Here is a 56,171-nt window from a genome sequence, read left to right on the forward strand (position 1 = left end):
GCCCGGGCCGAGCCCGTGAGCACCGCCCGGACCGGGCTCGAAAACACCGCTCGGCCCGGGCCCGTGAGCACCGCCCGGGCCGAGCCAGGGACGGGCCCGTGAGCGCTGACGCCTCCGGTGACCTGGCCCGGGTCGCCGCCGGCCTGCGCCGCGAGATGGGCAGCAAGGTCAACACCTTGCGTCTCCAGCTCACCCAGGAGCTGCAGCGGATCGACAAGAACGCCGAGAGGCGCGCCCGGGAGACTCTCGCGCGTTTCGACGCCACCGACGCCCGGGTGGACGCCCTCGCCGCGGAGCAGGCCGAGTTGCGCCGGCACGTCGAACGCAAGCTGCGTGAGTACGCGACCCGCGTGGGCCGGCTGGAGGGGGAGATCCAGCAGGTCGAGGGGCTGCTCCGCCGCCAGCAGGGTCAGGTCCCGGTCGACCTGGACGCCGTGCCGGCCGAGCTGACGCCGCTGGTCGCGGACGTCCGGGCGGCTGAGCAGGTCCGGTCCACCCTCATGGACGATGCCGCGGTGGCGCTGCGCCGGCAGCGGATCGAGCGCTTCGAGCAGGATGAACGCCGGCTCGCGGAGACCCGGCAGCGGGCGCTGGGCGTCAGCCGTTCGCTTGCCGTCCGCAAGGCGGGTGGCTGGGCGTTCCGGCGCGCGGCCGCGGCGTACCGGTCGGAGCGGGCCCTGATGCACGAGCAGGAGGCGCAGGTCGCGGCCGCGCGGGTGCAGCGTGACGAGGCGGAGCAGGAGCTGCATCGCGACGCCGCGCAGCAGCGGGCGTACAGCGCGCATCCGGGCGCTTCGGTCGCGGACCGGCTCGCCGCGCACGTCCGGGACCGGGTCGACGCCGCGGTCGCCGGCTACGAGTTGTTCCCGCCGTGGTTCACGAACGTGCTCGGGCACCGGCCGCTGCCCGCCCGGGCCACCGATTGGCGGGAGGCCGCGGTCCAGGTGGTGCTCTACCGGATCACCCATGGGGTCACCGACCGGGTGGCGGCCCTGGGCCCGGAACCGGAGAACGGGCACCGCGCCGCCCAGCACCGCGCCGTCCGGACAGCACTGCGGCAGCTCGACGAGTGACCGGACGGCACAATCGCCGGATGAATGACGCTTGGACGCAGGCCGGCAGCGGGGTCCGCTTCGACTGGGGTCCGGCCGGGGCGGACGCCGTCAGCCCCGGTGCCGGCCTCGTCGCCGTGGTCGACGTGCTCTCCTTCACCACCGCGCTGACCGTCGCCGTCGAGCGGGGGATCGCCGTCCTGCCGTACCGGTGGGGTGACGAATCGGCCGAGCGGGTCGCCCGGGAGCATCGCGCGGTGCTCGCCGTCGGGCGCAAGCGGGTGGCGCGGCCGGGCCAGGTGAGCCTGTCGCCGGACAGCATCCGGCGCAGCGCGGGGATCGAGCGGCTCGTGCTGCCCTCGCCGAACGGCGCGACGATCTCTGCGCGGCTGGCCGAGGCCGGCGCGACCATCGTCGGCGTGTCGCTGCGCAACGCCGACGCGGCCGCGGCGAGCGTCGTGCGCCGGCTGGGTGCGGGGGAGGCGGTCGCGGTGGTCGCGGCGGGGGAGCGCTGGCCGGACGGTTCGTTGCGGCCGGCGGTCGAGGACCTGTGGGGTGCGGGGTCGTTCATCGAGGCCCTGGTACGGCGGGGAGCCGGTGGTCTCTCCGTCGAGGCGGGGACGGCGCTGGCGGCGTACCGGAGCGTCGCAGACGACCTGGCGACCGCCCTGCGCGACTGCGCCTCCGGGCGCGAGTTGCAGGCGCACGGTTTCCCGGAAGACGTCACGGTGGCCGCGCAACTGGACGCCACCACAGCAGTGCCGGTCCTGACCGATGGATGGTTCGTGGCGGATTCCGGTCCAGATGAGGGCGAGTGAGGTGATATTTGATTTCTTGAGGCTGTGGCAAGTCGGATTCTGACGTCGTGGGATCTCTGGCTGGCGGATCTCAGTAGCGATGGGAGATCGTGAAGCGGTCACCCTTAGTGAGGAGAATTCCGTGCGGAAATGGTGGCCGCTGATCGCGGTGTGCCTCGGCACTTTCATGTTGCTCGTCGACGTCACCATCGTGAACGTCGCGCTGCCGGAGATGGCGGTGGACCTCGGCACGTCGTTCAGCTCCCTGCAGTGGGTCGTGGACGGCTACGCGCTGTCACTGGCCGTCCTGCTGCTCGGCGCCGGGGCGCTCGGCGACCTGTTCGGGCACCGCCGGCTCTACATCGCCGGCCTGATCGTGTTCGCGCTGTCCTCGCTGGCCTGCGGGCTCGCCGGCCACGACGGCCTGCTGATCGCCGCCCGGGTGGTGCAGGGCATCGGCGCCGCGGCCATGTTCACCACCACGTTCGCCCTGCTCAACAGCGCCTACCAGGGCCGTTCCCGAGGCGTGGCCTACGGCGTCTGGGGTGGCGTCTCCGGCGCGGCCGCGGCGATCGGCCCGATCCTGGGTGGCCTGCTCACCGAGACGCTGAGCTGGCGCTGGATCTTCCTGGTCAACCTGCCGGTGAGCATCGCCGCGCTGGTGCTGTGCGGCACCGCGCTGGCCGCCGACCGCGCGGCCCGTCGCGGGCGCTTCGACCTGGCCGGCACCCTGACCTTCACGGTCGCGGCGGGCGCCCTGACGCTGGCCGTCATCCGGGCCACCACGGTCGGCTGGGGCTCGGTCCAGACCTGGGGCCTGCTGCTGCTCAGCGGCGTCGCGTTGGCCGCGTTCGTCCTGGTGGAACGGCGCAGCCCGGACGCCATGCTGGATCTGGCCCTGCTGCGCAACCGCTCCTTCGCCGGCATCCTGCTGGCGGCGCTGCTGGTGAACTTCGCGGCCTTCGCGGCGTTCACCTACACCTCGATCTGGCTCCAGACGGTCATCGGGCTCTCGCCGCTGCAGGCCGGCCTGACCGGGCTGCCGATGTCGATCGTGTCGGTGATCGTCTCCGGCGTCGCGGGCGCCAAGCTGCACGGCCGGTCCCCGCGGCTGCTCATCGGCGGCGGGATGCTGCTGATCGGCCTGGGCAGCGCCCTCTGTGCCCTGCTGCTGGGTGCGCAGTCCAGCTGGCCCGCCCTGCTGGCCGGGTACGCGGTCATCGGCGCCGGCGTCGGCCTGGTCATGCCCACCCTCGCGGAATCCGCCATGGGTGCTGTCCCGGCCCACCGCGGCGGCATGGCCGGCGGCGCGGTCACCACCGCCCGGCAGCTCGGCTTCGCGATCGGCATCGCCGTGCTCGGCACGGTCTTCGCGGCCCGCGCGGAGGACCACCTCGGTGCCCAAGGTGCCCCGGAGCCGGAGCAGACCGCGCACGCCCTCGCCGGAGGGCAGGCCGGCCGCATCCTGGCCGCGGTGCCCGACGGACTGCGCGGCACGGTCGACCGGGCGCTGCACGGCGCGGCGGTGGCCGGGCTGGACGCGGGCTTCCTGGTCGCGGCCGGGGTCGGTCTGCTCGGCGGGATCGCGGTGCTCATCCTGGTCCGGCCGGCCGCCCCGGCACCCTCAGAGGACCGGCTCCCCGAGTACACCGCCGTCCACGAGTGAGACGGCATGCTTGACCCGGCTCAGCACCGGCACCGTCTCGCAGGTGCGGATCTCCGGGATGGCGGCGATCTCGGTGGTCAGATAGCGGTAGAGCTCCTCGGCGTCCCGGCACAGAGCGATCGCGGTGATGGTGGCGGTGCCGGTGACCGCCGCCGCCCAGGCCAGCTGGCGGTGATCGGCGAGCCGGGCGCCGACCGCGGCCAGATCGGCCGGCGCGACGGTGAGCCACAGATTCGCGGCTGACCGGAAACCCATCAGCGAAGCCGCCACCTCGGTGTCGAAGTACACCGCCCGGGCGGCGATCAGCGCGCCGAGCCGCAGGGCGACCTTGCGCTGGGTCCAGCCGGTGACGGTGGCCAGCGCGGCGTACCCGGCCCGCCCGTCCCGGGCGAGCGCGGCGAGCAGTGCCCGGTCCCCGGCCTCGACCCGGGCGCCGCCCTCGTCGGTCACCCGCATCTCCGGATCCGCTCGTACGCCGGGGTCGGCACCGTCCAGCAACTGCTCGCGCTGATCCGCGCTCAGCTGCTCGTCGCCGGCGATCCAGTCGGTCTCGCCCCGCCCCACGAAACGGTGCAGCACCTGATGGGCACTGAGCGAGAGCACGTTCGTCGCCCGCGGCAGATGATGCAGCAGGCCCTCACGGCGGTCGTGGTCCGCGGTCACCCGCACCGCGCAGGTCAGCTCGGCGCCGCCGGCCCCGATGGTCACCCAGCTCGTGTCGGTCCGCCGCGCCAGGGCCTGCGCCGTCACGGCGGCGGTGCCGGGCCGGCAGGAGATCCGCAGCGTCCAGTACGTGGTCCCGGGCAGCCGCTCGGGATCGGCCTGCCCGAAGACCCGGATCAGGCCCCGGGTCCGCATCCGCTGATAGCGCCGGGCGACGGTCTGCTCGGAGACGGCCAGCACGGCCGCCAGCCGGGCGAACGGAACCCGCGGAGCGAGCCGCAGCCCCTGGAGGATCTGCCGGTCCAACTGGTCGACCGCGGCGGATTCCGCCGAGCTGCGTGCTACCACAGGAGGAACAATACGGGGGTACGGGGGTGCAGGCCCGGTGCCCGGCGGTCTGAGGCGTAGCTGACACAATGTCGGGTGCGCCCCGTAACCCTGTGAGGAGAAGTTTCCGTGATCCGTACCCATGACGCCGGCAGCTTGCGTGCGAGCCACGCCGGTCAGACGGTGACGCTCGCCGGGTGGGTCGCCCGCCGCCGCGACCACGGCGGTGTCATCTTCGTCGACCTGCGTGACGCCTCGGGCGTCGTCCAGGTGGTCTTCCGCGAGGAGGACGCGCACGCGCTGCGCAACGAGTTCTGTGTGCAGGTCACCGGCGAGGTCACCCAGCGCCCGGCCGGCAACGAGAACCCGGACCTGCCCACCGGGGCCGTCGAGGTCACCGCGAGCGAGCTGGTCGTGCTCTCCGAGGCCGCGCCGCTGCCGCTGCCCGTCGACGACACCGTCACCGCCTCCGACGACCTGCGCCTCAAGTACCGCTACCTGGACCTGCGCCGCAGCGGCCCGGCCAACGCGCTCAAGCTGCGCAGCCGGGCCAACCAGATCGCCCGGGAGATCCTGCACGCCCGGGACTTCCACGAGATCGAGACGCCGACGCTGACCCGGTCGACGCCCGAGGGCGCCCGGGACTTCCTGGTCCCGGTCCGGCTGCAGCCCGGCACCTGGTACGCCCTGCCGCAGTCCCCGCAGCTGTTCAAGCAGCTGCTGATGGTGGCCGGCATGGAGCGCTACTACCAGATCGCCCGCTGCTACCGCGACGAGGACTTCCGCGCCGACCGGCAGCCGGAGTTCACCCAGCTCGACATCGAGATGTCCTTCGTGACCCAGGACGACATCATCGAGCTCGGCGAGGAGCTCGTGGTCAAGCTCTGGGGCGAGCTCGCCGGCTACCAGGTGCAGACCCCGATCCCGCGGATCACCTGGACCGACGCGATGAACCGGTACGGCTCCGACAAGCCCGACCTGCGGTACGGCCTGGAGCTGACCGAGCTGACCGACTACCTGCGCGGCACCGAGTTCCGGGTGTTCGCCGGGGCGATCGACGCCGGGGGTTACGTCGGCGCGGTCGTCATGCCGGGCGGCGCGTCGCAGACCCGTAAGGAGCTCGACGGCTGGCAGGACTGGGCCAAGGCGCGCGGCGCCCGCGGCCTGGCCTATGTGGTGCTGGACGCGGAGACCGGCGCGGCGCGCGGCCCGGTCGCCAAGAACCTCTCCGAGGCGCACCTGGCCGGCCTGGCCGACGTGGTGGGCGCGAAGCCGGGCGACGCGGTGTTCTTCGCCGCCGCCACCGAGCGTCGTGAGGCCCAGGAGCTGCTGGGCGCGGCCCGCATCGAGATCGCCAAGCGGGCCGGGCTGATCGACGAGTCCGCGTGGGCGTTCTGCTGGGTCGTCGACGCCCCGATGTTCGAGAAGACGGACGACGGCGGCTGGACGGCTGTGCACCACCCGTTCACCTCGCCGAACGCCGAGTGGATGGACAAGTTCGAGGAGGCGCCGGACAAGGCGCTGGCCTACGCGTACGACATCGTGGTCAACGGCAACGAGATCGGCGGCGGCAGCGTCCGTATCCACCGCGGTGACGTGCAGAGCCGGGTCTTCGACCTGCTCGGCATCACGCCGGAGGAGGCCCAGGACAAGTTCGGCTTCCTGCTGGAGGCGTTCAAGTACGGCCCGCCGCCGCACGCCGGTATCGCGCTCGGCTGGGACCGCACCTGCATGCTGCTCTCCGGCAACGAGTCGATCCGCGAGGTCATCGCGTTCCCGAAGACCCGCGGCGGCTACGACCCGCTGACCACCGCGCCGACGCCGATCACCGCCCAGCAGCGGCTGGAGGCCGGCATCGACGCCAAGCCGAAGGCCACGGCGGCGACGCCCGGCACGGACGGCGTGGCCGCCCCGGTGGAGCCCTCGAACTGATGCGGGCGCTGGTCGTCGGCGCCAGCGGTCATCTCGGCGGCGAGGTGGCCCGGCTGGCGGCGGCGGCCGGCGCGGATGTCGCCGGGACCTCCACCACCGGCGCGAGCGGGTGGTCCCGGCTCGACATCACCGACCGCGAGGCGGTCCGCGCGCTGGTCTCCCGGGTCCGGCCGGCGGTCGTGGTCAACGCGGCGTACCGGGCGGACAGCTGGGCGATCTGCGCCGACGGGGCAGCCCACGTGGCCCTCGCCGCTACCGAGGCCGGCGCCCGTCTGGTGCATGTGTCCTCCGACGCGCTGCACGGCGGCCGGCCTGAGCCCTATGGTGACGACGCGGTGCCGACCCCGATCTACCCGTACGGTGTGGCGAAGGCAGCGGCCGAGACGGCGGTCGCCGCGATCGACCCGGCCGCCGTCCTGGTCCGGACCTCGCTGATCGTCGGGGACGAGCGCAGCAAGCAGGTCCGCTTCGCCCTGGACCTGGTCACCGGCCGGACCCGAGGTGCGCTCTTCAGCGACATGGTCCGTTGCCCGATCGACGCGACCGACCTGGCCGCCGCGCTCCTGGAACTGGCCGCGAGCGGCTACCGGGGCCTGATCAACGTCGCCGGGCCGCAGGCGACGAGCCGCGCGGAACTCGGTCGCCTGGTCGCGAAGCGGTACGGACTCGACCCGGCGGCCGTGCCGGTGTGCACGATCGCCGAGAGCGACCTGACGGCCGGCGCCGCGGAGGTCCGGTTGGACAGCACCCGCGCCACCGGCCTGCTCAAGACACCGCTGCGTGGGGTCGCCGAGGTGCTAGGCGTCGCGTAGCCGGATCAGCAGTCCACCGGCGAGCAGAGCCGCGGCGGCCCACGCCCCGAGCACGGCGAGTCCCCGCCACGGGCTGATGGCCAGGTCGTCGAGGCCGGTGGTGCGCTGGATCGCCAGCCCGGCCGTCATCGGGGCGATCTGGTCCAGGTGCCGCCGGAAGTCCGGGTCGGTGGCGGCCAGCCCGACGATCGGGAAGACGTAGAGCAGCCCCAGGACGAGACCAGCAGCGGTCGCGGGGGTACGCACGGCAGTCGTCACGCCGAGCGCGAGCAGACCGACCAGGATCAGGTACAGCACCGACCCGAAGGCCGCCCGCAGCACCGTGGTGTCGGTGACCGTCAGCGGCAGCAGACTTCTCCCGGCCACCAGCGAACCGGCCACCCCCGCGGTGGCGGCGGCCGTCACCACCGCGGTGAGCATCAGCGCCTTGGCGGCCAGGACGGTGAGCCGGCGCGGGACCGCGGCCAGGCTGACGTGGATCATGCCGGTGCCGTACTCGGCGCCGATGAGCTGCACCGCCAGGACGGCGACGACGGCCTGGCCGAGCTGGACCCCGGTGAGGCTGACCTTGGTGATGTCCACCGCGCAGATCCCGCCGGGGCAGTCGGTGGCCGCGGCGGCCAGGATGCTGATCCCCACGGTCGCCACGACGACGCTGAGCAGCAGCAGGACCGTCCCCGGTGTGGTCCGCAACTTCGTCCACTCCGCGTGCAGGGCCCGCCTCATACGTCACGCCGCCGCAGTGAGAACCCGGCCAGGCCCAGGACGAGTGCCGCCCACCCGGCCAGCACGGCCAGGCCGGCCCACGGTGACAGCGGGAAGTAGCCGTTCACCGGGATGGGGAAGTCGTCGACCTGCGGATAGCTGACCGCGCTCTGCTGCACGGCGAACGCGGCGGCCGGCGTGACCCGCAGCAGCCACTTGGCCGGCTCCGGCGGCAGGACCGTCATGGCGAGCAGGTACGGCAGCACGATCACCACGATCCCGGCCACGACAGCGGTGAGCCCGCGCCGCAGCAGGGCACCCAGCCCGAGCGCCAGCACCGCCGCGCCCGCCAGCAGCAGGCCGGTGCCCACGACCAGTCGCACCTCGATGCCGGGTGCGGCCGGATGCAGATAGACACCGTGGGCCCGGAGCACCCGCCCGCCGACGACGACGACCACTGTCGCGGCCAGCACACCCAGCCCGAAGGTGACCGCGCCGATGATCGTGGCCTTGGCCAGCAGGATCCGGCCGCGCCGGGGGACCGCGGCCACCGTCGTGCGGATCATGCCGCGCCGGTACTCGGCGGTCATCGTCATCGTGGCCACGACGACCACCAGGATCAGCCCGGCGAAGGTACCGGCCAGGGTCTGGCTCACCGTGGTGCCGATGCCGGAGATGCCGGAGACCGCCGGGGCGATGTCGCCGCTGCCCGTGACCCGCCAGCTCGCGCCGAGCTGCTCCGGCTGCGGGGAGGCGTCGCCACCGACCTCGGTCCGGCTCCAGCTCGCGTCGGGTCCGGTGTCCCGGCCGGTGAGGTTGTCGAACGTCGCGGTGACCTCGCTCGGGCCGCCCATCGCGCCGCCCACCCCGCGGCCGCCGCCGAGGATCCAGGTGAACTGCGGCGAGGTCGCGAAGGTGCCGACCTGGGCGGTCGCCGGGAGCCCGGGCAGCCGTACGGTGCCCACGGTCGTCCACGCCGTACCGTCGGGCGACTCCTCGCCGGTGATCGTCTGCCCGGCCCGGGTGAGCCGCAACCAGCGTGGCGTGGTGGCCGGAGCGGGCGGGCCGGCCCGGTCGTGCACGTAGTCGTGCTGCATCCGCACCCCGTGGGCCCCGGTCAGCATGATCGCGGCGTACGTCGAACCGGGCCGGGTGCCGTCCTTGATGATCAGACCACCCTTGGCCCACGGGGCGAGCCCGGGCTGACCGTCCCCGGTACCGCCCTCGGTCGCCTGCGGGCCGGTGCTGTCCGGCGGTCCGCCCAGGCCGGGCTTGCGGGGCAGGACGCCGGTGAGCCCGTTCAGCCGTACCGTGATGCTCCCGTCGCCGGTCAGCGACCGGTGCACGAAGGTGAAGTGGTCGGTGACCTCCTGTCCGTCCGGTCCGACCGGCAGCACGCACTCCGACCGCGGGCCGTTGCGCCCGCACGATCCCTGTCCGCCGGTGAGCAACCCCAGCCCGACCACCGCGGCGGCCGCGACGGCCAGCGCGACGACCCAGCCGCGCACGGTCCGCAGCTTGGTCCACTCGGCGTGCAGCACCGCCCTCATCGCGACGCCTCCGGCGACCCGGCCGCCCGGAACTCCACCGCGTCGCGGGTCAGCTCCAGGTACGCCCGTTCCAGGCTGCCGTGCCGGGCCAGCAGCTCCGGCATGGTGCGGTCGGCCAGCACCCGGCCCCGGCCGACCAGCACCACGTGGTCGGCGGTGTCCTGGAGCTCGCTCATCAGGTGGGTGGAGAGCAGCACCGCGCGGCCCTCGGCGGCCAGCGCCCGCAGGAAGCCGCGGATCCAGACGATGCCCTCCGGGTCCATCCCGTTGAACGGCTCGTCGAGCATCAGCACCGCCGGGTCACCGAGCATCGCCGCCGCGATCCCGAGCCGCTGGCGCATCCCGAGCGAGAAACCGCCGGCCCGGCGCCGGGCCACGCTGGTCAGACCCGCCTGCTCCAGCACCTCGTCGACGCGCGCCGCGGTCAGCCCCTGGGAGTGGGCCAGCCAGAGCAGGTGGTTGCGGGCGGTGCGGCCCGGCTGCAGCGCGCCGGCATCCAGCAGGGAGCCGACCACGCGCAACGGGCAGGGCAGGCTCCGGTACGGCCGCCCGCCGACCAGCGCGGTCCCGGCATCCGGCGCGTCCAGCCCCAGGACGACCCGCATGGTGGTGGACTTGCCGGCGCCGTTGGGGCCGACGAAGCCGGTGACCTGTCCCGGTTCGACGGTGAAGGACATCCCGTCCAGGGCGAGGGTGGGCCCGAAGCGTTTCCGCAGGCCGTTGACGACGATGCTGGTCTGGTTCATGCCGTGGTGTCTACGCGGGCGCCGGTGTCGCCACGGTGGCGCCGGCTGACACCCCATTGACACCCGGCGCCTGGCATCGTGAGGTCATGCGCGTGCTGGTCGTGGAGGACTTCGAGATCCTGGCCCGTACCCTCGGCACGGGTCTGCGCCGCGAGGGCATGGCCGTGGACGTGGTCCTGGACGGCCCGGACGCCCTGGAGCACCTGGCCGTGACCCGCTACGACGTGGTCGTGCTCGATCGTGACCTGCCCGGCGTGCATGGTGACGAGGTGTGCCGCCGGATCGTCGCCGAGGGCTCGGGCAGCCGGGTGCTGATGCTGACCGCGGCCGCCACGGTCGGGCAGCGGGTCGCCGGCCTGGGGCTGGGCGCCGACGACTACCTGCCCAAGCCGTTCGACTTCGCCGAGCTCGTGGCCCGGATCCGGGCGCTGGGGCGGCGCCCGGCCACCGCGCTGCCGCCGGTCCTGCACAGCGGCGACCTCATGCTCGACCCGAACCTGCGGGTGGTCACCCGCGGTGGCCGCCGGCTCGAGCTCAGCGGAAAGGAGTTCGCCGTGCTGGAGTGCCTGCTCGCCGCCCAGGGCCGGCTGGTACCGGCCGAGGAACTGCTGGAACGCGTCTGGGACGAGGCGGCGGACCCCTTCACGACAGCGGTGAAGACGACCATCCGCCGGCTGCGCGTCAAGCTCGGTGATCCGCCGCTGGTGCACACCGTCCGCGAGGCCGGCTACCGGATCGGCGCCCCGTGAGCGCCCGCCGCCGGCTGCGGACCCAGCTGACCCTGCTGTACGCGGTGCCGTTCCTGGCGTCCGGGGCGATCCTGCTCAGCATCCCGATTTTGCAGAGTCGCGAGAGCAGCCCGGTGGGCACCGGCGTCGGCCCGCCGCCGGTCGCCCCCGTCCCGGGCCCGGACCTGGCCCGGGTGGTCACCGCCTCCGCCGCCGGGCTGGCCGCCATGGGGCTGGTCGCGCTGGTGCTGGGCTGGCTGATCGCGGGACGGTTCCTGCGCCCGCTGCGCGAGATCACCGCGACCGCCCGGGACATCTCGGCCAGCAACCTGCACCGCCGGCTCGGCCGCACCGGCCGCAACGACGAGTTCACCGAGCTCGCCGCCACCCTCGACGACCTGTTCGCGCGGCTGGAGGCGTCCTTCACCGCGCAGCGCGACTTCGTGGCCAACGCCTCGCACGAGCTGCGTACGCCGCTGACCGCCCAGCGGGCCCTGCTGCAGGTGGCCCTGGCCGATCCGGACGTCACGGTGGAGAGCCTGCGGGCCGTGGGCCGCGACGTGCTCGACCTGGGCGCCGCGCAGGAACGCCTGATCGACGCGCTGCTCACCCTGGCCACCGGCGAGCAGGGTGTCGAGCATCGGGAGCCGTTCGACCTGGCCGACGTGGCCGGCGCGGTGGTGACCGGCCGGCAGGACGAGGCGCAGCGACGCGACCTCGAGGTGCGGGTGCAGCTCGACACGGCTCCGGCCACCGGCGACCGCCGCCTGGTCGAGAGCCTGGTGGCCAACCTGGTCGACAACGCGCTACGCCACAACACACCCGGCGGCAGCGTCGAGCTCCGCACCGCGGCCGTCGACGGCCGGGCCACCCTGACCGTCCGCAACACCGGCGCGGTCATCCCGCCGGCCGAGCTGGACCGCCTGTTCCAGCCGTTCCAGCGCCTCGGCGCCCAGCGGCTCGGCCACTCCGGCGGTCACGGCCTGGGCCTGGCCATCGTGCGGGCGATCGCCACCGCCCACGGCGCGACGCTCGTCCCGGCCGCGCCCCCGGAGGGCGGCCTGGCCATCGAGGTGCGCTTCGGGTGATCGTTGCCGATGATGGAGCCGACCCCGTCACCGAGGAGGCGCCCGTGCTGGCCGAACCCACCATCCTGTGGCGCGACGAGCAGCTGTACGTCGCCCGGCGCGAGTCGATCACCATGACCGAGTTCGCGCGGGTCGCCGACCACCTGCCGGCCCTGTTCGGCCGGCTGGGCGAGCGCGGGGTGGTCCCGGCCGGGGCGCCCTTCTTCCGCTACCGCGTGATCGACATGTCCGCCGAGCTGGTCGTGGAGGCCGGCATCCCGCTGCCGGCGCCGATCGAGGTCGCCGAGCCGGACTTCGTCGACGTACTGCCCGCGGGCCGGTACGCGACCCTCACCCACATCGGCCACCCCGACGAGCTGATGGGCGTGACGGCCACGCTGCTGGACTGGGCACAGCACCAGGGCCTGCGCTGGGACGTGACCCCGACCCCGGAGGGCGAGGTGTGGGGCGCGCGGCTGGAGGTGCTGCTGACCAACCCGGCCGAGGAGCCGGACCTGCACAAGTGGGAGACCGCGCTGCTGTTCCGGCTGGCCGACTAGCCTGCGGCATGGAGTTCTTCTGCTACCACCGCGACCGGCCCGGCTCCGCGGCGCTGCGCGGCGAGCTGCTGGCGGACCACTGGTCCTACATGGACGGCTATGCGACCGGGATGATCGCCCGCGGTCCGACGTTCGCGGACGACGGTGAGACGCCGACCGGCAGCGTGCACATCGTCGACCTGCCCGATCCCGCCGCCGCGCGGACGTTCGCCTTCGCCGAGCCCAACTACCAGGCCGGCGCCTACCGGGACGTGCTGCTGCGCCGGTGGCGCAACCTGCTCGGGCGCACGATGTGGGACTTCGCCGGCGGTCGCAGCGGCGGACATCGCTACCTGGTGCTCGGGCTCGGCGCGGGGCCGGGCGCCGACCTGACCGTGCCGGCTGCGGCGGACTATCTGATCGCGTACGGGCCGCTGTTGTCCGACGACGGTGCCGCCTGGCTGGGCACGGCGGCGCTGGTGCGGGCGGTGGATCCGGGCCGGGCGCGGACGGTGCTGACCGCCGACCGGTACGCCGCCGTCGAGGTCCATAACTGGGCGTTCGGCGGGCGCCGCTGACAGAGGCTCCACTGTGGACCGAAATGCCCGGATTCCCGGGTGGCGCCAGTCAGTCGCGAGTATTTCTCTTGATCGTTGATCTATCACTATACGTGTCCGCGCGGATACGATCAGCGGCAGCGACGGCGCGCCCACCGGTGTCCGTGTCCGACTCGCCGTTGTCTCTCGCCGCTTGCCGACCCCACGAGGAGTTGCAGTGGACGCGTACTTCATGACCGCGCGCCATGAACAGTTGCGTCAGGAGGTGCGGGCGTTCGCGGAGACCGAGGTGCGCCTGCGGATCGACGAGATGGAAGCGTCCCAAGCGGTCCAGTACGACCTCTCACGGCTGATCGCCCGCCAGGGCTGGATCGGGGTCACGATCGGCCCCGGGCACGGCGGCCTGGGCCTCGGTCACCTGGCCAAGACCATCATCATCGAGGAACTGGCCCGGGTCAGCGGCGCGATGGGCGCCATGGTCCAGGCGTCCCAGCTGGGCGTGGCCAAGATCCTGCACTTCGGCGACGCGGACCAGCAGGCGAAGTGGCTGCCGGCCATCGCGGCGGGAGAGTGCCTGCCGACGATCGCGGTCACCGAGGAGCACTCCGGCGGGCATGTGCTGGGCATGTCGGCCACCGCCGTCCGCGACGGCTCGGACTACGTCCTCAACGGACGCAAGGTCTTCGTCGGCAACAGCCACGTCGGTGACCTGCACGGCGTGGTCGTGCGCACCGGTCCCGGTTCCAAGGGCCTGTCGGCGTTCCTGGTCGAGGCGGACCGGCCCGGCTTCTCGCTCGGCCCGCACCGGGCGGCGATGGGCCTGCACGGCTTCAGCTTCGGTGAGCTCACCTTCGCCGACTGCCGGATCCCGGCGGCCAACCGGCTGGGGGCCGAGGGCGACGGCCTCTCCGTGGCCTACTCCTCCAGCATCCTGTACGGCCGCCCGAACCTGACCGCGGTGGCGCTCGGCATCCACCAGGCGCTGGTCGAGGAGACCTCGGCGTACGTGACCGAGCGGCACCGCTACGGCAAGCCGCTCGGCGAACTGCTGCCCATCAAGCTCAAGCTGGGCCAGATGCAGTCCCGGCTGATGACCGCGCGGCTGGCGGCCTACCACGCCGTGCACACGCTGGACCAGGGGCTGCCCTGCGACGCGGAGCTGATGAACGCCAAGCTCATCAACGTCGAGTCCGCATTGGACAGTGCCCGCAACGCGATGGAGATCCACGCCGCCGCCGGGCTCTACGCGGACCGGCCGGTCGAGCGCTACCTGCGCGACGCCCACCACATCTTCGCCCCGGCCGGCACCTCGGACGTGCAGCTGATCCGCCTGGCCGAGGTCGCCCTGGGTACGACCAAGGGCCAGTGGTCCCAGCGGCTGGCCACCCGCCCGGCCGCGGAGGCCGTCACCCCGTGAGCCCGGTCAGCGGCTGTCCTCCCGGCGGTGGATCTGGGTGATCAGCTCGGCGGCCATCGACTTGATGGTCTCCAGGCCGGGCCGCCCCCACGGGCGGGGCTCCACGTCCACCACGCAGATCGTGCCGAGCGTCGTGCCCGTCCGGTCGATCAGCGGCGCGCCCAGGTAGGACCGGATGCCGATCTCGTCGACCACCGGGTTGCCGGCGAAGCGGGGGTAGTCGCAGACGTCGTCGAGGACCAGCGCCTTGCGGCGTACCACCACGTGCGGGCAGTAGCCGTGGTCGCGGTCCATGACCCGGCCCGGCGCGGCGGACGGGTCACCCTTGGCCACGGTGTGCAGGCCGGCGAAGTACTGCCGGTCCTCACTGATGAAGTTCACCATCGCGTACGGGGCGCCGGTGACCTCGGTCAGCTTGCGCGCGAAGTCGTCGAACTCCGGGTCCGGCTGCTCACCGAGGCCCAGCTCGCGCAGCCGCCGCATCCGCAGCGGCACCTCCAGGTCGGTCGGGGTCAGCGGGTGGTGCGGGGACGAGTCGTAGATCATGCCAAGCTCCGGATGGCCGTCGGGGTGGGATGTACGCCGAGCAGGTGCTGGATGAGCTGGACGAGCACACCCGTGGCGGACCGGCTGTCACGGGCGTCGCAACTGACGATCGGCACGTCGGGCCGCAGGTCGAGCGCGCTGCGCACGTCGGCCGGCTCGTACCGGAACGCGTTGTCGAACTGGTTGACGGCCACCAGGAAGCCGATGCCGCGCGACTCGAAGAAGTCCACCGCCGCGAAACAGTCCTGCAGCCGGCGGGTGTCGGCCAGCACGACCGCGCCCATCGCCCCGGCGGACAGCTCGTCCCACATGAACCAGAAGCGTTCCTGGCCCGGCGTGCCGAACAGATAGAGGATGTGCCGGCGGTCGATGGTGATCCGGCCGAAGTCCATCGCGACCGTGGTGGTCGTCTTGCGCTCGATACCGGTCAGGTTGTCGGTGCCGACGCCCGCGGTGGTGAGGATCTCCTCCGTGCGCAGGGGCTCGATCTCGCTGACCGCGCCCACGAACGTCGTCTTGCCCACCCCGAACCCGCCGGCGATGAGCAGTTTGAGCGGCGTCGGGAACGGGTCAGAGTCGTCGCTGTAAGGCATTGAGAATGGTCTCCAGTACCGCCGTGTTGGTGGGTTCGGCCGCCGGGCCGGGGGATCGGGTGTCGATGGCGCCGGCGTCGACCAGGTCGGAAAGCAGGATCTTGGTGACGACCGCGGGCAGCCGCAGCCGGGCGGCGACCTCGGCGACCGTCGTGGGGCTGCCGCACAATCCGAGGGCCTCGGCGTGGTCGGGCTCGAGCTGGCCGTGCGGCAGCCGGCCGGTCGCCCGGACCATCGACAGCAGTTCCAGGTGGGTGCTGGGCTGGGTGCGCCCGTTGCTCACCGTGTACGGCCGGACGAGACGTCCCGCGGCGTCGTCGAGCCAGTGCTCGTCGTCGGCCCGCCCCATCGTCACCGACCCGCGCCGCCGGGATGGCCGGCCGCCTGCCGGACGGGGGTGCCCAGGTACGGCCGCACACTCTTGACGAGCTGCGCCATCTCGTAGCCGAGCACTCCCGGGTCGGCGTCCTTGCCCGCGATGACGGCGAGCACCGCACCGGAGCCGGCGGCGGACACGAACAGCAGGGCGTCCTCCAGCTCGGCCACGACCTGGCGTACCGCCTCCCCGCCCCCGAACCGCGATCCGGCGCTGCGGGCCAGCGAGAACAGCCCGGAGGCGATGGCGGCCAGGTGGTCGGCGCCGTCGTCGTCCAGTCCGTGCGCGGCCTTGCGCAGCCCGTCGGAGGAGAGCAGCAGCGCGCTACGGGTGTCCGGGACGCGCTCGACCAGCCCGGACAGCAGCCAGACGAGGTCCTGGGCGGAACGTACCGGGTCGTTGCTCAGCATCTGAGCACACCTTTCTCAGTGGGGCTCGGGTCTCGGTGGAGCTGGAGGAGGGGACCGTCAGCGCTGGTCGGGCGAGGCCGGCTCGGCCGGGGAGTGCGGCCCGGCGTCGCTGCGGGAGACGCCCTGCATGAACGAGGCCATGAGGCCGGGATCGTGCTCGGCGCCGTCGTCCTCGGGGGCCGGCGGCGGCCCGAACTGCAGCTGCGGCGCCAGGTGGGTCTGGCTGTGCCGGCGCGGCAGCGGGGGCGGGGTGACGGTGGGCCGGGCCTCGGCCACCTCGGCCCCGGTACGCCGCGGCGTACCGGCAACCGCCGGCACCGGATCCGACGGCGCCTGATGTGCGGGCGCCTGCTGCGGCGTCTTCTGATCCGCGAGCGCCGGAGGCGCGGATGCGGGCACCGCGGAGACGAGGGCCGGGGCGGCGGTGTCCGGGGCGCCGGCGAAGGCGGGCCAGGTCGGCGGGGGTGCCGCGATCTGGGACGGGCCGGGGACCCGCTGCACCAGCTCCATGGTGTTCTGGGTCAGCGCCGGCTGGGCCACCACCGGAGCGCGGTCTTCCTGGGCCGAGCCGAGCAGCTGCTGCGGCAGAATGATCACGGCCTGGGTGCCGCCGTAGATGTTGCCCTGCAACTGCACGGTCACGCCGTGCTGGCGGGCGATCATCGAGACCACGAACAGCCCGATCCGGCCGTCGCGCAGCAGCTCGTCCAGGTTGATGTCCTCCGGGTTGAGCAGCAGCCGGTTCAGCCGGTCCTGGTCCTCGCGCTGGATGCCCAGCCCGCGGTCCTCGACCTCGACCGCCACCCCGGCCGCGACGTGCTGCGCGCGCAGCAGCACCTGGGTCTGCGGCGGGGCGAACATCGTCGCGTTCTCGATCAGCTCGGCGACCAGGTGGATGATGCTGGCCACCGCGTGCCCGGGCACGGTGCCGTCGATCGGCGGCACCAGCTTGACCCGGGAGTAGTGCTCGACCTCGGCGATGGCCGAGCGCAGCACCTCGGTCAGCGCCACCGGCCGGCTCCACTGCCGCCGGGAGACCGCGCCGCCCAGCACCGCCAGGTTCTCCGCGTGGCGGCGGATGCGGGTGGCCAGGTGGTCGACCTGGAACAGGCCCTTGAGCAGATCGGGGTCCTCGACCTCGTTCTCCAGCGCGTCCAGCAGCTTGATCTCGCGGTGCACCAGCGACTGCAGCCGGCGGGACAGGTTGACGAACACCTCGACCTGGCGCCCGGCTGACGTGCGTACCGGCATCGGCCGTTCCTCGGCCAGCCGCACCCGCTCGCCGAGCGCCTCGAGCTCGGCCCGGGCGTTCTCGACCGCGGCGCGGTAGCCGGCCGCCTCGGTCAGCGCCGCCGTGGTCTCGGCCCGGTTGTCGGCCAGGTCGGCGCGGGCCAGCGCGGTCTGCGCGCGCGCCTCGGCGAGCTCGGCCCGCAGCCGCGCGGGCCGGTCGTCGAGGCGCCGGACCGTCCCCACGGCCTGACCGGCCACGACGGTGAGCCCGACCACGCCCAGCAGGAAGACGATGATCAGCACCAGGTCCGACCGGTCCGCCCCGCCGGCCCAGAGGTAGCCGGCGGTGACCGCGAACAGCAGCGCGGCAGCCCCGGCGGGCGCCGCGACCAGCCACAGCAGCCGACCCCGCAACAGGGTGTCGTCCGGTGCGGGCAGGGCGGACGAGGGTGATTCGGGCATGGGCGTCCTCAGTCGGCGGGAGACTTTGTGGTGGTTGCGCATTCAGCGAATTCCACTGTGGAAGCAGCGACCACTCTAGTGCTCCGGAAAATCTTGTCCAGCGAAGTCGCGGAATGCCGGCATAACCGCGCGCGCCGAACCGCCGGCCGTATTTCCGCACAAGGACTGCCGTCCATTACCGTCATTCGTTCAGGATCAGTTCCGTGGCGTGCCGGGACGCGGCCAGCAGCACCGGATCCGGATCGCGCTGCCACATCTCGATCGCCGCGTCCGCGAACTTGATGGCGTGCGCGTCACCGGACTCGGTGGCCTGCCGCAGCACGGCCGGCGCGTCACCGGCACCGGGTGTGAAGGCACGAGCGGCCGGGGGAGCGTAGGCGGCCGTCACCGCGGCGGTGGCCGCCCACGCCGCCGCGAGGCTCGGCCCGTGCAGCGCGACCGGGAGCGACGGCAGGGTTCGCAGTACGGCCAGCGGCGCCGTTGCCGCGTGCACGAGCAGCACCGGGTTCCCGTACCCATGCGTGGCGTGCCGGCGGACCGCCGCCGTGACGATCCCGGCCAGCCGGTCCGCGACGGTGTCCCGATCCGGGCCGGGCACCGCCCCGACCGCGGCCGGCCAGCCCGGCAGGTCGGCCAGCTGGGCCAGCCGGGAGCGGATGCCGGAGCGCTGGTCCGGCACGCGCGGCACGGCATCGAGCGCCGCCCGCGGATCCGAGCCCCGGTACGGCCCCCGCCCGGCCGGCGCCAGCGGCTGCCACCGCGCCGCCCAGTACGCCAGCCCCTGCCCGAGCTCGGTCACCCGCGCCGGGGTCTGCTGGTCGCGCAGCGCCCGCACCGCGTGCCCCACCCTGATCACCCCGTGCGTCGCCCCCGCGGCGATGCCGGGCAGCAGCCGCGGCCACCAGAGCGCCAGCACGTCCGCCCACGGCTCGGTGTGCACCGCCCGGTCGAAGAACGCCAGCCAGTCGCCGGTGCGCACCGGGTCACCGAGCGGTTCGCGCCACTCGTCCGCGGCGATCGGCGCGATGCCCCGCGGCACCTCCACCAGCCGCTGCTCGTACGCGTCGAGCCACCGGTGCACCTGGTCCTCGTGCCCGTGGTGGACCAGCGCCTCGGCCGCCATCGGGCCGTGGTTGGACAGCCAGCCGTCGTGTTCGGGCCCGGTGGTGTGCAGCCGCCGCAGGGCCTCGTCGAGAATTCCGGTCATCGTCGCAGCGTGCGTGTTGAACCTCGGTTGAGGTCAAGGGGCCATGATGGGCCCGTGGGTTTCGAGGAGGATCTGGACGTGCGGCCGTTCTGGCGCCGGCTCAGCCGCGGCGAGCAGCGCTGGCCGTTCGCCCTCGCCATCGCCGTGATGATCGCCCTGCAACTGACCCTGCCCGAGCGGTACAGCATGGGCGCGTGGTGGGTGCTGCCGGCCGTCGAGGTGGTCGTCGTCGCCGCGCTGGTGGCGGCGAATCCGGGCCGGCTGGAGCGCCGGACCCCGATGCTGCGCCGGCTGAGCCTGGGCCTGATCGCCGTGGCCAGCCTGGGCACGGCCTGGTCGGTCGTGCGGCTGGTGGTCGACATCGCCGGCGGCGGAGACACCGGCAGCGCGGCCGAACTGCTGGGCAGCGGCGCCTCGATCTGGTTGATCAACGTGCTGACGTTCGCGGTCTGGTACTGGGAGCTGGACCGCGGCGGGGCGTTGGAGCGGGCGGCCGGCACCGACCCGTACCCGGATTTTCTCTTTCCGCAGATGACCGCGCCCGACATGGCGCCCGAGGAGTGGCGGCCGCAGTTCGCCGACTATCTGTATCTGGCGTTCACCAACGCGACCGCCTTCAGCCCGACGGACACGCTGCCGCTGTCGCGCTGGGCCAAGCTGACCATGATGCTGCAGTCGGCGATCTCACTGGTCACCGCGGCGCTGGTGGTGGCCAAGGCGGTCAACGCGCTGGGATGAACAGGCGCATGCCCGGGTCGCGGTTGCGCACGAAACCGAGCGAGGCGTAGAGCGGCTCGCCCTCCGCGGAGGCGCGCAGGTCGACCGCTCCGATGCCGCGCTGCTCGTACCAGGCGAGCAGGGCGGTCATGCAGGCCCGGGAGAAACCCCGGCGGCGGTACGCGGGGTCGGTGGAGACGTTGAGCACGTACCCGCGCAGCCCGGTCGGGTCGGCCGGGCCCGGCAGCCGCTGATCGATCGTGCCCACGACGCAGGCCGCGAGCCCCGGGGTGTCCGGCTTGTCCACCACGAACGCGGCCAGGGCGTCGTTGCCCGGGTCGAGCAGCGAGCGCACCACCGCGATGCCGGGGCCGATCCAGGCCTGCGGGTCGCCACCACCGGGGCGGACCGCGTCCATCATCACGCTGCGCAGGCGCAGGAGCTCGGCGGCATCGTCCACGCCGGCGCGCCGGACCTCGATCATGACCGCCATTCTGGCACGGCACACTTGCACAATTTATGTGCACAAGTATTGTGCAAGTCATGGCGCCCCTTCAGGTCCACCTCGACGGCAAGCAGATCCGGGTCCTGGCCCACCCCTTGCGCGCCCGGCTGCTGGGCCGGCTGCGGCTGGACGGACCGGCCACCGCCACCCGGCTGGCCGAGGCCCTCGGCACCAACACCGGCGCGACCAGCTACCACCTGCGGCAGCTGGCCGACGTCGGGCTGGTCACCGAGGACGAGGGTGCCGGCCGGGGCCGTGAGCGCTGGTGGCGGGCCGCCCACGACATCAGCAGCTGGCAGCGTGACGCGTTCGCGGGCGACCCGGACGCGACCGCCGCCTCCGACTGGCTCGACAGCTACGGCCTGCAGCGCCTGGTCGCCCAGGCCGAGAGCTGGCAGCGGGCCCGGCCGGCCGAGCCGCCGGCCTGGCGGGCCGCCGCGGGCTTCTCCGACTACATCCTCAGCCTGGGCAGCGAGCAGCTCAGCGCGCTGACTGCCGAGCTGGACGCGGTCATCGAGCGCTATCGCGCCCGCGGTGCGGATGATCCCGCGCCGGACGCCCGCCAGGTCCTTCTCTACCTGTACGCGATGCCCCGGACCGAGGAGCCGGCATGACCGCGCTGACGGCGATCCAGGCCCGGCGCCGCTTCCTGTGGCTGCTCGCCCTGCGCTGGCTCCCGGTCGGGCTGATGATCCCGGTCACCGTGCTGCTCCCACTGGACCGGGGCCTGAGCCTCGCCCAGTACGGCTCGGCCGCCGCCCTGCAGGGGCTCACCGTGCTGCTGCTGGAGCTGCCGACCGGCGGGCTCTCCGACGCGATCGGGCGCCGGCCGGTGCTGCTGCTGGCCGGTGTTCTCGAGATCACCGCCCTGTCGCTGCTCACGGTGGCCGACTCGGTGCTGATGTTCATGGTCTTCTACGTGTTGCAGGGCGCCTACCGCGCGCTGGACAGCGGCCCGCTGGAGGCCTGGTACGTCGACCACGCGCTGGCGGCCGACGCGAAGGCCGACATCGAGACGGGCCTGAGCCGCAGCGGGGTCGTGCTCGGCGTCGCCATCGCCGCGGGTGCTCTCCTCACCGGTGGTCTGGTCGCCCTCGGCCCGACCGTGCCCGGCGGTCCCCTGAGCCTGCCCGTCCACGTCGCCCTCGGGCTGCAGGTCGTGTCGCTGGCGGCGGTGGCGCTGCTGATGACCGAGCGGCGCCCGAGCCGCGGATTCGCCGCGCTGGCCCGGTCCGTGCGCGGGGTGCCGGCGGCGATCGGTGGCGCGCTGGGCCTGCTGCGGCGCTCCCGGATCATCGTGGCGCTGGTGGCGGTGGAGCTCTTCTGGGGCTTCGGCATGGTGGCGTTCGAGAGCCTGATGCCGGTCCGGCTGGCCGAGGTCGTCGGCGACCCGGGCCAGGCATCGGCGCTGATGGGTCCGGTCGGCTCGGTGGCCTGGCTCGCCTCGGCCCTGGGTGCGGCGTTGATCCCGCTGCTGGCCCGCCGGATCGGAGCACCGTGGACCGGCTTCGTGCTGCGGATCCTGCAAGGCGTGACAGTGGTCGGGATGGCCCTGTTCGCCGGGCCGGTGGGAGTGATCGCGGCGTACCTGGTCTGTTACACCGTGCACGGGGCGGCGAGTCCGGTGCACAACGGGCTGCTGCACCGTCAGGTCGACGGGCCGTACCGGGCCAGCCTGCTGTCGCTGAACTCGATGGTGAGCCAGCCCGCGGGCGCGCTGGGGCTGGTCACGCTGACCGCTGTGGCGTCGGCGGCCGACCTGCGGATGTCGCTGCTGGTCGGTGCGGCGGTCCTGGCGGTGGCGGCGCCGCTCTATCTGGTCGCGCGCGGCTCGGCGGCGTCGGTGGATGCCCCGGCGCCGGAGCCCGTCCCGGCGATCCACGGTGGAGTTTACTCGTGACCAGCACCGGGGTAGTAGCACGACCAGTGCTCTCATCCCCCCGGAGGAACCCATGCTTGCTATCGCCGCCGCGATCGTCTTCGGCATCTGGCTGCTGCTCGATCTCTTCGACACCAACCTCGGCGCTCCCGACCTGTTCAACTTCTCGACCATGGCCTCGCTGGGTCTCCTCCTGCTCTCGCTGTACCTGGCCGGGGTGGGCAGCGGCCCGCGCTCCGGCAGCGGCAGCAGCGGCCGCCGGTTCTACGGCCGTCGCCCCGGCCGCGGCTGATCCACTGATTTCGGCATACGGCCCGCCTTCGGTGCATTTCCGGCACACGAGGGCGGGCCGGTACTGTCGTTGCCGATGGAATTCGACGGACTCTTTCCGCTGACCGAGCCGGGTGGTGTCCGCACCGCGTCACCGGCCGGTGCGGCGTCCGCCGGCTTCACCGCCTGGTCCGAGGACTCTCCGCTGCCGGTCCGGATGCGCCCGGCGAGCATCGACGAGCTCGTCGGCCAGCAGCATCTGCTCGCCCCCGGCGCCCCGCTGCGCCAGCTCGTCACCGGCACCACGCCGATGTCGGTCATCCTGTGGGGCCCGCCCGGCACCGGCAAGACCACCATCGCCCACCTCGTCGCCGGGGCCACCGACCGCAAGTTCGTGGCCATGTCGGCGCTGACCGCCGGGGTCAAGGACGTGCGCGCGGTCATCGACACCGCCCGCCGGGAACGCCGCGCCGGCGGCCCGCCGACAGTGCTGTTCATCGACGAGGTGCACCGCTTCAGCAAGACCCAGCAGGACTCCCTGCTCGCCGCGGTCGAGGACCGCACGGTGACCCTGCTCGCGGCCACCACCGAAAATCCGTACTTCTCGGTCATCTCCCCGCTGCTGTCCCGCTGCGTGCTGCTCACCCTCCAGGCGCTGGGCGACGAGGACGTGCGCCGGCTCGTCCGCCGCGCGGTCACCGACCCCCGCGGCCTGGGCGGCGCGGTCACGCTCACCGACGAGGCCGAGGAGCATCTGGTACGGCTGGCCGGCGGCGACGTCCGCAAGGCGTTGACGGCGTTGGAGGCCGCGGCCGGTTCCGCCGCGGCCCAGGGCGCCACCGAGATAGACCTGGCCACTGCCGAACAGGCCGTCGACGTGGCCGCGGTCCGCTACGACCGCGACGGCGACGCCCACTACGACGTGATCAGCGCGTTCATCAAGAGCATGCGCGGCTCCGACCCGGACGCCGCCCTGCACTGGCTGGCCCGGATGCTGGTCGCCGGCGAGGACCCGCGGTTCATCGCCCGGCGCATCGTCATCTTCGCCAGCGAGGACGTCGGCATGGCCGATCCCCAGGCGCTGCTGATCGCGACGGCCGCGGCCCAGGCGGTGCAGTCCGTCGGCCTGCCGGAAGCCCAGCTCAACCTGGCCCAGGCCGTGGTCCACCTGGCCACGGCCCCGAAATCGAACGCCGTGACCACCGCCCTGGGCGAGGCCCTGGCCGACGTCCGGGCCGGCCGTGGCGGCGCCGTCCCTCCGGCCCTGCGCGACGCGCACTACCCGGGCTCACGTGGCCTTGGTCACGGCAAGGGCTACCGGTATCCACACGACGACCCCAAGGGTGTTGTTAGGCAGCAGTATGTGCCGGATGATCTGATCGGCGCGGACTACTACCGCCCGACCGACCACGGCGCGGAACGCGCAGTCGGCGAGCGGCTGCCCCGCCTTCGCAGAATCGTCCGCGGCCCGGCCGCGGACGCCCGGCCCACGCCACCCGGCGCGGACCCCCGGCCCACGCCACCCGGCGCGGACCCCCGGCCCACGCCACCCGGCGCGGGCAGCTCGAACGGCCCGTCCGGCGACGGGCCGAAGGCGAACGACAGCGGCCCGGCCGCCGGAGAGGACCAGCCGTGAGCAGGCGCGGTGCCGAGAGGCCCGACGACGACGCCGACCAGCGCGAACAGGCCGGCCGTAGCCGCCGCCTGTTCGGCCGCGGCCGGCCGGAGCCGGTCGAGCCCGTCGAGGTGCCCCGCGAGGAGACCGGCTGGCTCGACGACCTGCGCAGCGCCAAGGAGGACCGCTCGGCCATCGGCCCCGGCACATCGGCGGGGGAGGGCCGCACCAGCAAGAGCGGCCGGCGGGCGCCCGGACCGGACGATCCGGCGGACGATTCCCCGTTCCCGGCGGCGCCGATGTCCCCGGCTGGTCCGCGTTCCGCTGCTGCTCCGGGGTCGCCGGCGGCGCCCCGCTCGGGTCCTCGCACCGCTCCCGGTGCTGGTTCTGTTCCCGCTGCCCGTCCTGGTGCCGGGTCTGTTCCGGCTGGTCCGCGTTCTCCGGTGGTGCCGGGATCGCCGGCCGGGCCCAGGTCCGGTCCGGCATACGGCACTCCGGCCGCACCGGCCTCCCCGGCCCGCGGCGACCAGCCGCCGGCGTGGCCGGCGGGGTCGGGTGAGCACTCGACCGGTGGTTGGCAGGCCCCGTCCGGTGAGCACTCGACCGGTGGTTGGCCGGCCGCGCCAGGGCAGGGTGCCCCGGGCCAGGGCCCGCCCGGCGCACGCCACGGCAGCGCTCCTGGTGAGACCACCGGACGGCACGCCCCGATCGATCGCAGCGAGCCCGGCATCCGCCCGCCCGGGCGGCGCGGGGTTCCCACGGCTCCCGAGCCCGGCGCTGTGCCGGCTCCCGGTCACGGGCGTCGGCAGATGGACGCGGGGCAGCTGAGCGGCCGGATCGATCCGAACCCGTCCGGCTCGTTCCCGGCGGTCAGTCCCACCTCGGCCGTGCCGGCTTCGGGCAACGCTCCGGCGGTGCCCGGTGTTCGTCCGACCTCGCCGGCCACGCCGCCGGGCTGGCCCGCTACGCCCGGGTCCACCGGATCGCCGGCTGTGCCGCCCGCCGGTGGTCGTCGTGCCGCGGTGCCGCCTGTCGCTGATGGGCCTGCCGGTGGGCCGCCTGCCGGTGGTCGGCGTGCTGCGGTGCCGCCTGTCGCCGGCGGGCCTGCCGGTGGGCCGCCTGCCGGTGGTCGTCGTGCTGCGGTGCCGCCTGCTGGTGGTGCTCCGGCTGGTGGGCCGCCTGCTGGTGGTCGTCGTGCCGCCGTGCCCCCTGCTGCCGGTGGGCCGGTGGCGGGTGGCAGTCGTGCTGCTGGGCCGCCGCCGGCCGCGGCCGGGCCGTTGCCCGGTGGGCCGGTGTCGCCCGCCAGCCGCGCTGCCCGGCACCAGGATCCCGGCGGCCGTCCGGCGGATCCGGGACAGCCCGACCAGCCGGGTTTCGTGCCCGGTGGGGACCAGTCGGGCTTCGTGTCGCGGGGCCGGCGGGCCCGCGCCGATGAGCCGGATGTGCCGGCCCGGGGCGGTCACGCCGCGCCGGAAGGGTTCGGTCCTGGTCGCGCCAGTCACGCCGCCCCCGACCAGCCGGGTCCTGCCCGCGGGGGGTATGCCCCGCCGGAGCAGACCGGTCCCGCTCGCGGAGGCCACGCCGCGCCCGACGAGGTCAGCGGCTTCGCCACCGGCGGCCGAGCCGGCCCGCAGACCGGCGGATCGAGCCGCCCGGTCTCCGCGGTGCCCGGTGCCGACGGCCATTCCTTCGGCGCGCGCAACGCCGGCTCGGCCGCCCACGCCCGGCCGGACGCCAACCCCGCTGACGGCGGCGGCCGCCACGGCCGCCCCGACCCCGGGCAGCAGTCCGGCGACCGTCTGGGCCACCACACCGGCGCGATGCCGACGACCGGCCGCGCCGGTGGCCAGCACGGCGCCCCGGACCCTGACGACGACCCTGGGACAGGACCGATCGGCCGGCGCGGCGCCCCCGCCCCTACCGGCCGTGGCGGACCCGGTTCGACCACGGGGCCGGTCCGCGCGTCGGCGGTCGTACCGCCCGTCGTGCCCGGCCGCGAAGGCGTGCGCACCCCGGCCGTTCCCGGTCGCGCCGGAGCGATGGCCGGGAGCACGTCCGGTGTGATCGGTACCACCGGACAGATCGCCCGCGCCGGTGAGGCGGCTGCCCGTGCGGCGGGCCGCGGCACCGGGCGGGTTCCCCGGCCCGGTCAGCGTCCGGTTCCCGGCCAGCCCGGAGGCGGCCCGCCGGTGCCCGGTGCGCCGGCTCCCGGGTCGCCGGCTGCCGGTCAGCCCGGCCGAGGTACGCCGGGAACCGCAGCGGGTGGGCGTGCGCAGCCCGGTGCCGGACGACCTGGACCAGGCCAGGGCACCCGCCCGCCGGTGCCCGGGCGTGTCCAGCCGCCGGCTCCCGGTCAGCCGGGTGCCGGTCGTGCTGTGCCCGGCCGCTCACCCGGCGGCCGTGTCGCGCCCGACCAGCAGCCGAGCGGCCTCGCCGGTGCTCCCGGGCAGCCGACTGGTCCCGGCCGACCGGGCGGCCCCGGAGCCTTCTCCGGCCCGGTCGAGAGCGGCCAGCGCAGCGCCGGGGTCGTGCGCGGCCCGGGTCGTGCGGCGCCTGGTCCCGGCGGACCTGGTCAGCAGCCGAACGCCCCAGGGCGTCCGGGTCGCAACCCGAGCAGCCCGGTGAGCCCCGCCGAACCGAGCGGGCTGCCCATCCGACCCGGCAGCCCGGCACCGGGCGGCCCATCGCACGGTCTTTCCGGTCCGGGCCTGCCCAGCGGCCTGCCCGGCGCCCCTGACCAGCCCGGCGGGCCCCGACAGCCCAGCCGTCCGGGTCAGCCCGGGGGTCCCGGCCAGCCCGGGGGTTCCGGTCTGCCCGGGGGTTCCGGTCAGCCCGGCATCACGGGCCAGCCCGGCGGTCAGGGGCAGTTCGGCGGTCCGGGTCGAGCCGGCGGTCCGGGTCAGGCCGGCGCCTCGGGTCGTCTCGGCGGCGCGGGTCGGCCAGGTGACCGTCCCGGCGCTGGACAGCCCGGCGGCCTCGGACAGCCGAGCGGCCTCGCCGGGCCGCACGGCGACGAGCACACCGGCACGGGCGCGCGCCCGGCCAGCCTGGACGACCCCGGCCGCCCCGCGCGGGGGACCGGCCCGGTGCTGCCCGGCCGCGGCGCCGCCGCCGTGCCCCCGGGCCAGGGACCCATTACTCCGGGCCGCGGCGCAAGCCCGGTGACGCCCGGCCGCGCCACCGGCCCGGTCACGTCCGGCCACGGCTCCGGCCCGGTCACGTCCGGCCACGGCTCCGGCCCGGTCACGTCCGGCCACGGCTCCGGCCCGGTCACGTCCGGCCCGGTCACACCAGGCCACGGCACCGGCCCGGTCACGTCCGGCCACGGCTCCGGCGCGGTCGCGTCCGGCCACGGCTCCGGCCCGGTCTCCGCCGGCCACGGCTCCGGCCCGGTCTCCGCCGGCCACGGCTCCGGCGCGGTCACGCCGGGCCACGGCGCAGGCCCGGCAACGCCGGGTCGCGCCACGGGCTCGGCGACGCCGGGTCGCGGCACTCCTGAGCTTCCGCAGAGCCGGGGCGCCGCGGAGGTCCTGCCGGGCCGGGCCGCCGTAGACGCACCCCGTGGCCGCGGCACCGGCGAAGTGCCGATCCGGCCTACATCTGACTTGCCGGACCGCGGCGCCCCGGGCGCCCCCGGACATGGAGCCGCCGCAGTACCCGGTCGCGGCGCCGCCGAGGTGCGCGGCGACCTTCCCAGCCGAGGAGCTGCCGAGGTTCCAGGCCGTGGCACCGCTGAGGTGACCGGCCGCGGCGCAGCAGGGGTACCCGGTCGTGGCGCTGCTGAGGTGCCGGGCCGAGGCGCTGCTGAGGTGCCCGGGCGGGGCAAGGCTGAGGTTTCACCCGTGCGGGGGACCGGACAGGTCGCCGCGGCGGGGCGGGGCACCGGCACCGTCACTCCGCCCGGACGGGTTGCGGTTGTCGGCGCTGGGCCCGTACCCGATGCGGGTGACAGCTCGGCCGACGACGAGCGTGAGTCTCCCGGTGGTCTGCTCGGTAAGGGTGCCGAGCTGCGCACCCGGCTGCGCACCGAGCGGCGGCTGCGGGTCATCACCCTGGTCACGCTCAGCGTCGTGGTGCTCGGGCTGCTTCCGCTGCTGTTCGGGATCCGGTCCGCGACGCGTGACCCCGTGTTCAACTCCCTCGATGCGCTCAGCGTGCCCACCTGGGCCGACAAGCAGGTCGAGGACCGGACCAGCGGCAGCATCTGGTGTTTCTTCGACTGCCGGTTCCGGGAGCGGACGGCGCAGTCCGAGCGGCCGTTCGAGGAGACCGACAGGGCCTACGCCACCGCGCTGACTCAGGCCGGCTGGAAGGTTCGCAGCGGCGAGTGCTCCGATCAGCCCACCACCTCCGGCAAGTACACCTGCTGGACCAGGGACGAGTTCACTCTGGACCTGTGGGTACGGCTGCCCGAGTGCGCTGTCGACGCCGTCGCCGCGCAGGATCCGGCCACTCAGCCTTCCGTCGGGCCGGACGGGCTGGTGCCCACTCCCGACCCGGACAAGTGCACCGGTTCGACCGTGAGCATCAAGGTGCAGAACGCCGTCACCGACCAGCGGGGCAAGCCGCAGCCGGCCGTGGATCCCTCCTTGATCGGCGAGACGCCCGACCCTGTTCTCACGCCTGATCCTCTGCTGGAGCCGACACCGACGGCGTCGTGAAGCGTCCACCGGTCACTGACGGTAGGGTCTGCACGTTGTCACACTGTGGGGCACGTCAGTAGAGGAGACGCGTAGATGGACGTTACCGCCGGAGAAATCGCAGGCCTGATCGCGGCGGGCGCGTTTTTGATGCTCGTGCTGGTGCTCGCCGTCCCGATTCTCAAGCTGCGCCACACGGTCGACGCCGCCACCCAGGCGATCAACGACCTCAACGACCGGACCGGGCCGCTGCTCGGCAACGTCACCGACACGGTGAGCAACGTGAACACCGCGCTGGGCCAGGTCCAGGTCTCTTTGGACGGTGTCAACGTGCAGCTCGCCAAGGTCGACACCATGACCGAGCACGCCCAGAACGTCACGGCCAGCGTGGCCAACCTCGCCACCGTCGTGTCCGCCGCCGCCGCGAACCCGTTGATCAAGGTGGCGTCGTTCGGCTACGGCCTGCGCAAGGCCGCCGCCGCCCGCCGGCACGCCGAGGACGAGCGCGACGTCCGCGCCTCCCTCAAGCAGCGCCGCAAGGCCGCCCGCGCGGCCCGCTGACCATCTCACCAGCTTTTCTAGCTCGGAAGGAACACCGCCATGAAGCGGCTGCTCTGGCTGGGTGTCGGCCTGGCCGTCGGCGCCATCGTCGTGCGCAAGGTCACCCGTAAGGCCAACGAGTTCACCCCCACCGGCATCGCCACCTCCCTGTCGCAATCCGCTGGCGGTCTGGTCGAGTCGCTGCGTAGCTTCGTGGATGACGTCCGCGAGGGGATGGCCGAGCGCGAGCAGGAGATCCACGAGGCCTTCGCCGCGGGTGAGCTCTACGACGACCAATTCGCCGAGCTGCGTGACGGCACGCAGGGGCGGCACGCGAGTGAGGACCAGCGATGAAGACGGCGGAGATCAAGCGGCGCTTTCTGGCGCACTTCGAGGCGAACGGGCACACGGTCGTGCCGAGTGCCCCGCTGCCGGCCATCGACGACCCGAACCTGCTGTTCATCAACGCCGGCATGGTCCAGTTCGTGCCGTTCTTCCTCGGCCAGCGCACCCCGCCGTACCAGCGGGCCGTGAGCGTGCAGAAGTGCATCCGGACGCCCGACATCGACGAGGTCGGCAAGACCAGCCGGCACGGCACGTTCTTCCAGATGAACGGCAACTTCTCCTTCGGTGACTACTTCAAGGCCGAGGCCATCCGGCTGGCCTGGGAGCTGTCCACCAACCCGATCGAGAAGGGTGGCTTCGGGCTGGACCCGGAGCGCATCTGGCCGACCGTCTACCTCGACGACGACGAGGCGTTCGAGATGTGGCGCGCGACCGGTGTGCCCGCCGAGCGGATCGTGCGCCGGGGCAAGAAGGACAACTGGTGGCACATGGGCATCCCCGGCCCGGGCGGCACCTGCTCCGAGCTCTTCTACGACCGCGGCCCCGAGTACGGCAAGGAAGGCGGCCCGGAGGTCGACGAGGACCGGTACATGGAGTACTGGAACCTCGTCTTCATGCAGTACGAGATCACCGACGTGAAGAGCAAGGAGAACTTCACGATCGTCAGCGATCTCCCCAAGAAGAACATCGACACCGGCATGGGGCTGGAGCGGGTCGCGTCGATCCTGCAGGGCGTCGACAACCTGTACGAGATCGACGAGGTCAAGCCGATCCTCGCGCGGGCGGCGGAGCTGTCCGGCAAGGTGTACGGCGCGCACTCCGGTCACGAGGCCGGCCTGTCGCACCCCGACGACGTCCGGCTGCGCGTGATCGCCGACCACGTCCGTACCGCGCTGATGCTGATCGGCGACGGGGTCACCCCGTCCAACGAGGGCCGCGGTTACGTGCTGCGCCGCATCATGCGCCGGGCGATCCGGGCCATGCGCCTGCTCGGCTGGCAGGGGGCCACGTTCCCCGAGCTGCTGCCGGTGGCGCGCGACTGCATGGCGCCGTCGTACCCGGAGCTGGCGGAGGAGTTCGGCCGGATCTCCACGTACGCGTACGCGGAGGAGGAGGCGTTCCTGTCCACGCTGCGCGCGGGCACGACCATCCTCGACACGGCGATCACCGACACCAAGAGGTCCGGCGGCGCGAAGCTCAGCGGCGCGCAGGCGTTCCAGCTGCACGACACGTACGGCTTCCCGATCGACCTGACCCTGGAGATCGCCGCCGAGCAGGGGCTCGACGTCGACCAGGACGGCTTCCGCCGGTTGATGGCCGACCAGCGGTCCCGCGCGAAGGCGGACGCGGCCGCGCGCAAGACGGGCCACGCGGACCTGTCGGCGTACCGCACGGTGCTCGAGAACGGCGGACCGGTGCAGTTCACCGGCTACGCGGAGGTCTCCCGGGAGTCGCGGGTGCGCGCGCTGCTCGGCGACGGCGGCGCCAGTGTCGCGGCGGCGAATGAGGGTGACTACGTCGAGCTGGTGCTCGACACCACGCCGTTCTACGCCGAGGGCGGCGGCCAGCAGGCCGACACCGGCCTGATCAACGTCGGCGGCGGGCAGGTCGAGGTCGTCGACGTGCAGCAGCCGCTGCCCGGCCTGATCGTGCACAAGGCCCGGGTCGTCCGCGGTGAGGTGCGCGCGGGCGAGGCGGGCTTCGCCGAGATCGACGTGACCCGCCGCAAGGCGATCTCGCGGTCGCACACGGCGACGCACCTGATCCACCAGACCATGCGGGCGTTCCTCGGCGAGTCGGCGACCCAGGCGGGTTCGCTGAACGCGCCCGGCCGGCTGCGCTTCGACTTCAACACCCCGGGGGCCGTCTCGCCCGCGGTGCTGCACGACGTCGAGCAGCAGGTCAACGAGGTGCTGCTGCGCGACCTGGAAGTCCATGCGTTCGTCACCTCGCAGGAGGAGGCGCGCCGGCTCGGCGCGATGGCCCTGTTCGGGGAGAAGTACGGCGACGAGGTCCGGGTGGTTGAAGTCGGCGACTACGCGCGTGAACTCTGCGGCGGTACGCACGTGGCCCGCTCGGGTCAGCTCGGCCTGGTGAAGATCCTCAACGAGTCGTCGATCGGTTCCGGCGTCCGCCGGGTCGAGGCGCTCGTCGGCATCGACGCGTTCGGCTTCCTGGCCAAGGAGCACCTGCTCGTCGCGCGGCTCGCGGAGCTGTTCCGGGTGCCCGGCGACCAGGTCGCCGACCGGGTCGAGCAGACCGTGACGGCCCTGCGCGACGCCGAGAAGGAGCTCGAGAAGATGCGCGCGCAGCTGGTGCTCGGTGGGGCCGGTGCGCTGGCGGCGCAGGCCCGTGACCTGCGGGGCGTGGCGTACGTCGGGACCGAGGCACCCGAGGGTGCGGCGACCAACGACGTGCGTACCCTGGCCCAGGAGATCCGCGGCAAGATCGACGCCGGTCGTCCGGCGGTGGTCGCGGTCGCGGCCCGGTCCAACGGCAAGGCGTCACTCATCGTAGCGATCAACGCCACGGCGAAGAGTCGTGGTCTGTCCGCGGCGGATCTGGTCAAGGGCGCGCTCTCCGGCCGGGGCGGCGGCAACGCCGACCTCGCCCAGGGCGGCGGAGTGCCCGCTGACCAGGTGAATGTCTTGCTCGCAGCGGTGGAGAAGGCGGTCGGCGAGGCCGCCTGAGAGGGAGGCCGTCGACATGTTGCCGTTGCCACGGGGTAGGCGGCTGGGTGTGGATGTGGGTAAGGTCCGCGTCGGGGTCGCACTCAGTGACCCTGACGGGATCCTGGCCACCCCCCTGGTCACGGTGCCCCGTGACATGGGTGCGGCGCCCGACGCCGTCCCCGGCGACATTGCTCAGCTCGTCCGCCTCGTGGGGGAGCACGAGGTGGTGCAGATCGTGGTGGGCCTCCCCGTGCGCCTCAACGGCGAGGAGGGGCCTGCCGCCATCGACATACGTGCGTACGCTGGTCGACTGGAACGGGCGGTAGGGTCTGTTCCGATCGTCCTGGCGGACGAGAGGATGTCGACCGTGGTCGCAACCCGTAGGCTGGCCGAACGTGGCGTACGGGGCAAGCGGCAACGGGCGGTCGTCGATCAGGCGGCCGCGGTGGAGATCCTGCAGAGCTGGCTGGACGCGCAGCGGAGGCAGACGAGATGATCGACGAGCTGGACCTGGCGTTCGACGAACAGGCGGAGAAGGGCAGACCGCGCCACCGGCGGGGGTTCCGCGGTTCGAAGGGCGGCGGCGGCAAGGGCGGTAAGTCCGCGGTCGCCTTCCTCATGGTGTTCATCCTGCTGGGCGTGCTCGGCGTCGGCGGATACCTGGGCTACTCGAAGATCAAGGGTTTCTTCACGGCGGCCGACTACGACGGCCCCGGCACCGACCCGGTGCAGGTCAAGATCCCCAAGGACGCGTCGCTGACCGAGATCGGCAACGTGCTGTACGACGCCGATGTGGTCAAGAGCACAGCCGCCTTCACCGAGGCCGCCGATGCCAATCCCAAGGGCAAGAACATCCAGTCCGGCACGTACAACCTGCGCAAGCAGATGGCGGCCGAGCAGGCCGTGACCCTGATGCTCGATCCCAAGAGCCGGGTCACCAACGGCATCACCATCCCCGAGGGCAAGACCGCCAACCAGGTCTACGAGATCCTGGCCAAGGCGACCGGGGTCAAGGTGGCCGATTTCAAGAACGCCGCCAAGGACCCGGAGGCGCTCGGCGTCCCGGCGTTCTGGTTCAACCGCACCGACGGGCAGAAGAAGACGAAGTCGATCGAGGGCTTCCTGTTCCCGGACACCTACGAGTTCCCCCCGAAGGGCACCGCGGCGGAGTATCTGACGCTCATGGTCGAGCACTTCATGAACGTCGCCAACGAGGTGGACTTCGTCAAGCAGGCCGAGACCCAGCGCAACATCAGCCCGTACGAGGTGCTGACGGTGGCCTCGCTGGCCCAGGCCGAGGCCGGCAACGCCGAGGACCTCGGCAAGGTCGCCCGGGTGGCCTACAACCGGCTCTACGGCGACGATTTCCACTGCAAGTGCCTGGAGTTCGACGTCGGGATCAACTACTACTACCAGCTCACCGGCAGGCCGACGAAGTCGTCCGGCAAGATGACCGACAAAGAGCTGTTCGACACGAAGAACCCGTACCGCCTGCACGGCAAGGACGGGCTCACGCCGACGCCGATCAACAACCCCGGCAAGGCCGCGCTGCAGGGTGCCCTCGCGCCGCCGAAGGGCAACTGGCTGTACTTCGTGGCGATCGACAAGCAGGGCCACTCGGCGTTCACCAACAGCTACCCGCAGCACGAGAAGAACATCGAGACCGCCAAGAAGAACGGCGTCCTCTGACGGGTCCCCTAATCTGTGCCTGTGCAATCCACTGAGCGCGCCCGGAAGGCCGCTGTCTGCGGGAAACCGATCGGGCACTCCCTGTCCCCGGTCATCCACACTGCCGGCTTCGCTGCCGCCGGTCTGCTGACCTGGACGTACACGGCGATCGAGTGCGCCGAGGCCGAGCTGCCCGGCCTGGTGGCCGGTCTCGGCCCGGAATGGGCCGGGCTGTCGCTGACCATGCCGCTCAAGGAGGTCGCGCTGACGCTGGCCGCGGCGGCGTCGCCGGTCGCGACCGCGATCGGTGCGGCCAACACCCTGGTACGGCGTCCCGACGGCACCTGGTTCGCCGACAACACCGACGTCCCGGGCATGGTCCGGGTGCTCGGCGACGCGGGTCTCGCCCACGGCCCGAGCGTCACGGCGCCCAGCGACGCGGGCGTCCCCCCGGGCCACGTGTCCGGCCCCAGCGTGACGGTGCTCGGCGGCGGTGGCACGGCCCGGGCCGCCCTGGCCGCCGCGGCGCAGCTCGGGGCCACCGACGTCACCGTGGTGACCCGGCGTCCCGAAGCCCGCGACGAGCTGGCACCGGCTGCGGCCGCCCTGGGTGTGACCATCACCGGCGTGGAGTGGGCCGACGCCCCGGCCGCCTTCGACGCCGACGCCGTGATCTCGACCGTGCCCAAGGGCGCGGCCGACGCGCTGGCGACCGCCGTGAAGTGGCGGCCCGGCACGGTGCTGTTCGACGCGATCTACGACCCGTGGCCGACCCCGCTGGCGGCCGCGGCGGCCGACCACGGGGTCCCGGTGGTGTCCGGCCTCGATCTGCTGCTGGCGCAGGCGCTGGGCCAGTTCGAGCAGTTCACCGGCGTGCACCCCGCGCCGGAGGCGGCGATGCGGGCGGCCCTGACGGCGGCGTCGGCCGTCGGCTGAGCCGCTCAGGCCGCCCGTCGTGACCAGGTCAGCGTCAGCACCGAGAGCAGCGCCACCAGCGCGAAGCTGACGATCGCCAGCGCCATCGGCATGCCCCGGCCGGGCTCGCCGAAGCCGACCAGCGGCGCGGCCACCGCCGCGATCACCGACTGGACGCCGCCGAGCAGCGCGGCCGCCGTCCCGGCGCGTTCCGGGTGCCGGTCCAGGGCCAGCGCGGTCCCGTTCGGGGTGACCATGCCGATCGTGCCGACCAGCACGAACAGCCCCACGATCAACGCGGCCAGGCTGCCCAGCAGCGCCGCGGCCAGCACGATGCCGCCGGCCGTCACCTGCGCCACCAGCGACACCAGCAGCAGCCGGCGGGGCGCGAACCGGTCCAGCAGCCGCCCGTTGGCCTGGCTCAGCACGATCAGGCCGCAGGCGTTCAGACCGAACAGCAGGCTGAACACCGTGGGGGAGACGCCGTAGCCGTCCTGCAGGACGAACGACGAGCCGGAGATGTAGCTGAACAGGGCGGCGAACGCGAACGCCTGGGCCAGCGCGTACCCGAGGTAGAACCGGTCCGCGAACAGGGTGCGGGCCGTACGGGCCGTGTCGGCCAGGCCGCCAGGGCTGCGGCGTTCCGGTGGCAGCGTTTCCGGCATGCGCCAGACGACCAGGGCCGTGAGCAGCGTCGCGATGATGCCGAGGGCGACGAAGATGCCGTGCCACGAGGTCACCTTCAGCACGGCGCTGCCCAGGCTCGGCGCGGCGATCGGGGCCACGCCGAAGATCAGCGTCAGCCGGGAGAAGAACTTCGCGGCGGCGACCCCGGCGTACAGGTCCCGCACGATCGCCCGGGCCACCACCACGCCGACGCCGCCCGCGATGCCCTCGGCCAGGCGGACCCCGGCCAGGACCGGCGCGGTCGGGGCGAGCGCGCAGAGGAACGAGAAGATCGCGTACGCGCCGACGCCGATGATCAGCGGCCGGCGCCGCCCCCAGCGGTCGCTGAGCGGGCCGCAGACCAGCTGCCCGACCGCGAGCCCGATCAGGCACGTGGTCAGCGACAGCTGCACCTGCGCGTCGGCCACCCCGAGGTCCCGCGACAGCGCCGGGAACGCGGGCAGATACATGTCCAGCGACAGCGGACCGATCGCGGTGATGAGCCCGAGCATGACGACGAGCAGGGGCCCGTGCACGGCCGGGACGGGCCGGGCGACCGGCGTGGTGGGCTGGGACGACACCACCGGACGATAGCTCTGCTGCCGGTCCCCGGTCCGGCAGGCGGGACGGGGACTGCCCGGCGCGGCGGCCTGCGACGACCGCGTGCCAGACTGTGACCCGTGTTGCGCTGGCTTACCGCAGGTGAATCCCACGGCCCGGCGCTCGTCGCCCTTCTCGAAGGGGTGCCCGCCGGTGTGCGGGTGACGAGCGAGGACATCGGCCGCGACCTCGCGCGCCGCCGTCTCGGCTACGGCCGGGGCGCGCGGATGGCGTTCGAGCAGGACGAGATCGAGATCATCGGCGGCATCCGCCACGGGGTCACGCTCGGCAGCCCGGTCGCGATCCGGATCGGCAACTCCGAGTGGCCCAAGTGGCGCACCGTGATGGCCGCCGACCCGGTCGACCCCGACGAGCTCGCCGCCCAGGCCCGCAACGCGCCGCTGACCCGGCCCCGGCCCGGCCACGCCGACCTGGCCGGCATGCAGAAGTACGGCCACACCGACGCCCGGCCGATCCTGGAACGCGCCAGCGCGCGCGAGACCGCGGCCCGGGTGGCCGTCGGCGTGGTCGCCAAGGCACTGGTCAAGCAGGCGCTGGGCATCGACATCGTCTCGCACGTGATCGAGCTCGGCTCGGTCGCGGCCAAGGCCGGCCTGATCCCCACGCCGGAGGACGCGGCCCGGATCGACGCCGACCCGCTGCGCTGCCTCGACCCGGAGGCCAGCGCCCGGATGGTGGCCGAGGTCGACGCGGCGAAGAAGGACGCGGACACCCTCGGTGGCATCGTGGAGGTGCTGGCCTGGGCCGTACCCCCGGGTCTGGGGTCGCATGTGCAGTGGGACCGCAAGCTGGACGCCCGGCTGGCCACCGCCCTGATGTCCATCCAGTCCGTCAAGGGCGTGGAGATCGGCGACGGCTTCACCCAGGCCCGCTCGCGCGGCTCGGTCGCGCACGACGAGATCATCCCGACCGCGGACGGCGTCAAGCGGATCACCGACCGGGCCGGCGGCCTGGAGGGCGGCATCACCAACGGCGAGAACCTGCGGGTCCGGGCCGCGCTGAAGCCGATCTCCTCGCTGAACCGCGCCCTGCAGACGGTCGACGTGGTCACCGGCGAGGCCACCACGGCGATCAACCAGCGGTCCGACGTGTGCGCGGTGCCGGCCGGCGCGGTGGTCGCCGAGGCGATGGTCGCGCTGGTGCTGGCCGAGGCCGCGACGGAGAAGTTCGGCGGCGACTCGGTCGCCGAGATCCGCCGCAACCTGGCCGGCTACCTCGACAGTCTGCTGATCCGGTGACCGCACCGGTCGCGGTGATCGTCGGTCCGCCGGGCGCGGGCAAGACCACGATCGGGCAGGCGGTGGCCGCGCTGCTCGGCGTGGACTTCGCCGACACCGACCACCTGATCGAGCAGCGCGCCGGCAAGCCGATCCCGGAGATCTTCTTCGACGACGGCGAGGACGCCTTCCGGGCGCTGGAACGCGAGACGATCGCCGAGGCGCTCGGCTCGTTCCCCGGCGTGCTCGCCCTCGGCGGTGGCGCGATCCTGCACGAGGGCACCCGCGAGTCGCTGCGGGAGCACACCGTGGTGTTCCTGTCGGTGGAGCTGTCCGACGCGGTCAAGCGGGTCGGGCTCGGCGCGGGCCGCCCGCTGCTGTCCGTGAACCCGCGGGCGACCCTCAAATACCTGATGGAGCAGCGCCGCCCGCTCTACGCGTCGGTGGCGACCCACACGATCGCGACCGATGCGCGCACTGCCGAGGAGATCACTGCCGAGCTAGCCGCGCTGCTCAAGAATCCGCGCTAGCGCGCCGGGCTCGCTGAGCATCGGCCAGTGGCCGGTGGGCAGCATCACGACCTCGGCCTCGGTGAGGCCGGCGAAGAACGGATGGCCGGCGGCCATCATCTCCTTGATCTGGTCCTCCGGGAACGTGCAGGCGACCAGCGTGGTCGGCAGCTCCCGGGAGGTGGCCCGGGCGCCGAGCGGCTGCTCCACCGAAGCGCGGGGATGCGGTGTGCTCCGCGTACGCAGCAGCGCCAGCGCCGCCTCGTCCAGCCCGGCCAGCAGCACCGGGTCGGCGTCGGCGTCCCACTCGCGGGGCGGCACCGCGTCACCCGGGCCGGCCGGCTCCCCGGACATCGACTGCTGGGTGGTGCCCTCCGGCAACGGCCCGCTGTCCACATAGACCACCCGGGCGATCCGCTCCCGCAACCGCAGCGCCGCGGCGCTCACCGGCATCCCGCCGTAGCTGTGCCCGACCAGCACCACGTCCCGCAGATCCTCGGTCTCGACCAGCCGGACGATGTCCTCGGTGTGGGTGTCCAGATCGACGCCGGGACCGAGCAGATGGGAGCGGTCGGCGACGCCGGTCAACGTCAGCGGGAAGACCTCGTGCCCGCCGCCGCGCAGCGCCGCCGTCACGTCGTGCCAGGCCCATCCGCCGAGCCAGAGACCGGAAACCAGAACGTATGTCGTCATGCCCTCACGCTAAACCGGATACCGGACGATTCCGGTCCGGTATGGGGTGGAGAATCTTCGGCATGCCGCACCCCGCCTCACGCGTCCTGGCCATGCTGGAGCTGCTCCAGGCCCACCGCAGCATCCGCGGGGCCGAGCTGGCGGCCCGGCTCGCGGTGGATGAGCGTACGGTCCGCCGGTACGCGGGCACCCTCGCCGAACTGGGTATCCCGGTGACGGCGGAACGCGGCCGGTACGGGGGCTATCGGCTCCTGCCCGGGTTCAAGCTGCCACCGCTGATGCTCACCGACGACGAAGCGGTGGCCGTGGTGCTGGGCCTGGTGGCGGCCGACAGTCTCGGGTTGGCGACGGACGCCCCGGCCAGTGCCGCCGCCGAAGCGAAGATCACCCGGATCCTTCCGGCGGCGTTGGGAGACCGGCTGGCGGCCCTGCGGGCGAGTCTGGGCCTGACCATGCGCCGCCGTGAGCCGGATGCCGCGCCGCGCTACGGCGCTACGCCGTCGGCCGCTGATCTGTTGCTGACGCTGGGGACGGCGACTCGCTCGCAGCAGCGGCTCGCGCTCACCTACCGCACACCCCGCCACCGCCCGACCACCGACGACGCGTCGGACGCCCCGGGCCCGACGGTCGACGCACCGGCGGCCGCGGCCGGGTCACGAGCGGTCACCGCGGGTGGCGCGGGATCAGTGACCGAGCCGGACGGGCCGACAGCGGATGCGGGCGAGGCCGGGACCGCGCCGCGGGTCAGCCGGCGGCAGGTTGATCCCTACGGTCTGGTCTTCCACAGTGGGCGCTGGTATCTCGTCGCCCACGACCACCGCACCGACGAGATCCGGTCGTTCCGGCTCGACCGGATCGCCGCCGCCGTGCCCACCGGCGAGGACTTCGAGGCGCCGCCGAACTTCGACGCCGTCGCGCACGTCACCCGGCAGTGGGCCGGGCTGCCCTGGAAGTGGGAGGTCGAGGTGCTGATCGAGGCCGACGTCGCCCAGGTGCGCCGCCGGATCCCCGCCGCCATCGCGGATGTCACCGAGGTCGCCGACGGGGTGCGGCTGAGCTGCCGGGCGCAGAGCCTGCCCGGGATGGCACAGATGCTCGCCGGGCTGGGCTGGCCGTTCACGGTGGTCCGGCCGGATGAGCTGCGGACCGCTCTCGCCGAGCACGCCGCACAACTCGTCCGCTACGCCGCCCGCTAGCCCAGCCGGGCCTCGAGCGCCTCGACCCGCTGAATCAGTGGACGCAGCTCCTGGCGTACCACCGAAGTGAGCTCTTCCGGTCCGACCGGCGGCTTGGTCGCCCGCAGATGGGCGTAGCCGCTCAGGGCGGCCGACACCGTCCGCCGCACGGTCCGGGCGTCGGCGCCCGCCGCCCGAAGCGTCCGCCCGGCGATCCCGTCCGGCTCGGCCGCGAGGCCGATGAGCAGATGCTCGCACCCCACGTAGTTGTGCCCGAGGGCAGTCGCCTCAGCGACCAGCATCTCCAGCGCGTTCGCGGCCGGCGTGCTGTAGCGCAGCCCCGGCCCGCCGCCCGGCTCGTCCTGCTCGGCCCACGACAGGGTCGCGGGCTCGATCTCCATCGCCCGGAGCAGCCGCAGCGCCAGGTTCTCCCCTTCGGTGATCATGGCGCGAAGCAGGTGGCCGGTGCCGACGTTGGGCGAGCCGGCGTCGCGGGCGGCGTTGATCGCCAGGGAGAGCACGGTGATCGCCCGGGGGGTGAAGGAGGGCAGGGTGGCCGCGAGCTGACCGGCGTCGAGATCGCCGAGGGCGGTCTGCCGGATCACGGTGATCCGCCGGACCGCCTCCTCCAGGGCTCGCTGGCAGATCGCGGACACGGGCAGGCCGGACTCGCGCACGGCGTCGGCCAGTTCGTCGGGCAGGTAGACGTTGATTTTCGGCATGACCTAGATGTAACCCGTGATGGGGTTACCTGTCTATAACCCCATGTCGCGCGCACTAGGATCGGCGCTGATGGACGACGTGACGCGAATCCCTGTGCCCGGTGAACGGCCCTACGACGTACTCGTCGGCCGGGGGTTGTTCGACGCCCTGCCCGGCCTGGTCGGCGGCGCTGTGCGCGCGGCCGTTCTCTATGCTCCGCCGCTCAAGGAGCGGGCGGCCGCGGTCGCCGACGCCCTGTCCGCGGCCGGCATCCGGCCGCTGCCGATCGAGGTGCCCGACGCCGAGGCCGGCAAGTCGATCGACGTGGCCGCGCGCTGCTGGGACGAGCTCGGCGCGGCCGGCTTCACCCGCACCGACGTCGTCCTCGGCATCGGTGGCGGCGCGGTGACCGACCTGGCCGGTTTCGTCGCCGCGAGCTGGCTGCGCGGCGTCCGCTGGGTGCCGGTCTCCACCTCGCTGCTCGGCATGGTCGACGCGGCCGTCGGTGGCAAGACCGGCGTCAACACCGCCGCGGGCAAGAACCTGGTCGGTGCCTTCCACCCGCCCGCCGGGGTGCTCTGCGATCTCGACGTGCTCGACACGCTGCCCGCCGACGACCTGATCGCCGGGCTCGCCGAGGTGGCCAAGTGCGGTTTCATCGCCGACCCGGTGATCCTCGACCTCATCGAGGGTGACCCGGCCGCGGCCGCCGACCCGCGCAGTGCCGTGCTGCGGGAGCTGGTCGAGCGGGCGATCCGGGTCAAGGCGCACGTGGTCGGCAACGACCTGCGCGAGTCCGGGCTCCGGGAGATCCTCAACTACGGTCACACGCTGGCCCACGCGATCGAGAAGCACGAGCACTACGCCTGGAAGCACGGCCACGCGGTCGCCGTCGGCCTGATCTACGCGGGGGAGCTGTCCCGGCTGTCCGGCCGGCTGGACGACGCCACCGCGGCCCGCCACCGGGCGGTGCTGACCCTGCTCGGACTGCCGGTCGGCTATCCGGCCGCGGCCTGGCCCGACCTGCTCGCCGCCATGCGCGTCGACAAGAAGACCCGGGCCGACACCCTGCGCTTCGTCGTGCTCGACGGCCTGGCGCGGCCGGGCATCCTCACCGGTCCTTCCGAGCAGACCCTGGCCGAGGCCTACCGGGCGGTGTCCGCGTGAAGACGTACGTCCTGAACGGGCCGAACCTGGGCCGGCTCGGCCGCCGCCAGGTCGACGTCTACGGCGTCACCTCGTACGCCGACCTGGTGAAGCTGTGCCAGCAGGAGGGCCGGGAGCTCGGCCTGGACGTCGAGGTGCGGCAGACCGACGCCGAGCACGAGATGCTGGCCTGGCTGCACGCCGCCGCCGACGAGGAGGCCCCGGTGGTGCTCAACCCGGGTGCCTGGTCGCACTACTCGTACGCGGTCCGCGACGCCTGCGCGATGCTGCGCGCCCCGCTGGTCGAGGTGCACATCAGCAACATCCACGCCCGCGAGCAGTTCCGGCACCACTCGGTCGTCTCGGCGGTCGCCACCGGGGTGATCGCGGGCCTCGGTGTCGACGGTTACCGCCTCGCGCTGCGGCACCTCGCCGGCCGCCGCTGACCCGATTCGCCTGTTCACGACTCACGCCGGTAAACTCGCTCGGTCACCTGCACGCTTTCCAGACCATCGCTTTCAAAGACCAAGGCAGGACATGGCTTCCACCAACGACCTGAAGAACGGCCTCGTGCTCAACCTCGAAGGCGCCCTCTGGGCCGTCGTCGAGTTCCAGCACGTCAAGCCGGGCAAGGGCGGGGCGTTCGTGCGCACCACGCTCAAGAACGTCCTCTCCGGCAAGGTCGTTGACAAGACGTTCAACGCCGGCACCCGGGTCGAGACCGCGACCGTGGACAAGCGCACGATGCAGTACCTCTACCAGGACGGTGAGGACTTCGTCTTCATGGACCTGGACACCTTCGAGCAGATCACCGTGCCCGGCCCCACCGTCGGCGACAACGCGAACTACCTGCTCCCCGAGGCCGAGGCCACCGTCGCCACGCACGAGGGCGTGCCGCTCTACATCGAGCTGCCGACCAGCGTGTTCCTCGAGGTGACCTACACCGAGCCCGGCCTGCAGGGTGACCGCTCCACCGGCGGCACCAAGCCCGCCACCGTCGAGACCGGCGCGACGGTCAACGTCCCGCTCTTCATCACCACCGGTGAGAAGATCAAGGTCGACACCCGCGACGGCCGTTACCTCGGCCGTAGCTGATGGCCGAGGGCCCCAAGACCCAGATGCCGGCGCGCCGCAAGGCGCGCAAGCGGGCGCTGGACGTCCTCTACGAGGCCGACCTGCGCGATCTGCCCCCGGCGCAGGTCCTGGTCACCTACCTGGACCGCATCGAAAAGCCCCGCCCCGACCACCTGGACTACACGGTCAGCCTGGTCGAGGGCGTAGCGAAGAACCTCGACCGGATCGACGAGCTGATCGCCAGCTACGCCGAGGGCTGGACCATCGACCGCATGCCGGTGGTGGACCGCAACCTCGCCCGCATCGCGGTCTTCGAGCTGCTCTACGTGGGCGAGATCGACGACCCGGTGGCAATCTCCGAGGCGGTCGAGCTGGCCAAGCAGATGTCCACGGACGACAGCCCGCGTTTCCTCAACGGGCTGCTGGGACGCATCGCCGAGTTCGCCAGCAGATAGGTTTGTTTCGCGACGGCCCGGGCCATTTGGTCCGGGCCGTCTTGCCGTCTTGCCGTCTTGCCGTCGGAATCGGGTCGGGGTCAAGGTCAAGATCAGGATCGAGGTCAAGGGCTGGTCGTGCCTGGTTGCATGGTGCTGACCGTCGCTCCCGCCGAGACCGGTCGCTGCGCTCCCTGCCATGTGCGTGAGTGGTTGCGCTTCCGCGCTGCGCGCGAGGGTCAGCCGCGCGCTGCGCTCCCTGCCGTGTGCATAAATAGTTGTGCTTCCGCGCTGCGTGCGAGGGTCAATCGTGCGCTGCGCTCCCTGCCGTGTGCGTGAGTGGTTGTGCTTCCGCGCTGCGTGCGAGGGTCAATCGTGCGCTGCGCTCCTTGCCGTGTGCGTGAGTGGTTGTGCTTCCGCGCTGCGTGCGATGGTCAATCGTGCGCTGCGCTCCTTGCCGTGTGCGTGAGTGGTTGTGCTTCCGCGCTGCGTGCGATGGTCAATCGTGCGCTGCGCTCCTTGTCGTGTGCGTGAGTGGTTGTGCTTCCGCGCTGCGCGCGAAGGTCAGCCGCGCGCTGCGCTGAGGATCTTCCTGCGGGTGATTCGGTCACCCGCGGTCACGGGATGGATGCCCGCTGACGGGCGTGTTTCGACAAGAGCGATATCGTCCGGGGGTGCCATTGACCAGGACCGATCTGACTGAGCGGGTTCTGATGGGCGAGCGGGTGGTGACCGGTGCGGCACCGCTGGTGACCGGGTTCGGTCGTGCCATGCCGGCTTCCGTGTGGAGCGGCCACACGCAAGATTGTGATCAAGATCGCGGTGATGGCGGCTGGGTCGGCAACGCTGCGTATCTCCCACCTGGTGTCGCGGCCGCGTTGATCGCTTTGGGTGAGGTCACCAGGGCTGAAGCTGACCGGCAGGGTTACCCGCGCGGTGACCGAGCGAGCAGGCCGGACCGGCGTGAGAACCCGGCGTGAGAACCCGGCGGGAGCGCCCGGCGGGAGCGCCCGGCGGGAGCGCCCGGCGGGAGGACCGCGGGACGGCCAGCGGGAGAGTGCGGCGGTGAAAGCGCGGCGGTGAAAGCGCTGCGGGAGGGCCTGGCGTGACGGTCAGCGGGAGCTCGCGGGAGGGTCAGGCGGGGGAGCTCGGCGGGAGGGGCCCGCGGGGCCTGCGGGAGTTCGCGGCGGTGAAAGCGCTGCGGGAGGGCCCGGCGTGACGGTCAGCGGGAGGCTCGCGGGAGGGCCAGGCGGGGGAGCTCGGCGGGAGGGCCCGCGGGGCCTGCGGGAGTTCGCGGCGGTGAAAGCGCTGCGGGAGGGCCCGGCGCGACGGTCAGCGGGAGCTCGCGGGAGGACCAGGCGGGAGAGCTCGGCGGGAGGGCCCGCGGGGCGGCCTGCGGGAGTTCGCGGCGGCGAAAGCGCTGCGGGAGGGCCCGGCGCGACGGTCAGCGGCAGGCTCGCGGGACGGTCAGGCGGGGAGCTCGACGGGAAGGCCCGCGGGAGGGCACGGTGGTGAAAGCGGGCCGGTGAAAGACGCGAAGAGGGGGCCCGCGTGGGCGGGACCCCTCTTCGGCGGCGGCGATCAGGAGGCGAAGAACGCCCGCGGGTCGGCGACCAGGACACCCTGCTCGGTCAGGCGCTCGATGAGGCCGGATGGCGAGATGTCGTACACGATGGCGAGCGCGCGCAGGTCGTCCGCGCGGATCGACAGGACGCGTCCGTTGTAGTCACCGCGCTGCTGCTGTATGGCCCGGGCGTAGCGTGCGACGTAGGCCAGGTCCTCGCCGGCGGCGTCGTACAGCTTCTCCAGGTCGAGCACGATCTTGTTGGTGGCCTCGAGCCGGACACCACTGCCGTCGGGCAGCAGCTCCGAGACGGGGACGCGGTAGAAGTCGGCCAGTTCGGCGAGGCGCGACACGGTGACGGCGCGGTCGCCACGCTCGTACGAACCCACGACGACGGCCTTCCAGCGGCCGTTCGACTTCTCTTCCACGCCCTGCAGGGACAGGCCCTGCTGCTGGCGGATGGAGCGCAGGCGGGCGCCCAACGACTTGGCGTACTCAGACGGCATTCGGACACTCCCAGTACTGTGCTGGCCCGGAGGGTTCTTCCTCGGATCGCTACGCTGCGTGACGGTACGGAGTTTGCAACCTCTGGTCAAGTGTCGACCGAGGAGTCGCCGGGCCCGAGACTGAGTTGCCCGCATTCGTCCGTCTGGTCGGCGGGTCAGCCACGTCACCATGGTCAACGCCGCGCTCACTGGTAACGTAGCGTCAGCCATCAAGCGGCCCCTACCCGGGCCTGCTTGACCGACGTCCTTTAACGACCCGTCCCGTGAGGCGGGGAAGGAGGTCCGCCGTGGCATACCCACGCGCAGACACATCCGCCCAGCCGGGCACTTCGAAGATCATCCTTTCCGGGTCCGACCTGCACCGGGTCGTCGACCGGATCGCGCACCAGATCCTGGAGAAGACCTCCGGCGCCACCGGCACCGTGCTGCTGGGCATTCCCACCCGGGGCGTACCGCTGGCCCGCCGGCTGGCCGCCCGCATCCACGCCTTCGAGGGCATCGACGTGCCGGTCGGCGCGCTCGACATCACGCTCTACCGCGACGACCTGCGGCTGCACGCCACCCGCGCGCTCGGCAAGACCGAGATCCCGGGTGACGGCATCGACGGGCGCCGGGTGATCCTGGTCGACGACGTGCTGTTCTCCGGCCGCACGGTGCGGGCCGCGCTGGACGCGCTCAACGACGTCGGCCGGCCCAGCTCCGTGCAGCTCGCCGTGCTGGTCGACCGCGGCCACCGGGAGCTGCCGATCCGCGCCGACTACGTCGGCAAGAACATCCCCACCGCGCAGTCGGAGAGCGTGCGGGTCTCGCTCGCCGAGACCGACGGCGGCGTGGACGAGGTACGGCTCTCCGGCTCGGAGGAGACTCGATGATCAAGCACCTGCGCTCGGCCGCCGACCTGGACGCCGAGACCGCCACCCTGATCCTGGACACCGCCGGCGAGATGGCCGCCCTGGCCGGCCGCGAGGTCAAGAAGCTGCCGACACTGCGCGGCCGTACGGTGGTCAACCTCTTCTACGAGGACTCCACCCGCACCCGGATCTCGTTCGAGGCGGCGGCCAAGCGGCTCTCGGCCGATGTGATCAATTTCTCGGCCAAGGGCTCCAGCGTGTCCAAGGGCGAGAGCCTCAAGGACACCGCGCTGACCCTGCAGGCGATGGGCGCCGACGCCGTGGTGATCCGGCACCCGGCCAGCGGCGCGCCGCACCGGCTGGCGTCCTGGGTGGACGGTTCGGTGATCAATGCCGGGGACGGCACCCACGAGCACCCGACCCAGGCGCTGCTGGACGCGTACACGATGCGCTCGCGGCTCGGCCGGATCGACGGCCTGCGGGTGACGATCGTCGGTGACGTCCTGCACAGCCGGGTCGCCCGTTCCAACGTGCTGCTGCTGAGCACGCTGGGGGCCGAGGTCACCCTGGTCGGGCCGCCGACCCTGATCCCGGTGGACATCGCCGCCGCGCTGGAGCCGGCCACCAAGGTCTCCTACGACCTGGACAGCGTCCTGCCGGACACCGACGTGGTGATGATGCTGCGGGTGCAGACCGAACGGATGCAGGACTCCTTCTTCCCCTCGGCCCGCGAGTACAGCCGGCGTTACGGCCTCGACGTGCCCCGGATGCGCAAGCTGCCGGAGCACGCGATCGTCATGCACCCCGGACCGATGAACCGCGGCATGGAGATCGCGCCCGAGGTGGCCGACTCCTCCCGCTCCACGATCGTCGAACAGGTCGCCAACGGTGTCAGCGCCCGGATGGCCGTCCTCTACCTGCTGCTCGGAGGCAAGGCATGACCTCGTACCTGATCAAGGGTGTTTCCCTGCTCGGCGCCGCGCCGGCCGACCTGCTGATCCGCGACGGGGTGATCGCCACCGGGACCGACGCGGACGCGGAGGTCATCGACGCCGCCGGTCTGGTCGCCCTGCCCGGTCTGGTCGACCTGCACACCCACCTGCGGGAGCCGGGCCGCGAGGACGCCGAGACGGTCGAGACCGGCTCGCGCGCCGCGGCCCTCGGCGGCTACACCGCGGTCTTCGCGATGGCCAACACCTCGCCGGTCGCGGACACCGCCGGCGTCGTCGAGCAGGTCTGGCGGCTGGGCCGCGAGGCCGGCCTGGTCGACGTCCAGCCGATCGGCGCGGTCACCGTCGGCTTGGCCGGCCGGCAGCTGGCCGAGCTGGGCGCGATGGCCACCTCGGCCGCCGGCGTGCGGATCTTCTCCGACGACGGCCACTGCGTCGCCGACCCGCGCCTGATGCGCCGCGCCCTGGAATACGTGAAGGCGTTCGACGGCATCATCGCCCAGCACGCGGAGGAGCCGCGGCTGACCGAGGGTGCCCAGATGCACGAGGGTGAGGTCTCCACCCGGCTCGGGCTGACCGGCTGGCCCGCGGTGGCCGAGGAGGCCATCATCGCCCGCGACGTGCTGCTGGCCGAGCACGTCGGCAGCCGGCTGCACGTCTGCCACGTCTCCACCGCCGGGTCGGTCGAGGTGCTGCGCCAGGCCAAGGCCCGCGGCGTACGGGTGACCGCCGAGGTCACGCCGCACCACCTGCTGCTGACCGACGAGCTCGCCGCCAGCTACGACCCGGTCTACAAGGTCAATCCGCCGCTGCGCACCGCCGCCGACGTGCGCGCGCTGCGCCAGGCCCTGGTCGACGGTGTGATCGACATCGTGGCCACCGACCATGCGCCGCACGCGGTCGAGGACAAAGAATGTGAGTGGGCCTACGCCCGCCCGGGCATGGTGGGTCTCGAGACGGCCCTGCCGGTCGTGCTCTCCGTGCTCGGGGAGCAGTGGGAGCTCATCGCCGAGCGCATGTCCCGCGCCCCGGCCCGCATCGCCGGCCTCACCGGGCACGGCACCGACCTCGCGGCCGGCACGCCGGCCAACCTGACGCTGGTGGACCCGTCCGCCCGCCGGGTCGTCGACCCGGCCGAGCTGGCGAGCCGCAGCCGCAACACACCGTACGCGGGCACCACCCTGCCGGGTCGCATCGTCGCGACCTTCCTCCGGGGAGAGCCGACAGTCCTGGACGGGAAGGCCGTCAAGTGAACTCAGTGAAACCAGCAATTCTTGTGCTCGAAGACGGGCGCACGTTCCGTGGTCAGTCCTACGGCGCCGAGGGCGAGACCTTCGGTGAGGCCGTGTTCACCACCGGCATGACCGGCTACCAGGAGACGCTGACCGACCCGTCGTACCACCGGCAGGTCGTCGTGCAGACCGCGCCGCAGATCGGCAACACCGGCGTCAACGCCGAGGACGACGAGTCGGACCGGATCTGGGTGGCCGGCTACGTGGTCCGCGACCCGGCCCGCCGGCCGTCGAACTGGCGCTCGACCGGCGACCTCGGTGAGCGGCTCACCGCCGAGGGCATCGTCGGCATCAGCGGCGTCGACACCCGCGCCCTGACCCGCCACCTGCGCGAACGCGGCGCGATGCGGGTCGGCATCTCGACCGTCGACCTCGACCCGGCCTCGCTCAAGGCCCGGGTGCTGGCTCAGCCCCAGATGACCGGCGCCGACCTGTCCGCCGAGGTCACCACGCCCGAGCGGTACACGGTCGAAGCGGTCGGCGAGCACCGGTACACGGTGGCCGCGCTGGACCTGGGCATCAAGCGCAACGTCTCCCGGCGACTGGCCGAGCGGGGCGTGACCACGCACATCTTCCCGGCCTCCTCGACGATCGAGCAGCTGCTGGAGGTCAGCCCGGACGCGGTGTTCCTGTCACCCGGCCCGGGCGACCCGGCCACCGCGGACGTACCGGTGGAACTGGCCCGGGCGGTCCTGACCCGCCGGGTGCCGCTGTTCGGCATCTGCTTCGGCAGCCAGATCCTGGGCCGGGCGCTCGGCTTCGGCACCTACAAGCTGGGGTACGGCCACCGCGGCATCAACCAGCCGGTGTTCGACAAGACCACGGGCAAGGTCGAGGTCACCTCGCACAACCACGGCTTCGCGGTCGACGCGCCGCTGAACACGGTCATCGACACCGATTTCGGTGGTGTCGAGGTCTCGCACGTCTGCCTCAACGACAACGTGGTCGAAGGTCTGCGGGCGCTGGACGTGCCCGCGTTCACGGTCCAGTACCACCCCGAGGCGGCAGCCGGTCCGCACGACGCGGACTACCTGTTCGACCGTTTCGTGGAACTTGTGGAACGAAAAGGCAAGCCCGGTGTGGAGCTCGTCGAGAAGGTTGAGGCCCGCTGATGCCGAAGCGCTCCGATCTGCAGCACGTGATGGTGATCGGCTCCGGCCCGATCGTCATCGGCCAGGCCTGCGAGTTCGACTACTCCGGTACCCAGGCGTGCCGGGTGCTGCGCGCCGAGGGGCTGCGCGTCTCGCTGGTCAACTCCAACCCGGCCACGATCATGACCGACCCGGAGTTCGCCGACGCCACCTACGTCGAGCCGATCACCCCCGAGTTCGTCGAGCTGGTCATCGCCAAGGAACGCCCGGACGCGATCCTGCCCACCCTGGGCGGGCAGACCGCGCTCAACACCGCGATCGCCCTGCACGAGAACGGCGTCCTGGAGAAGTACGGCGTCGAGCTGATCGGCGCGAACGTCGACGCCATCCGCAAGGGTGAGGACCGGCAGCTCTTCAAGGACATCGTGGCCAAGGCCGGCGGCGAGACGCCCCGCTCGCGGGTCTGTCACTCGATGGACGAGGTGCACGCCGCGGTGGCCGAGCTGGGCCTGCCGGTGGTCATCCGGCCGTCGTTCACCATGGGCGGCTTCGGCTCCGGCATGGCGCACAACGACGAGGACCTGGACCGCCTGGCCGGCGGCGGCCTGGCCGCCTCCCCGGTGCACGAGGTGCTGATCGAGGAGAGCGTGCTCGGCTGGAAGGAGTACGAACTCGAGCTGATGCGCGACAAGCACGACAACGTCGTGGTGGTCTGCTCGATCGAGAACGTCGACCCGATGGGCGTGCACACCGGCGACAGCGTCACCGTCGCCCCGGCCATGACGCTCACCGACCGCGAGTACCAGCAGCTCCGCGACCTGGGCATCGCCGTGCTGCGCGAGGTCGGCGTGGACACCGGCGGCTGCAACATCCAGTTCGCGATCAACCCGGCCGACGGCCGCCTGGTCGTGATCGAGATGAACCCGCGGGTCTCGCGGTCCAGCGCGCTGGCCTCCAAGGCCACCGGCTTCCCGATCGCCAAGATCGCCGCCAAGCTGGCCATCGGCTACACCCTGGACGAGATCCCGAACGACATCACGCTCAAGACCCCGGCGGCGTTCGAGCCGGCGCTGGACTACGTGGTCGTCAAGATCCCGCGGTTCGCGTTCGAGAAGTTCCCCGGCGCGGACGCCGAGCTGACCACCACGATGAAGTCGGTCGGCGAGGCGATGAGCCTGGGCCGCAACTTCGCCGAGGCGCTCAACAAGGCGATGCGCTCGATGGAGACCAAGGCGGCCGGCTTCTGGACTCTCCCTGACGACGCCGACCTCGCGTCGACCTTGGAGGCCCTGCGGGTCCCGCACGACGGGCGCCTCTACACCGTCGAGCGCGCGCTCCGGCTCGGCGCGACGGTGGAGCACGTGCACGAGGCCAGCGGCGGCATCGACCCGTGGTTCCTCGACGAGATCGCCGCCCTGATCGAGCTGCGGGACGCGGTCGAGGCGGCCCCGGTGCTCGACGAGGCCCTGCTGCGCCGCGCGAAGCGCTCGGGCTTCTCCGACCGCCAGCTCGCCGCGCTGCGCCCGGAACTGGCCGGCGAGGACGGCGTGCGCACCCTGCGGCACCGGCTCGGGGTGCGGCCGGTCTACAAGACGGTCGACACCTGCGCCGCCGAGTTCGAGGCGAACACGCCGTACCACTACTCCACGTACGAGGAGGAGACCGAGGTCGCGCCGTCCGACCGGCCCAAGGTGCTGATCCTCGGGTCCGGGCCGAACCGGATCGGGCAGGGCATCGAGTTCGACTACTCGTGTGTGCACGCGGTCATGGCGCTGCGCGAGGTCGATTTCGAGACCGTCATGGTCAACTGCAACCCGGAGACGGTCTCGACCGACTACGACACCGCCGACCGGCTCTACTTCGAGCCGCTGACCTTCGAGGACGTCCTCGAGGTGTTCCACTCCGAGGACTCGTCCGGCAAGGCCGCCGGCGGTCCCGGCGTGGTCGGCGTGATCGTCCAGCTCGGCGGCCAGACCCCGCTCGGCCTGGCCCAGCGGCTCAAGGCCGCGGGCGTACCCATCGTCGGCACCTCGCCCGAGTCGATCGACCTGGCCGAGGACCGCGGCGCGTTCGGCCACGTGCTGCACCGGGCCGGCCTGCGGTCGCCCGAGCACGGCACCGCGACCAGCTTCTCCGAAGCCAAGGCGATCGCCGACGAGATCGGCTACCCGGTCCTGGTCCGGCCGTCGTACGTGCTCGGCGGCCGCGGCATGGAGATCGTGTACGACGAGCCGACGCTGGCCGACTACATCGCCCGGGCCACCGAGATCTCGCCGGACCACCCGGTGCTGGTCGACCGCTTCCTGGACGACGCGATCGAGATCGACGTGGACGCGCTCTGCGACGCCACCGGCGAGGTCTACCTCGGCGGCGTCATGGAGCACATCGAGGAGGCCGGCATCCACTCCGGCGACTCGTCCTGCTCGCTGCCGCCGGTCACCCTGGCCGGTTCGCACCTGGCCGAGGTGCGCCGCTACACCGAGGCGATCGCCCGCGGTGTGGGCGTGCGCGGCCTGCTCAACGTCCAGTACGCCCTCAAGGACGACACGCTCTACGTCCTGGAGGCCAACCCGCGCGCGTCCCGGACCGTCCCGTTCGTCTCCAAGGCGACGGCGGTGCCGCTGGCCAAGGCGGCCGCCCGGATCATGCTCGGCGCCACCATCCAGGAACTGCGCGCCGAGGGCATCCTGTTCCGCAACCGGGACGGCGGCGAGACCCCGGCGAACGCACCGATCGCGGTCAAGGAGGCGGTACTGCCGTTCAAGCGGTTCCGCACCCCGGCCGGCAAGGGCGTGGACAGCCTGCTCGGTCCGGAGATGAAGTCGACCGGCGAGGTCATGGGCATCGACCCCGCCTTCGGGCCGGCCTTCGCCAAGTCGCAGGCGGCGGCGTACGGCTCGCTGCCGACCAGCGGCAAGATCTTCGTCTCGGTGGCCAACCGCGACAAGCGCTCGATGATCTTCCCGGTCAAGCGCCTGGCCGACCTGGGCTTCACCATCGTCACCACGGCCGGCACCGGCGAGGTGCTGCGCCGGCACGGCATCGAGTGCGAGATCGTGCCCAAGCACTTCGAGAGCCCCGGCCAGAACGCGGTGGCGCTGATCCAGGCCGGCGAGATCGCCCTGATCATCAACACGCCGCAGGGTTCGGGGGCGAGCGCCCGCTCGGACGGCTACGAGATCCGCAGCGCCGCGGTCACGTACGACATCCCGAGCATCACCACCGTGCCCGGCGCGGCCGCGGCGGTGATGGGCATCGAGGCCCTGATGCGCGGCGACATGACGGTCCGCCCGCTGCAGGAGCTGCACGCCACGCTGCGGGAGGGCGAGTGAGCGTCTTCACCGGCGCTGTTCGGCCGGTCCTGTTCCGGGTGGGTGGCGGTGACGCCGAGAAGGCTCACGAGTTCACCCTGGAACGGCTCGCCGGGCTGGGTGCCGGCCCGCGGGCGCTGCTGCACCGCCGCTATGCGGTGCCGGCGCCGGTCGAGGTCTTCGGCGTGCGGTTCCCCAACCCGGTGGGGCTGGCGGCCGGCATGGACAAGAACGGGGTGGCCCTGCCGGCCTGGCCCGCGCTCGGCTTCGGCTTCGTCGAGGTCGGCACGGTCACCGCGAAACCCCAGCCCGGCAACGACAAGCCCCGGCTGTTCCGGCTGCCCGACAGCGAGGCCGTGATCAACCGGATGGGCTTCAACAACGCGGGCGCGGCAGCCCTGGCCACCCGTCTGGCCGAGCTGGGGCCGCCGGCGGTGCCGCTGGGCATCTCGCTGGGCAAGTCCAAGGTGACGCCGCTGGAGGAGGCGGTGGAGGACTACCTGACGTCCTACAACCTGCTGCACCCGTACGCGGACTACATCGCGGTCAACGTGTCGTCGCCGAACACCCCCGGGCTGCGTACGCTCCAGGACAAGTCGGCCCTGGCGGCGCTGCTCGGGGCGCTGGTGGGCGAGAAGCCGGTGCTGGTGAAGATCGCTCCGGACCTGACCGAACCGGCCATCGCGGAGCTGCTCGAGGTCTGCCTCGCGTACGGCGCGGCGGGCGTCATCGCGACCAACACGACGCTGTCCCGCGACGGGCTGGCGGCGGCCGACCAGCCGCGGGCGGGGGAGGCCGGCGGGCTGTCCGGGCGGCCGCTCACCGAGCGGGCCCGCAAGATCGTCCACTTCGTCCACGAGGAGACCGGCGGCCGGCTGCCGATCATCGGCGTGGGCGGCATCCTGGAGCCGGACGACGCGACCCGCATGTTCGACGCGGGGGCGGCGCTGGTGCAGCTCTACACCGGCTTCATCTACCGCGGTCCGGCCCTGGTCCGGGCCGCGGCCAGGGCCTATGCGACCGCCGGGGAGAAGGCCACGCCGTGACCCCGGGCCCGGCCGCGGTTCCCGGCCCGGCTGTGACCGCCGGCGTGGCTTGCGGCGGGTTGCGGGGCCGGCTTTGAGCCGCGGCGGCGGGCGGGGCGAGGCCGAGCTGCTGGCGCTCGACCGGGCGCACGTCTGGCATCCCTACGGGCCGATGCCCGGGCGCAGCGAGCCCTACGTCGTCGAGAGCGCCGAGGGCGTCCGGCTGCGGCTGGCCGACGGGCGGGAGCTCATCGACGGCATGTCGTCGTGGTGGGCCGCCATCCACGGCTACCGGCACCCTGTGCTGGACGCGGCGCTGAGCGAGCAGGCCGGCCGGATGAGCCACGTCATGTTCGGCGGGCTCACCCACGCGCCCGCCGTCGAGCTGGCCACCACCCTCGTCGAGCTGACCCCGGACGGGCTCGAGCACGTCTTCCTCTGCGACTCCGGCTCCGTCGGGGTCGAGGTGGCCATCAAGATGGCCCTGCAGGCCCAGCTCGCCCGGGGCCGGCCGCAGCGGCGCAAGCTCGCCACCTGGCGCGGCGGCTACCACGGCGACACGTTCCATCCGATGAGCGTCTGCGACCCGGTCGGCGGGATGCACCAGCTCTGGACCGGGGTGTTACCCGCCCAGGTCTTCGCCGGCCCGCCACCGGCCGGCTACGACGAGACCTACGCCACCGAGCTGACCGAACTGGTCGCCCGGCACGCCGACGAGCTCGCCGCCGTCATCGTCGAGCCGGTCGTGCAGGGCGCCGGCGGCATGCGCATGCATCACCCCGGTTATCTGCGGGTGCTGCGCGAGGTGACCGCTGCTCACGGCGTACTGCTGATCTTCGACGAGATCGCGACCGGCTTCGGCCGTACCGGTGAGCTCTTCGCCGCCGGCCACGCCGGGGTGACGCCCGACATCATGTGCCTGGGCAAAGCCCTCACCGGGGGATATCTGACCCTCGCCGCCACCCTCTGCACCGCCGAGGTGGCCCACGCCGTCTCCGCCGGCGACGCCGGCGGGCTGGCGCACGGGCCGACCTTCATGGGCAACCCGCTGGCCTGCGCCGTCGCCAACGCCTCCATCGGCCTGCTGCGGGCCCAGGACTGGCCGGGCCAGGTCCGGCGTATCGAGACGGGCCTCCGGGACGGCCTGGAGCCGCTGCGGGCCCTTCCCGGGGTCGCCGACGTGCGGGTCCTGGGCGCGATCGGCGTCGTCCAGCTCGATCACGCCGTCGACCTGGCCGGGGCGACTGCCGCCGCCGTGGCCGCCGGTGTGTGGCTGCGGCCGTTCCGGGACCTGATCTACACGATGCCGCCGTACGTCACCGACGACGCCGACGTCGTCCGCATTACCCAAGGAATCGCCGCGGCGGTGTCCGCCACCTGACACGGAAGTGAGAACGCCCCTATGGAGTCCTTCGGAAGCCGCCTGCACCGTGCCACCCGGGAGCGGGGGCCGCTGTGTGTCGGCATCGATCCGCACGCCGCTCTGCTCGCCCGCTGGGGCCTCTCGGACGACGTCGCCGGCCTGGAACGCTTCGCCCTAACGGTCGTTGAAGCACTGGCCGATCGGGTCGCCGTCCTCAAGCCGCAGTCGGCTTTCTTTGAGAGATTTGGGTCACGTGGCGTCGCCGTTCTTGAGTCAACTATCCGACAGTCACGCGAGGCCGGTGCGCTGGTGCTTCTCGACGTGAAGCGGGGCGACATCGGCTCGACGATGGCCGCGTACGCAAGCGCTTACCTCAATCCGGACAGTTCGCTGTGTGCTGATGCGATCACTGTGAGTCCCTATCTCGGAGTCGGCTCGTTGCAGCCCGCGTTCGACATGGCGGCCGGACACGGCGGCGGCGTTTTCGTTCTGGCGCTGACCTCCAATCCGGAGGGAGCGAGCGTCCAGCACGCCGTCGGGGCCGGCGGGCGGACCGTCGGGCAGACCGTGATCGACGAGATTGCGCAGGTCAACGTGGGTGCGGAGCCGCTCGGAAGTTTCGGGCTGGTGGTCGGCGCGACCATCGGCGCCACCGGCCACGACCTGTCCAAGGTGAACGGACCACTGCTCGCCCCGGGCCTCGGAGCGCAGGGTGGAAGCCCCGCGGACCTGCGCGAAATTTTCGGGGAGAGCCTGCGGAACGTGCTGCCGTCGTACTCACGCGAGGTCCTCGGCGCGGGGCCCGATGTGACCTCGCTGCGGGCCGCCGCGGA

The 56,171-nt window shown here is 72.9% G+C and carries 53 protein-coding genes (1 of these 53 only partly in view); 37 read left to right on the forward strand and 16 right to left on the reverse strand.

The features are described from left to right. Positions 1 to 98: 98 nt before the first annotated feature. The 3 genes from AB0C12_RS40470 (at position 99) to AB0C12_RS40480 (ending at position 3,515) form a co-directional block, all read left to right on the forward strand. A complete protein-coding gene (locus AB0C12_RS40470; RefSeq protein WP_360556128.1) occupies positions 99 to 1,073 on the forward strand; it encodes a hypothetical protein in 975 nt (324 codons plus the stop codon). A gap of 20 nt (positions 1,074 to 1,093) precedes the next feature. Next, entirely contained in the window at positions 1,094 to 1,870 is a 777-nt protein-coding gene (locus AB0C12_RS40475; RefSeq protein ID WP_360556129.1) for a 2-phosphosulfolactate phosphatase, read from the forward strand. Positions 1,871 to 1,991: 121 nt separating this feature from the next. Further along, entirely contained in the window at positions 1,992 to 3,515 is a 1,524-nt protein-coding gene (locus AB0C12_RS40480) for an MFS transporter (protein ID WP_360556130.1), read from the forward strand. Here AB0C12_RS40480 and AB0C12_RS40485 read toward each other — a convergent pair. Continuing rightward, the gene (locus AB0C12_RS40485; RefSeq protein ID WP_360556132.1) at positions 3,474 to 4,526 is read right to left on the reverse strand and encodes an AsnC family transcriptional regulator; all 1,053 of its coding nucleotides are present in this window, start codon (positions 4,524 to 4,526) and stop codon (positions 3,474 to 3,476) included. The two genes, AB0C12_RS40480 and AB0C12_RS40485, sit on opposite strands and share 42 nt — an antisense overlap. 108 nt (positions 4,527 to 4,634) lie before the next feature. On the opposite strand from AB0C12_RS40485, the gene aspS reads away from it, so the two are divergent. Next, complete coding sequence (gene aspS / locus AB0C12_RS40490) at positions 4,635 to 6,437, forward strand: aspartate--tRNA ligase (RefSeq protein WP_360556133.1); 1,803 nt, start codon at positions 4,635 to 4,637, stop codon at positions 6,435 to 6,437. Continuing rightward, complete coding sequence (locus tag AB0C12_RS40495; protein WP_360556134.1) at positions 6,437 to 7,249, forward strand: sugar nucleotide-binding protein; 813 nt, start codon at positions 6,437 to 6,439, stop codon at positions 7,247 to 7,249. The genes aspS and AB0C12_RS40495 overlap by 1 nt, the downstream gene beginning before the upstream one ends. Here AB0C12_RS40495 and AB0C12_RS40500 read toward each other — a convergent pair. The 3 genes from AB0C12_RS40500 to AB0C12_RS40510 are packed head-to-tail and all read right to left on the reverse strand — an operon-like array spanning position 7,235 to position 10,250. Further along, the gene (locus AB0C12_RS40500; protein WP_360556135.1) at positions 7,235 to 7,975 is read right to left on the reverse strand and encodes an ABC transporter permease; all 741 of its coding nucleotides are present in this window, start codon (positions 7,973 to 7,975) and stop codon (positions 7,235 to 7,237) included. The genes AB0C12_RS40495 and AB0C12_RS40500 overlap by 15 nt on opposite strands. Beyond that, on the reverse strand, positions 7,972 to 9,504 hold the full coding sequence (locus AB0C12_RS40505) for a hypothetical protein (protein ID WP_360556137.1): 1,533 nt from the start codon (positions 9,502 to 9,504) through the stop codon (positions 7,972 to 7,974). The genes AB0C12_RS40500 and AB0C12_RS40505 overlap by 4 nt, the downstream gene beginning before the upstream one ends. After that, the gene (locus AB0C12_RS40510; RefSeq protein WP_360556138.1) at positions 9,501 to 10,250 is read right to left on the reverse strand and encodes an ATP-binding cassette domain-containing protein; all 750 of its coding nucleotides are present in this window, start codon (positions 10,248 to 10,250) and stop codon (positions 9,501 to 9,503) included. The genes AB0C12_RS40505 and AB0C12_RS40510 overlap by 4 nt, the downstream gene beginning before the upstream one ends. Positions 10,251 to 10,336: 86 nt before the next feature. Between AB0C12_RS40510 and AB0C12_RS40515 the strand changes: the two genes are divergently transcribed. From AB0C12_RS40515 to AB0C12_RS40535, 5 genes are all read left to right on the forward strand, one after another. Then, entirely contained in the window at positions 10,337 to 10,999 is a 663-nt protein-coding gene (locus tag AB0C12_RS40515) for a response regulator transcription factor (protein WP_360556140.1), read from the forward strand. Further along, on the forward strand, positions 10,996 to 12,066 hold the full coding sequence (locus AB0C12_RS40520) for a HAMP domain-containing sensor histidine kinase (protein WP_360556142.1): 1,071 nt from the start codon (positions 10,996 to 10,998) through the stop codon (positions 12,064 to 12,066). Before AB0C12_RS40515 ends, AB0C12_RS40520 begins: the two co-directional genes overlap by 4 nt. Next, entirely contained in the window at positions 12,063 to 12,605 is a 543-nt protein-coding gene (locus AB0C12_RS40525; RefSeq protein WP_360556144.1) for a GyrI-like domain-containing protein, read from the forward strand. The genes AB0C12_RS40520 and AB0C12_RS40525 overlap by 4 nt, the downstream gene beginning before the upstream one ends. An 8-nt stretch (positions 12,606 to 12,613) precedes the next feature. Then, complete coding sequence (locus tag AB0C12_RS40530; RefSeq protein WP_360556146.1) at positions 12,614 to 13,162, forward strand: YciI family protein; 549 nt, start codon at positions 12,614 to 12,616, stop codon at positions 13,160 to 13,162. A gap of 196 nt (positions 13,163 to 13,358) precedes the next feature. Next, positions 13,359 to 14,558 (forward strand): acyl-CoA dehydrogenase family protein, encoded by a 1,200-nt coding sequence (locus tag AB0C12_RS40535; protein ID WP_360556147.1) that lies wholly within the window; start codon positions 13,359 to 13,361, stop codon positions 14,556 to 14,558. A 6-nt stretch (positions 14,559 to 14,564) separates the two neighbouring features. Here AB0C12_RS40535 and AB0C12_RS40540 read toward each other — a convergent pair whose 3' ends face one another. From AB0C12_RS40540 to AB0C12_RS40565, 6 genes are all read right to left on the reverse strand, one after another. Then, positions 14,565 to 15,104 (reverse strand): GAF domain-containing protein, encoded by a 540-nt coding sequence (locus tag AB0C12_RS40540; protein ID WP_360556148.1) that lies wholly within the window; start codon positions 15,102 to 15,104, stop codon positions 14,565 to 14,567. After that, on the reverse strand, positions 15,101 to 15,697 hold the full coding sequence (locus AB0C12_RS40545) for an ATP/GTP-binding protein (protein ID WP_360556150.1): 597 nt from the start codon (positions 15,695 to 15,697) through the stop codon (positions 15,101 to 15,103). The genes AB0C12_RS40540 and AB0C12_RS40545 overlap by 4 nt, the downstream gene beginning before the upstream one ends. Next, complete coding sequence (locus AB0C12_RS40550; protein ID WP_360556151.1) at positions 15,675 to 16,046, reverse strand: DUF742 domain-containing protein; 372 nt, start codon at positions 16,044 to 16,046, stop codon at positions 15,675 to 15,677. The genes AB0C12_RS40545 and AB0C12_RS40550 overlap by 23 nt, the downstream gene beginning before the upstream one ends. 2 nt (positions 16,047 to 16,048) lie before the next feature. Then, positions 16,049 to 16,483 carry a roadblock/LC7 domain-containing protein gene (locus AB0C12_RS40555; RefSeq protein WP_360556153.1) on the reverse strand — a complete coding sequence of 145 codons (435 nt, stop codon included), beginning with the start codon at positions 16,481 to 16,483 and terminating at the stop codon, positions 16,049 to 16,051. 57 nt (positions 16,484 to 16,540) lie between these two features. After that, entirely contained in the window at positions 16,541 to 18,175 is a 1,635-nt protein-coding gene (locus tag AB0C12_RS40560; protein ID WP_360556154.1) for an ATP-binding protein, read from the reverse strand. Between the two features lie 181 nt (positions 18,176 to 18,356). Further along, positions 18,357 to 19,382 carry a hypothetical protein gene (locus tag AB0C12_RS40565; protein WP_360556155.1) on the reverse strand — a complete coding sequence of 342 codons (1,026 nt, stop codon included), beginning with the start codon at positions 19,380 to 19,382 and terminating at the stop codon, positions 18,357 to 18,359. Positions 19,383 to 19,436: 54 nt separating this feature from the next. Here AB0C12_RS40565 and AB0C12_RS40570 point away from each other — a divergent pair, with 54 nt between their 5' ends. Then, positions 19,437 to 20,120, forward strand: coding sequence for a hypothetical protein (locus AB0C12_RS40570; protein ID WP_360556156.1), 684 nt, complete (start codon positions 19,437 to 19,439; stop codon positions 20,118 to 20,120). On the opposite strand, the gene AB0C12_RS40575 is transcribed toward AB0C12_RS40570, so the two are convergent. Beyond that, positions 20,104 to 20,583, reverse strand: coding sequence for a GNAT family N-acetyltransferase (locus tag AB0C12_RS40575; protein WP_360556157.1), 480 nt, complete (start codon positions 20,581 to 20,583; stop codon positions 20,104 to 20,106). The genes AB0C12_RS40570 and AB0C12_RS40575 overlap by 17 nt on opposite strands. A 59-nt stretch (positions 20,584 to 20,642) precedes the next feature. Between AB0C12_RS40575 and AB0C12_RS40580 the strand changes: the two genes are divergently transcribed. From AB0C12_RS40580 to AB0C12_RS40595, 4 genes are all read left to right on the forward strand, one after another. Beyond that, entirely contained in the window at positions 20,643 to 21,218 is a 576-nt protein-coding gene (locus tag AB0C12_RS40580) for a helix-turn-helix domain-containing protein (RefSeq protein ID WP_360556158.1), read from the forward strand. Then, positions 21,215 to 22,504 carry an MFS transporter gene (locus tag AB0C12_RS40585; RefSeq protein ID WP_360556160.1) on the forward strand — a complete coding sequence of 430 codons (1,290 nt, stop codon included), beginning with the start codon at positions 21,215 to 21,217 and terminating at the stop codon, positions 22,502 to 22,504. Before AB0C12_RS40580 ends, AB0C12_RS40585 begins: the two co-directional genes overlap by 4 nt. Before the next feature lie 52 nt (positions 22,505 to 22,556). Further along, entirely contained in the window at positions 22,557 to 22,775 is a 219-nt protein-coding gene (locus AB0C12_RS40590; RefSeq protein WP_360556161.1) for a hypothetical protein, read from the forward strand. Positions 22,776 to 22,850: 75 nt separating this feature from the next. After that, positions 22,851 to 24,389 (forward strand): AAA family ATPase, encoded by a 1,539-nt coding sequence (locus AB0C12_RS40595; protein ID WP_360556162.1) that lies wholly within the window; start codon positions 22,851 to 22,853, stop codon positions 24,387 to 24,389. A 2,366-nt stretch (positions 24,390 to 26,755) separates the two neighbouring features. Here AB0C12_RS40595 and AB0C12_RS40600 read toward each other — a convergent pair. Continuing rightward, positions 26,756 to 27,721: a hypothetical protein gene (locus tag AB0C12_RS40600; protein WP_360556164.1), complete on the reverse strand. Its 966-nt coding sequence runs from the start codon at positions 27,719 to 27,721 to the stop codon at positions 26,756 to 26,758. A gap of 489 nt (positions 27,722 to 28,210) precedes the next feature. On the opposite strand from AB0C12_RS40600, the gene AB0C12_RS40605 reads away from it, so the two are divergent. The 7 genes from AB0C12_RS40605 (at position 28,211) to AB0C12_RS40635 (ending at position 35,169) form a co-directional block, all read left to right on the forward strand. Then, positions 28,211 to 29,029: a hypothetical protein gene (locus AB0C12_RS40605; RefSeq protein WP_360556166.1), complete on the forward strand. Its 819-nt coding sequence runs from the start codon at positions 28,211 to 28,213 to the stop codon at positions 29,027 to 29,029. 75 nt (positions 29,030 to 29,104) lie between these two features. Beyond that, entirely contained in the window at positions 29,105 to 29,569 is a 465-nt protein-coding gene (locus tag AB0C12_RS40610; protein ID WP_360556168.1) for a DUF948 domain-containing protein, read from the forward strand. Positions 29,570 to 29,608: 39 nt separating this feature from the next. Then, positions 29,609 to 29,902 (forward strand): hypothetical protein, encoded by a 294-nt coding sequence (locus AB0C12_RS40615; RefSeq protein WP_212992667.1) that lies wholly within the window; start codon positions 29,609 to 29,611, stop codon positions 29,900 to 29,902. Next, complete coding sequence (gene alaS / locus AB0C12_RS40620; RefSeq protein WP_360556170.1) at positions 29,899 to 32,583, forward strand: alanine--tRNA ligase; 2,685 nt, start codon at positions 29,899 to 29,901, stop codon at positions 32,581 to 32,583. The genes AB0C12_RS40615 and alaS overlap by 4 nt, the downstream gene beginning before the upstream one ends. A gap of 16 nt (positions 32,584 to 32,599) precedes the next feature. Continuing rightward, on the forward strand, positions 32,600 to 33,061 hold the full coding sequence (gene ruvX, locus AB0C12_RS40625; protein ID WP_360556172.1) for a Holliday junction resolvase RuvX: 462 nt from the start codon (positions 32,600 to 32,602) through the stop codon (positions 33,059 to 33,061). Next, positions 33,058 to 34,254, forward strand: a complete 1,197-nt coding sequence (gene mltG, locus AB0C12_RS40630; RefSeq protein WP_360556174.1) for an endolytic transglycosylase MltG — start codon at positions 33,058 to 33,060, stop codon at positions 34,252 to 34,254. The genes ruvX and mltG overlap by 4 nt, the downstream gene beginning before the upstream one ends. A 21-nt stretch (positions 34,255 to 34,275) precedes the next feature. Further along, on the forward strand, positions 34,276 to 35,169 hold the full coding sequence (locus AB0C12_RS40635; protein WP_360556176.1) for a shikimate dehydrogenase: 894 nt from the start codon (positions 34,276 to 34,278) through the stop codon (positions 35,167 to 35,169). 5 nt (positions 35,170 to 35,174) lie between these two features. Here AB0C12_RS40635 and AB0C12_RS40640 read toward each other — a convergent pair whose 3' ends face one another. Beyond that, positions 35,175 to 36,326 (reverse strand): multidrug effflux MFS transporter, encoded by a 1,152-nt coding sequence (locus AB0C12_RS40640; protein ID WP_360556355.1) that lies wholly within the window; start codon positions 36,324 to 36,326, stop codon positions 35,175 to 35,177. 168 nt (positions 36,327 to 36,494) lie between these two features. Between AB0C12_RS40640 and aroC the strand changes: the two genes are divergently transcribed. Further along, entirely contained in the window at positions 36,495 to 37,673 is a 1,179-nt protein-coding gene (gene aroC / locus AB0C12_RS40645) for a chorismate synthase (RefSeq protein ID WP_360556178.1), read from the forward strand. Beyond that, positions 37,670 to 38,182 carry a shikimate kinase gene (locus AB0C12_RS40650; RefSeq protein ID WP_360556180.1) on the forward strand — a complete coding sequence of 171 codons (513 nt, stop codon included), beginning with the start codon at positions 37,670 to 37,672 and terminating at the stop codon, positions 38,180 to 38,182. Before aroC ends, AB0C12_RS40650 begins: the two co-directional genes overlap by 4 nt. Here AB0C12_RS40650 and AB0C12_RS40655 read toward each other — a convergent pair. Further along, entirely contained in the window at positions 38,153 to 38,854 is a 702-nt protein-coding gene (locus AB0C12_RS40655; protein WP_360556182.1) for an alpha/beta fold hydrolase, read from the reverse strand. The genes AB0C12_RS40650 and AB0C12_RS40655 overlap by 30 nt on opposite strands. Positions 38,855 to 38,916: 62 nt before the next feature. Here AB0C12_RS40655 and AB0C12_RS40660 point away from each other — a divergent pair, with 62 nt between their 5' ends. Further along, positions 38,917 to 40,050 (forward strand): YafY family protein, encoded by a 1,134-nt coding sequence (locus tag AB0C12_RS40660; protein WP_360556183.1) that lies wholly within the window; start codon positions 38,917 to 38,919, stop codon positions 40,048 to 40,050. On the opposite strand, the gene AB0C12_RS40665 is transcribed toward AB0C12_RS40660, so the two are convergent. Further along, positions 40,047 to 40,751 (reverse strand): Clp protease N-terminal domain-containing protein, encoded by a 705-nt coding sequence (locus AB0C12_RS40665; protein ID WP_360556185.1) that lies wholly within the window; start codon positions 40,749 to 40,751, stop codon positions 40,047 to 40,049. The genes AB0C12_RS40660 and AB0C12_RS40665 overlap by 4 nt on opposite strands. Before the next feature lie 70 nt (positions 40,752 to 40,821). Here AB0C12_RS40665 and aroB point away from each other — a divergent pair, with 70 nt between their 5' ends. From aroB to nusB, 4 genes are all read left to right on the forward strand, one after another. Further along, complete coding sequence (gene aroB, locus AB0C12_RS40670) at positions 40,822 to 41,898, forward strand: 3-dehydroquinate synthase (RefSeq protein ID WP_360556187.1); 1,077 nt, start codon at positions 40,822 to 40,824, stop codon at positions 41,896 to 41,898. Then, on the forward strand, positions 41,895 to 42,323 hold the full coding sequence (aroQ, locus tag AB0C12_RS40675) for a type II 3-dehydroquinate dehydratase (RefSeq protein ID WP_360556188.1): 429 nt from the start codon (positions 41,895 to 41,897) through the stop codon (positions 42,321 to 42,323). The genes aroB and aroQ overlap by 4 nt, the downstream gene beginning before the upstream one ends. Positions 42,324 to 42,414: 91 nt before the next feature. Next, complete coding sequence (efp, locus tag AB0C12_RS40680; protein ID WP_212992656.1) at positions 42,415 to 42,972, forward strand: elongation factor P; 558 nt, start codon at positions 42,415 to 42,417, stop codon at positions 42,970 to 42,972. Between the two features lie 23 nt (positions 42,973 to 42,995). Continuing rightward, complete coding sequence (gene nusB, locus AB0C12_RS40685; RefSeq protein ID WP_212992722.1) at positions 42,996 to 43,406, forward strand: transcription antitermination factor NusB; 411 nt, start codon at positions 42,996 to 42,998, stop codon at positions 43,404 to 43,406. A gap of 1,560 nt (positions 43,407 to 44,966) precedes the next feature. Here the strand turns inward: nusB and AB0C12_RS40690 are convergent. Next, the gene (locus tag AB0C12_RS40690) at positions 44,967 to 45,455 is read right to left on the reverse strand and encodes a transcriptional regulator (RefSeq protein ID WP_015624001.1); all 489 of its coding nucleotides are present in this window, start codon (positions 45,453 to 45,455) and stop codon (positions 44,967 to 44,969) included. A 287-nt stretch (positions 45,456 to 45,742) separates the two neighbouring features. On the opposite strand from AB0C12_RS40690, the gene pyrR reads away from it, so the two are divergent. The 8 genes from pyrR to pyrF all read left to right on the forward strand — a co-directional run. Next, on the forward strand, positions 45,743 to 46,327 hold the full coding sequence (pyrR, locus tag AB0C12_RS40695) for a bifunctional pyr operon transcriptional regulator/uracil phosphoribosyltransferase PyrR (RefSeq protein ID WP_360556190.1): 585 nt from the start codon (positions 45,743 to 45,745) through the stop codon (positions 46,325 to 46,327). Beyond that, positions 46,324 to 47,247 carry an aspartate carbamoyltransferase catalytic subunit gene (locus tag AB0C12_RS40700; RefSeq protein ID WP_360556191.1) on the forward strand — a complete coding sequence of 308 codons (924 nt, stop codon included), beginning with the start codon at positions 46,324 to 46,326 and terminating at the stop codon, positions 47,245 to 47,247. Before pyrR ends, AB0C12_RS40700 begins: the two co-directional genes overlap by 4 nt. Then, positions 47,244 to 48,509, forward strand: a complete 1,266-nt coding sequence (locus tag AB0C12_RS40705; protein ID WP_360556192.1) for a dihydroorotase — start codon at positions 47,244 to 47,246, stop codon at positions 48,507 to 48,509. Before AB0C12_RS40700 ends, AB0C12_RS40705 begins: the two co-directional genes overlap by 4 nt. Positions 48,510 to 48,514: 5 nt before the next feature. Further along, on the forward strand, positions 48,515 to 49,660 hold the full coding sequence (gene carA / locus AB0C12_RS40710; RefSeq protein WP_360556194.1) for a glutamine-hydrolyzing carbamoyl-phosphate synthase small subunit: 1,146 nt from the start codon (positions 48,515 to 48,517) through the stop codon (positions 49,658 to 49,660). After that, positions 49,660 to 52,971, forward strand: a complete 3,312-nt coding sequence (carB, locus tag AB0C12_RS40715) for a carbamoyl-phosphate synthase large subunit (RefSeq protein WP_360556196.1) — start codon at positions 49,660 to 49,662, stop codon at positions 52,969 to 52,971. The genes carA and carB overlap by 1 nt, the downstream gene beginning before the upstream one ends. After that, positions 52,968 to 53,996, forward strand: a complete 1,029-nt coding sequence (locus AB0C12_RS40720) for a quinone-dependent dihydroorotate dehydrogenase (RefSeq protein WP_360556197.1) — start codon at positions 52,968 to 52,970, stop codon at positions 53,994 to 53,996. Before carB ends, AB0C12_RS40720 begins: the two co-directional genes overlap by 4 nt. A gap of 73 nt (positions 53,997 to 54,069) precedes the next feature. Continuing rightward, a complete protein-coding gene (locus AB0C12_RS40725; protein ID WP_360556198.1) occupies positions 54,070 to 55,356 on the forward strand; it encodes an adenosylmethionine--8-amino-7-oxononanoate transaminase in 1,287 nt (428 codons plus the stop codon). 21 nt (positions 55,357 to 55,377) lie between these two features. Further along, positions 55,378 to 56,171: the 5' portion of an orotidine-5'-phosphate decarboxylase gene (gene pyrF / locus AB0C12_RS40730; protein ID WP_360556200.1), read on the forward strand. It continues 37 nt past the right edge of the window; 794 of the gene's 831 nt are visible here — the first part of the coding sequence; its start codon is at positions 55,378 to 55,380; its stop codon lies beyond the right edge, outside the window.

Source organism: Actinoplanes sp. NPDC048967 (genome assembly GCF_040649415.1).
Lineage (GTDB): Bacteria > Actinomycetota > Actinomycetes > Mycobacteriales > Micromonosporaceae > Actinoplanes.

What these genes read in the sequence shown, in the direction of transcription:
- AB0C12_RS40475 (WP_360556129.1), top strand. Translation starts at nt 1,094, where the DNA reads ATGAATGACGCTTGGACGCAGGCCGGCAGCGGGGTCCGCTTCGACTGG.
- AB0C12_RS40495 (WP_360556134.1), top strand. Translation starts at nt 6,437, where the DNA reads ATGCGGGCGCTGGTCGTCGGCGCCAGCGGTCATCTCGGCGGCGAGGTG.
- AB0C12_RS40500 (WP_360556135.1), bottom strand. Translation starts at nt 7,975, where the DNA reads ATGAGGCGGGCCCTGCACGCGGAGTGGACGAAGTTGCGGACCACACCG.
- AB0C12_RS40505 (WP_360556137.1), bottom strand. Translation starts at nt 9,504, where the DNA reads ATGAGGGCGGTGCTGCACGCCGAGTGGACCAAGCTGCGGACCGTGCGC.
- AB0C12_RS40510 (WP_360556138.1), bottom strand. Translation starts at nt 10,250, where the DNA reads ATGAACCAGACCAGCATCGTCGTCAACGGCCTGCGGAAACGCTTCGGG.
- AB0C12_RS40515 (WP_360556140.1), top strand. Translation starts at nt 10,337, where the DNA reads ATGCGCGTGCTGGTCGTGGAGGACTTCGAGATCCTGGCCCGTACCCTC.
- AB0C12_RS40530 (WP_360556146.1), top strand. Translation starts at nt 12,614, where the DNA reads ATGGAGTTCTTCTGCTACCACCGCGACCGGCCCGGCTCCGCGGCGCTG.
- AB0C12_RS40540 (WP_360556148.1), bottom strand. Translation starts at nt 15,104, where the DNA reads ATGATCTACGACTCGTCCCCGCACCACCCGCTGACCCCGACCGACCTG.
- AB0C12_RS40545 (WP_360556150.1), bottom strand. Translation starts at nt 15,697, where the DNA reads ATGCCTTACAGCGACGACTCTGACCCGTTCCCGACGCCGCTCAAACTG.
- AB0C12_RS40550 (WP_360556151.1), bottom strand. Translation starts at nt 16,046, where the DNA reads ATGGGGCGGGCCGACGACGAGCACTGGCTCGACGACGCCGCGGGACGT.
- AB0C12_RS40555 (WP_360556153.1), bottom strand. Translation starts at nt 16,483, where the DNA reads ATGCTGAGCAACGACCCGGTACGTTCCGCCCAGGACCTCGTCTGGCTG.
- AB0C12_RS40560 (WP_360556154.1), bottom strand. Translation starts at nt 18,175, where the DNA reads ATGCCCGAATCACCCTCGTCCGCCCTGCCCGCACCGGACGACACCCTG.
- AB0C12_RS40565 (WP_360556155.1), bottom strand. Translation starts at nt 19,382, where the DNA reads ATGACCGGAATTCTCGACGAGGCCCTGCGGCGGCTGCACACCACCGGG.
- AB0C12_RS40575 (WP_360556157.1), bottom strand. Translation starts at nt 20,583, where the DNA reads ATGATCGAGGTCCGGCGCGCCGGCGTGGACGATGCCGCCGAGCTCCTG.
- AB0C12_RS40580 (WP_360556158.1), top strand. Translation starts at nt 20,643, where the DNA reads ATGGCGCCCCTTCAGGTCCACCTCGACGGCAAGCAGATCCGGGTCCTG.
- AB0C12_RS40585 (WP_360556160.1), top strand. Translation starts at nt 21,215, where the DNA reads ATGACCGCGCTGACGGCGATCCAGGCCCGGCGCCGCTTCCTGTGGCTG.
- AB0C12_RS40590 (WP_360556161.1), top strand. Translation starts at nt 22,557, where the DNA reads ATGCTTGCTATCGCCGCCGCGATCGTCTTCGGCATCTGGCTGCTGCTC.
- AB0C12_RS40595 (WP_360556162.1), top strand. Translation starts at nt 22,851, where the DNA reads ATGGAATTCGACGGACTCTTTCCGCTGACCGAGCCGGGTGGTGTCCGC.
- AB0C12_RS40610 (WP_360556168.1), top strand. Translation starts at nt 29,105, where the DNA reads ATGGACGTTACCGCCGGAGAAATCGCAGGCCTGATCGCGGCGGGCGCG.
- AB0C12_RS40615 (WP_212992667.1), top strand. Translation starts at nt 29,609, where the DNA reads ATGAAGCGGCTGCTCTGGCTGGGTGTCGGCCTGGCCGTCGGCGCCATC.
- alaS (WP_360556170.1), top strand. Translation starts at nt 29,899, where the DNA reads ATGAAGACGGCGGAGATCAAGCGGCGCTTTCTGGCGCACTTCGAGGCG.
- ruvX (WP_360556172.1), top strand. Translation starts at nt 32,600, where the DNA reads ATGTTGCCGTTGCCACGGGGTAGGCGGCTGGGTGTGGATGTGGGTAAG.
- mltG (WP_360556174.1), top strand. Translation starts at nt 33,058, where the DNA reads ATGATCGACGAGCTGGACCTGGCGTTCGACGAACAGGCGGAGAAGGGC.
- AB0C12_RS40640 (WP_360556355.1), bottom strand. Translation starts at nt 36,326, where the DNA reads ATGCTCGGGCTCATCACCGCGATCGGTCCGCTGTCGCTGGACATGTAT.
- AB0C12_RS40655 (WP_360556182.1), bottom strand. Translation starts at nt 38,854, where the DNA reads ATGACGACATACGTTCTGGTTTCCGGTCTCTGGCTCGGCGGATGGGCC.
- AB0C12_RS40660 (WP_360556183.1), top strand. Translation starts at nt 38,917, where the DNA reads ATGCCGCACCCCGCCTCACGCGTCCTGGCCATGCTGGAGCTGCTCCAG.
- AB0C12_RS40665 (WP_360556185.1), bottom strand. Translation starts at nt 40,751, where the DNA reads ATGCCGAAAATCAACGTCTACCTGCCCGACGAACTGGCCGACGCCGTG.
- aroB (WP_360556187.1), top strand. Translation starts at nt 40,822, where the DNA reads ATGGACGACGTGACGCGAATCCCTGTGCCCGGTGAACGGCCCTACGAC.
- efp (WP_212992656.1), top strand. Translation starts at nt 42,415, where the DNA reads ATGGCTTCCACCAACGACCTGAAGAACGGCCTCGTGCTCAACCTCGAA.
- nusB (WP_212992722.1), top strand. Translation starts at nt 42,996, where the DNA reads ATGCCGGCGCGCCGCAAGGCGCGCAAGCGGGCGCTGGACGTCCTCTAC.
- AB0C12_RS40690 (WP_015624001.1), bottom strand. Translation starts at nt 45,455, where the DNA reads ATGCCGTCTGAGTACGCCAAGTCGTTGGGCGCCCGCCTGCGCTCCATC.
- AB0C12_RS40700 (WP_360556191.1), top strand. Translation starts at nt 46,324, where the DNA reads ATGATCAAGCACCTGCGCTCGGCCGCCGACCTGGACGCCGAGACCGCC.
- AB0C12_RS40705 (WP_360556192.1), top strand. Translation starts at nt 47,244, where the DNA reads ATGACCTCGTACCTGATCAAGGGTGTTTCCCTGCTCGGCGCCGCGCCG.
- carB (WP_360556196.1), top strand. Translation starts at nt 49,660, where the DNA reads ATGCCGAAGCGCTCCGATCTGCAGCACGTGATGGTGATCGGCTCCGGC.